Origin of the sequence: Streptomyces sp. CB02414, assembly GCF_001905385.1 — a bacterium.
Taxonomy (GTDB): Bacteria; Actinomycetota; Actinomycetes; order Streptomycetales; family Streptomycetaceae; genus Streptomyces.
In genome coordinates, this window is the sequence record NZ_LIPF01000007.1 from 513420 (window position 1) to 570756 (window position 57337).

The following is a 57337-nucleotide window of genomic DNA, read 5'->3' on the forward strand; positions in this document are numbered from 1 at the left end:
GCGTCCTGGGCGGCCTGGCCGTCGGCAAGCTGCTCGGCTGGCTCTTCTTCCGGGCCGGCCGGCAGGCGGTACGGCTGTCCGAGCACCGGGAGGGCTTCGTCGCCCTGGGTGCCACCTTCCTCTCCTACGGGGTCACCGAACTCGCCCACGGCTACGGCTTCCTGGCCGTCTTCGTCACCGCCTGCCGCATCCGCGCCGCCGAACGGGACCACGGCTACCACACCGTGCTGCACGACTTCGTGGAGCAGGTCGAACGACTGCTGACCGCCGGTCTCCTCTTCCTGCTGGGCGCGTGCGTGGCGCAGGGCGCCCTGGCCGACCTGACCTGGCGGGGCGCGGCCGTCGGTCTGCTCGTGCTGCTCGTGGTCCGGCCGGTGACCGGATGGGTCGCGCAGTTCGGCGCCGCGGCCGGACCCCGGGAACGTGCGGTGACCGCCTTCTTCGGCATCCGCGGCATCGGCTCGCTGTTCTACCTGGCGCACGCCCTCGGTACGGAGGGTTTCCACGTGCCAGCCGGGGAGTTGTGGGCCGTGGTGGCGTTCACGGTGCTCGCCTCCGTCGTCCTGCACGGGGTGACCGCCTCCCCCGCGATCTCCCGCCTGGACCGGCTCAGGCTGCTCAGGGCCCGCGGCCGGCGGCCCGCCGGACGGACGCCGGGCGAGGACGACGTGGCCGGCGAGCGGCTGTGACCCGGCCGTCCCGGACCGCCCCCAAGCATGCGGCGATCGAACGCGAACCTTCTCGACCGGATCATGAACTCCCTTATAGTGATCGCCTGTTGCGTGCCGTGTGACCGTTCCGGCGCGCTTCCGCCCGCTCCTTGGAGGCACGTCAGCATGACGACCGGCACCGAAGAAGCCCGGATTCCGCTGGACCCGTTCGTCACCGACCTGGACGGCGAGAGTGCCCGGCTGCGCGCGGCCGGACCGCTCGCGGCCGTGGAGCTGCCGGGCGGCGTGCCCGTCTGGGCGGTCACGCACCACGCGGAGGCCCGGGCCCTCCTGACGGACCCCCGTCTGGTCAAGGACATCGACGTGTGGGGTGCGTGGCGACGCGGCGAGATACCCGCGGACTGGCCGCTGATCGGGCTGGCCAACCCCGGCCGCTCGATGCTCACCGTGGACGGTGCCGAGCACCGCCGGCTGCGCACCCTCGTGGCGCAGGCGCTCACCGTGCGCCGGGTGGAGCACATGCGGGGGCGGATCACCGAGCTGACCGGCCGTCTGCTGGACGAACTGCCCGCGGACGGCGGCGTCGTCGACCTCAAGGCCGCCTTCGCCCACCCGCTGCCGATGTACGTCGTCGCCGACCTGATGGGCATCGAGGAGGCGCGGCTGCCGCGGCTGAAGGTGCTGTTCGAGAGGTTCTTCTCGACGCAGACACCGCCCGATCAGGTCGTCGCTACCCTCACCGAACTGGCCGGGACCATGGCCGACACGGTCGCCGCGAAGCGCGCGGCGCCGGGCGACGACCTGACCAGCGCGCTGATCCTGGCCTCCGAGGACGGGGACCACCTCACCGACGCGGAGATCGTCTCCACGCTCCAGCTGATGGTGGCCGCGGGGCACGAGACCACGATCTCGCTGATCGTGAACTCCGTGGTCAACCTGTCCACCCACCCCGAACAGCGGGCCCTGGTGCTCTCCGGTGAGGCGGACTGGTCCGCGGTCGTCGAGGAGACGCTGCGCTACTCGACCCCGACGTCCCACGTCCTGATCCGCTTCGCCACCGAGGACGTCCCGGTCGGCGACCGGGTGATACCCGCCGGGGACGCGCTGATCGTGTCGTACGGCGCGCTGGGCCGGGACGAGCGGGCGCACGGTCCCGCGGCGGGCGAGTTCGACATCACCCGCAGCTCGCCCAGCCGGCACATCTCCTTCGGGCACGGCCCGCACGTGTGCCCCGGCGCGGCCCTGTCCCGGCTGGAGGCCGGTGTGGCGCTGCCCGCGCTCTACGCCCGCTTCCCGCGGCTGGACCTGGCCGTACCCGCGTCCGAGCTGCGCAACAAACCGGTGGTCACGCAGAACGACCTGTACGAGCTGCCGGTCAGGCTGGTCTAGCGCCTTCCGGCCGCGCCCCGTACCTTCACCAGTGGGGCGTTTGCACCCCGCCCTTCGGGTAACTCCGGCATTCCGGACGCCGATCCCCGGGAGTCGCCATGTGGAAGCGCAAGGGCAGGAAGGGCCGCCGGGCCGCGAAGCCGGTCCCCATGGAGCTGTGCGACCTGTGCGCCAGGATATTTCCCAAGGACGAGGCCGTGAGCGGTTACGTGCCGGACTCCTCCGCGGCGCACGCCGGCAAGGAGTGGTTCGACGGGCTGCGGCTCATCACGACGTGCTGCGACGACCACTTCGATGTGATCAAGGACGGTTACGCGCACCGGCCCTTCGTGGACGAGGAGCTGTGGGCGGCGAAACTCACCCGGGCCCTGACCACGGGACCGACGGCGCTGTCCATGGACCAGCTCGGCTGCCGGACCGGCCTCCAGGACTCGCAGATACGGGCCGCCATCGCCTGGCACAACGAGCGCATGCGCGAGCAGCAACAGCGCATGGACCCGTGATCCGGTCCCGTGATCAAGCCGTGGCCGGGCGGGTCCCGTACGTGCGGTAGGGCTCCGCGTCCGGCCACCTGACGTCCAGTCCCAGCCCCGGCCGGCCCGGGTCGGGGCGCAGGGCGCCGCCGTCGGGTGACAGGGTGCCGTCGAACAGCAGCCGCTCGACGCGGACGTGGTCGTGGAAGTACTCCAGGTGGCGCAGCCGGCGCACGGCGCAGAAGGCGTGGGCGGAGACGGCCGGGGCGCAGTGGGCGGACAGGTCAAGGTGCCGGACGGCCGCCAGGCCGGCGACTTCCAGTACGCCGGTGATGCCGCCGCAGCGGGTGACGTCGGCCTGGAGGCAGTCCACAGCCGGCCCTTGGGTGAGGTTGGCGAAGTCCTGCGCGGTGAAGGCGTACTCGCCCGCGGTGATCTCCAGACGGGCGGGCCCCCGGTCCCGGAGCATGCACAGACCCTCCAGGTCCGCGGAGGTGACGGGCTCCTCGAACCAGCGCACGTCCCACTCGTCGTGGAACCGGTGCGCCCAGTACAGCGCCTCCTTGCGGCCGAGCGCCCCGTTGGCGTCGGTGAACACTTCCGGTCCGTCGCCGACCGCCCGGCGCACCGCGGTCAGGCGGTCCGCGTCGGCCTCCGGGGTGCGCGAGGTCTTCAGCTTCACCCGGGGGATGCCCTGCTCGACCCATCCGGAGAGCTGGTCGGTGAGCCGGTCCAGGGGGTAGTTGGTGAAGCCGCCGCTGCCGTAGACCGGGACGCGGTCGTGGTGGGCCGGCAGGAGGTGGACCAGGGGCAGGTCCAGCAGCCTCGCCTTGAGGTCCCACAGCGCCACGTCGACGGCGGACAGGGCCATGGCCCCGACGCCCGGCCGGCCGGCGTTGCGCATGCGCGCGCCCATCCGCTCCCACAGCGCCGGCGGTGAGGAGACCGCCCCGCCCTCGACGACCGGCGCCAGCACGGACTGCGCGAAGGAGGCGACGGAGAGGTCCCCGTAGGTGTAGCCGAGGCCGGTGCGGCCGCCTGCGTGCACGCGTACGAGGACCAGGGTCGTGGAGTCCCACTCCAGGGTGCCGTCCTGCTCCCTGCCGTCCGGGCCGTCGGTGGGGACCTCGAAGGCGTGCACGTCGACCGCGTCGACCGTGCACGAGTCCAGTGCCGTCGCGTCGGCCGTTCGCGGAGCCGGTTGCCGGTCACCGGGCCCGGGGACCGGCGTCACAGCGTGATCACCGTCTTGATGTCGCCGGGGCTCCGTTCGAAGGCCCGGGTCGCGTGGGCCAGGGGGACCCGGCGGGTGAGGAGCCGGTCCAGCCAGTCCCGGTCGGCCCGGGCCAGCGCGTCGGCGGCCTGCCGGAAGTGGCGCAGGTTGGCGTTGACGGAGCCCACCACGACGTCGTTCTCCAGCACGATGTCCCGGTTGACCGTGCCGGCGTCGACGGTCAGGGACCGGCCGGTGGGCGAGACGCCGGTGAGGCAGACGACGCCGTACGCCGCCGTCCCGCGCATCGCGTCGAACACCAGCCGGCCTGCGCCGGTGGCCTCGACCACCACGTCGGGGCGTACGGCGGCGAGCACGTCGTCCGCCGCGTCGCTGTGGTAGGCGGCGCCGAGGGCGCGCACCAGGTCCGGCTTCGGGCCGTCCGTGACCCGGTCCAGGACGTGCACGTCGAGGCCGCGCTGCCGTCCGAGCAGGGCGGCGAGCAGCCCGATGGGGCCGGCCCCCGTCACCAGTACGGTGCGGGGTTCGAACCAGGCCCGGGCGCCGACCCGCTCGATCTGCTCCCAGGCCTTGGCCACGACACTGGTCGGCTCCATGAGCACGCCGGTGAGCCCCAGGGCCGGGTCGATCCGCACCGCGTAATCCGGCTCCAGGCGCCACAGCTCGGCGCCGTAGCCGTCGAGTTCCTTGATGCCGCGCTCGCGGTAGCGGCCGTTGCGGCACATGTCGAACTCGCCGTGCGCGCAGGCGCCGCAGGGCTCCGGGTCGGGGCGTCGCACCACGCCCGCCACCAGCTCGCCGGGGCTGAAGCCGCTGCCCTGCGGGGCCTCGGCCACCCGGCCCAGCGACTCGTGGCCGAGGACCAGCCGGTCGTGGTGCGGCGGGGCCTGGCCGTAGGCGCCCGAGGCGATCTCCCGGTCCGTGCCGCAGACGCCGAGGGCCAGACCGTGGACCAGCAGTTCACCGGCGGCCGGTTCCGGGTCCGGGACCTCCTCCACGCCGAGTGAGCCGTCCCGGCCCGGGCGGACGGTCAGTGCGCGCATGATGGTCATCCTCTCGGCTCGCCCTCCCGGGGCCGGTTCCCCGCCCCGCCCGACGCATGCGTGGGCCGTCCGCGGGTGTGCGGCGGGCGTCCGGGTGGCGGCACGTTTGCCCAGGCCGTCCCGGGTCACTCAGTTGCGCGTCCACGAGCCATCGGAAGGACCCGCCCGAGGAGCACTCCGTGAACCGGTTCTGGCAGCCGTTCCACCGTGTGTGGGACCGGCTGGCCGCCTCCGCCCTGGTCCGGCGCGGCCGGGACCTGGAGCTGATGCACCGTGCCATGGGGTTCGCCACCCTCGCGCTGGTCACCCTGGCGCCGCTGCTCATCGTGGTGGCCGCCTTCGACCCGCTCGGACGCGGCGGTTTCGCGTCCTGGCTGGCCGACGGCATGGGACTGTCCGGCCGGTCCGCCAAGGTGCTGACCGACATCATCAGTCCGCCGACCAAGGTCATCGGCACCACCAGTGTCTGGGGCGGCATCGCGCTCGCCGTGTTCGGCGTGTCCTTCGCAGCGAGTGTGCAGAACGGCTACGAGCGCATCTGGGAACTGCCCTCCGGCCCCTGGCACCGTGTGTGGCGCCAGCTGACCTGGGTGGTCATGCTGACCGCCTACCTCTACCAGGAGGTCCAGACGCGGACCGCGCTGCACGGGTCGTTGCGGATCGCGCTGTCCACGGCGACGGGCATGCTGTTCTTCTGGTGGGGACAGCACTTCCTGCTCGGCAGCCAGGTCCGCTGGCGGGACCTGCTGCCCGGAGCCGTCGCGACCATGATCGGGCTGATCGGGCTGCGGGGCTTCTCGTACCTGGTCTTCACCCCGCTCATCCTGGACAACGCGATCAGCTACGGCACCGTCGGCATCGTGCTGGTGGTGGAGTCCTGGCTGATCGGCGTGGGGTTCGTCGTGTTCGGCGGCGCGATGGTCGGTCACTGGTTCTGCGAGCACCACTGGTGGACACGCACGATCGACCGGGAGTGAGCTGTCGGTCGTTCGGTCCTCTCCCCTCCCGCTACCGGAAAGGCATACGTTCCATGGTCCGCCTCCTGATGTGCACCGGCGCCCGGCGTCGCGCCCGCGTCCCGTGGGTCTCCGCGTCCGTGGCAGCGGGCGTGCTGCTGGTCACGGGCGCCGCCTGCGAGGGCCCACCGCCCTCGCCGCGCCCGGAGGTGCTGCCACAGGTCGAGGCGCCCTACGACCGTGCCGTGCGCGAGGCGCTCGACGAGGTGTCCGGCAGCCAACTGCTCTCGGTGGCGCTGCGCGGGGCAACCGAGCCGGAACCCGTCTGGTACACCCGGGTCGCCGGCCGGGACGGAACCGTTCACGTGGTCCGCGTCGGGGCCGTGCACGGGCGGCTGCTGGGCGCCGCCGTGCCGGGCGGGCAGACGGCCGCGGACAAGGAGCGGGTCGCCGCGCTGGCCGACTCGGCGGAGGTGCTGCCCGAGGAGGCGGTCGAGCAGGTGAAGAGCCCGGACTTCGGCAAGGTGTCCGGCGTCCGCCTGGAGCAGGACCGGCAGGCTCGCACGGTGTGGTCCGTGGAGGTGACCACCGTGCGCCGGGACCACACACAGACCTACCTGGTCGACGCGGTGACGAAGAAGGTACTCGACCGGCGGACTGCCCCACCCGGCGCGTGAGTCGCGGACGGACGGGAGCGGGCGGGCTTGCCGTGCCGGCACCGGCGCGCAACCGGCCGGTCCGGCCGAGAGGGCACGAACCGGGCCGCCGCCCGGCGGAGACGGGCACGAACCGGACCGTGTCCTGCCGGACCGGCACGGTCCCCTGCCGGACCGGGACCATCGCCCGGCCCGGTGCCCGCACGCACCGCCGACCGGGCCCGCACACACCCGGCGCCGGGGCGAACACCCATGAACGCCACAGCGTCCCGCCCTCGGACGCGATCATCACCCGCATACGGCCAACCGCCCGGCACAGCCGGCAACCGCCCCCCGACACCCGGAAGCCGGGCGGTCTGGCGCCCGGAAAACCCTGGTGCCTCTCCCGGACGGACCTACGTCCACGTCCTTCGGGCGACGCGCGCGGCGGCTGCCGTTCCGGTCACGGCGGCGGCCAGGGCGAGCGGGCGGCGGTGGCGGGAGAGCCAGAACTGGAGGCTGCGCGGGTGGGCCTCGTCGTCGAAGATGCCGTGGGCACCGTAGTCGGCGGGGGCGGTGTCGTCCGGCGGCTTCCAGAGGTTGACCGGCCGGGACGGGTCGATGGGCTCGTCGGTCTGCTGCCCGTCGTAGCCGGTGCGGGCCAGGTAGCGGTCCAGGAGCCCCGGGGCGAGCTTCTGGCCCAGCAGGGTGGCGACGGTCGAGCCGCCGACCCAGTACTCGCGCCGCTCGGGATGGTCCGCGGCGTACAGGACCGCCTCGGCGGCGACCTCGGGCTGGTAGACGGGGGCCACCGGGCGGGGGTGCCGGGGCAGCCGGGTGAGGACCCAGCTGAACTGGGGCGTGTTGAGGCCGGGCATCTGCACCATGGTCACCCGCACCCCGCTGCGGTCGTGCAGCAGCTCGCAGCGCAGGGACTCGGTGAAACCCTGGATCGCGTGCTTGGCCCCGCAGTACACCGCCTGGAGCGGGACGCTGCGCTGGGCCAGGGCGGAGCCGACCTGGACGATGGTGCCGCGGTCGCGCGGGGTCATGCGCCGCAGGGCGGCCTGGGTGCCGTGGACGAAGCCGAAGTAGGTGACCTCGGTGGCCCGCTTCAGTTCCTCGGGCTTGATCTCCGCGACGGGCGCGAAGACGGTCGAGAAGGCGGCGTTCACCCACACGTCGATCGGGCCGAGTTCCGCCTCGATCCGGCCGGCCGCCGCGTCCACCGCTTCGGCGTCGGAGACGTCCACCGCCAGCGGCAGCGCGCGTCCGCCCGCCTCCCGGACCTCCTCGGCCGCCCGTTCGAGGGCGTGCTCGCCGCGCGCGAGCAGGGCCACCGCACTGCCGCGGGCGCCGAAGGCCCGTGCGGTGGCCCGGCCGACGCCGCCGGTCGCGCCGGTGACGACGACGACCTCGGTGCCGTTCCTGCTCCGGCGCGGGGTGCCGCTCACTTCTTGCCCCGGCCCGGCAGGTGCTCGGCGTACTCGGTGAGCTTCTGGCGTACGCCCTTGGTGGCGATCCCGGTGGCTTCCGGGTCGTGCAGCGCGGCCTTGACGGCCTTCTTGCCCTGCTCCTTCATGATGTGCGGCGGGATCGGCGCGATCTCCGCGTCGACCTTGAACTCCAGGACCACGGGCCGGCCGGCGGACAGCGCCTCGTCCCAGGCGTCGCCGACCTTCTTGGGGTCGGCGCAGACGATGCCCTTGAGGCCGAGGAGTTCGGCGTAGGCGGCGTAGGGGACGTCGGGGATGTCCTGCGAGCCGGGGTACTTGGGGTCGCCGGCCATGGCGCGCTGCTCCCAGGTGACCTGGTTGAGGTCCTGGTTGTTGAACACGCAGAAAACGAACGGCGCCGGACCCGACAGGCGGTCCAGGTACCGCTTGACGGTGATCATCTCGTTCATGCCGTTCATCTGGAACGCCCCGTCACCGACGAAGGCGATCACCGGCCGGTCCGGGTACGCGAACCGCGCGGCGATGGCGTACGGGGTGCCGGGGCCCATCGTCGCCAGGGTGCCGGACAGCGAGGCGCGCATGCCCTCGCGGAGCTTGAGGTGCCGGGCCCACCAGTTGGTGCCCGAGCCGGAGTCGGCCGTGAGGATGGCGTCGTCGGGCAGGCGGGTGGAGAGTTCGGCGGCGACGGCCTGCGGGTTGATGGTCTTGCCGAAGTGCTCGCCGGCCCAGCGGTCGGCCAGGTCGTGCCACTCCCGCACGTCCTTCTCGATCTTCTCCCGCCAGCCCCGGTCCTTCTTGCGCTGGAGCAGCGGGATCAGGGCCCGAAGGGTCTCCTTGGAGTCGCCGACGAGGTGGGCGTCCATGGGGTAGCGGATGCCGATCATGCGTCCGTCGATGTCGATCTCGACGCCCCTGGCCTGCCCCTCCTCGGGCAGCCACTCCGAGTACGGGAAGCTGCTGCCGACCATCAGCAGGGTGTCGCAGCCCTGGATCATCTTGTCGCTGGCCTTGCTGCCCAGCAGACCGATGGGTCCGGTGACGTACGGCAGGTCGTCGGGCAGGACCTCGCGGCCGAGCAGCGCCTTGGCGACGCCGGCGCCGAGCAGTTCGGCCACCTCCATGACCTCGGCCTCGGCGTTGGCGGCGCCCTGGCCGACCAGCATGGCGACCTTGTCGCCCGCGTTGAGGACGTCGGCGGCCTTGCGCAGCTCGTCGTGGTCGGGCAGCACCCGGGGGCGGCTCCAGCCGACGCTGGAGAAGACGGAACCGTGCTCCCTGGGCGGGGAGGGCATGGCGTCCTCCTCCTGCACGTCGTTCGGAATGATGATCGTGGCGACGCCCCGGGTGGTCAGCGCGGTCTTGAAGGCGCGGTCGATCACGTGCCGGGCCTGGCCCGGGTGCACGACCATCTGGCAGAACTCGGACACGTCCGCGAACAGCTGGTCGAGGGCGATCTCCTGCTGGTAGTGGGTGCCCAGCGACAGCCGCTTCTGCTGGCCGACCACGGCGACCACGGGCTGGTGGTCGAGCTTGGCGTCGTAGAGGCCGTTGAGCAGGTGTACGGCACCCGGGCCGGAGGTGGCGACGCAGCAGCCCACCTCGCCGGTGAACTTCGCGTGCGCGCAGGCCATGAACGCGGACATCTCCTCGTGCCGGGCCTGGATGAACTCCGGGTCGCCGTCGGCCCGGTCGAACGCGCCGAGCAGACCGTTGATGCCGTCACCCGGATAGCCGTACACACGCTGGACGCCCCACTCGGACAGCCGCTGGAGCACATAGTCGGCGACTTGGGTCATGAGGCTCTCCCGGGACGTGGGGGGACAACGGTCGGCTTGTGGAGTTGCCTTCCCCGGCCGCTCGTAAACCGGGCGGTACTCACCCGTTCGGCGACGAACCCACCGACGTTTGCATAGGGCAAAGAAGGGAGGGCACCCGTTGCGCCGTCGGCGGGCACGGAACCCCACGCACGCCCGGGACTTCCGCGCCGTACCCCCTGGACCGGAAAGTGGACCGCATGTCTGTCGCGATCACCGCCCGTACTCCGCGCCCCTCCCCCGGCACGGTGCGGGAGCCGGACGGGCCGGGCGGCCGGACGCCCGAGGAGGAGCTCGTGCACCGGATGGCCGCGTGCCCCCGGGGCCGGGAGCGGGAGGAGCTGCGGGAGGCGGCCGTCACGGCCTGCCTGCCGGTCACCCGGCGGATCGCCCGCCGCTACGGCTGTCCGGACCGCAGCCGTGAGGACCTCGACCAGGTGGCGTGTCTCGGGCTGGTCATGGCGGTGGACCGTTTCGATCCCGGGCTGGGGCACGCCTTCCTGTCCTACGCCGTGCCCACGATCGACGGCGAGCTGAAGCGGTATCTGCGGGACTTCACCTGGCAGGTGCACGTGCCGCGGCGGCTGCAGGACAAGCACCGCCGGGTGCGGCTCGCGCAGGAGGAGATGCGCAGGGCCGGGCGCGCCGACGGCGGGACGGTCCGCGACCTCCAGGCGCTCACCGGCATCGACGAGCAGGAGGTGCGGCTCGCCCTGCGGGCGGACCGGGCACGCAACCCGCTGTCCGTGGACGAGGCGCGCGGCACCGGCCGGGGCGTCGCCCTCGCGGAGACCATCGGCGGTGACGACCCGAGGCTGGAACTGGTCACCGACCTGGTCGCGCTCAGGTCGCTGGTCGCCGAGCTGCCGGCCAGGGAGCGGACCATCCTGCGGCTGTACTTCGGCGACTGTCTGACCCAGCGGCAGGTGGCGGACGCCGTCGGCATCTCACAGATGCACGTGTCCCGGCTGCTGGCGCGGACCTGCGCCCGTCTGCGGCGCGGGCTGCTGACGGGCTGACGGGCGCCCGCACCCGGGCCGCCGCTACCGGGGTGGCGGTGCCGTGCTCGCCCGGGTCACCAGCCGGGTCGGCACCAGCGTCGTGCCCCGCTCCGGGCCGTCCTGGCGCATCTTGCGCATCACCGCCTCGACGCACAGCCGCCCCACCTCGGCGAAGTCCTGGTGGACGGTGGTCAGCGGCGGCAGGAAGGAACCGGCCTCGGCGATGTCGTCGAAGCCGATGACGCTGACGTCCTCGGGGACGCGCCGCCCTCGCTCGTGCAGGGCGCGCAGCAGGCCGAGAGCCATCTGGTCGTTGGCCGCGAAGACGGCCGTGCAGTCCGCGCGGGCGGCGAGTCCGAGGCCGGCCCGGTAGCCGGACTCCGCCGACCAGTCGCCCCGCACGAGGGGCGGCGGGGTACGGCCGGCCTCGGTGAGGGTGCGCCGCCAGGCGTCCGTGCGACGCTGGGCGGCGAAGGAGTCCTCGGGTCCGCCGAGGTGCCAGACGGTGGCGTGCCCGAGGTCCAGCAGGTGGCGCACGGCGGCGCGGGTGCCGCCGGCCTGGTCGGTGTCGACGACCGTGTAGTGGTCGCCGGCGTCGGAGTCGACCACGACGACCTGGACGTGGGGCGGCAGCTGGAGCGTCGCCGCGTCCAGCAGGTGCACCTCCATGATGACGATCACCGCGTCGACCGCGAGTTCCTCCAGCCGGGAGAAGGCGCCCCGCACCTCGTCCTGGGTGGGGACGGCGACCGGCAGGAGGGTCACCGCGTATCCCTCGCTCGCCGCGGAGGTGGCGATGGCCTCCAGGGTGCGCACGTTGCCGGTGGTGGCCAGCGAGAAGGTGATGACGCCGATGGTGCGGAACTCGCCGCGCTTGAGCGCGCGGGCCGCGCTGTTGGGCCGGTAGCCCAGCTCCTTCATGGCCGCCAGCACCTGTCGCCGGGTCTCCTCGGTCACTCCGGCGTAGCCGTTGGAGACGCGGGAGACGGTCTGCGAGGAGACCCCGGCCAGCCGGGCGACGTCCGCCATGGAGGCTGTGCGTTCCCGCCCGCGCGGGGGACGCGCTGGTGCGCTCGCCGGGACTTCCTCAGCCGTGCTCACTCGCCGTCAGCCGCCTATCTGTCGCTGTCGGGTCCGGGTGCGAAAGGACCCTTGACCGTCGTCATCGGGGCAGTGTAGACATGCCGCCATCACATGTTTACGTAAACATATCAGCTCGACGCCCTTTCGCGGTGCGCGATGTTTACGCAAACATCAGCGGAGTTCAGGACATGGACGAGCGAGGACGACATGACGACGCTGCAACCACCGGCCGCCGCCGCGCCGCGGCCGGCCCCGCCCCGGGCGAGGCGGAACCGCCGCTCCTGGACGGGGTGGGGCTTCCTGGGGCCCTTCGTGGCCGTGTTCGCCCTGGTGTTCCTCGCGCCGATCGCGTACTCCGTCTACCTCAGCCTCTTCCGTGACCAGCTGATCGGCGGCACCACCTTCGTCGGCCTGGACAACTACACGCAGGCGCTGGGGGACGACCGGTTCTGGGCCTCGCTCGGCCGGGTCTCGCTCTTCCTGGCCGTCCAGGTGCCGATCATGCTGGGCATCGCGCTCCTGGTGGCCCTGGCACTGGACAGCGGACGCCTGTACGGCCGGGACTTCTTCCGCATCTCGATCTTCCTGCCGTACGCCGTGCCCGCCGTGGTGGCCACCCTGATGTGGGGCTTCATGTACGGCACCCGCTTCGGCCTGGTCGGCGACATCAACAGCGCCTTCGGCGTCTCGCTGCCCGACCCGCTCTCCCCCGACCTGGTACTGGCCTCCATCGGCAACATCGTGACCTGGGAGTTCGCCGGCTACAACATGCTGATCTTCTACTCGGCGCTGCGCGTGATCCCGCACTCCCTGTACGAGGCCGCACAGATCGACGGCGCCGGGCAGCTCCGCGTGATCACCGCGATCAAGCTCCCGGCCATCCGCGGCGCCCTGGTGATCGCGACGATCTTCTCGATCATCGGCAGCTTCCAGCTCTTCAACGAGCCCAGCATCCTCCAGCCGCTCGCGCCCAACGCCATCACGACCGACTACACGCCGAACTTCTACACGTACTCGCTCTCCTTCAACGGACAGCAGCACAACTACTCCGCGACGGTCGCCATCGTCATGGGGCTGATCACCATGGTCATCGCCTACGTCGTCCAGCTGCGCGGCATGCGCAAGGGAGTGTGAGCAGCGATGACCAGTCCTGTCGTCACCGTCTCCGACCGCGGCGCGGCCAAGCCCTCCGGCACGCCGGGCTTCGCACCGCCCCGGCTGCGCACGCCCCGGCGCCGGCACTCCGCCGACAAGCCCCGGCGCAGCGTCCTGCTGACCCTGCTCACCTCACTGGTGCTGCTCTACAGCCTGGTGCCGCTGATCTGGCTGGCGGTCAGCGCCACCAAGACCCAGGAAGGGCTGTCCCGTTCCTTCGGCCTGTGGTTCGACGGCGACTTCGCGCTGTGGGAGAACATCGGCCAGACGTTCACCTACGACGACGGCGTCTTCACCCGCTGGCTGCTCAACACCCTGCTGTACGTGGGTCTGGGCGCGGGCGGCGCCACCTTCCTCGCCGTGCTCGGCGGCTACGCGCTGGCCAAGTTCGACTTCCCGGGCCGCCGGGCCGTCTTCGCCGTGGTCATCGGCGCGGTGGCGGTGCCGGGTACGGCGCTGGCGGTGCCGACCTTCCTGATGTTCAGCAAGATGGGGCTCACCAACACCCCTTGGGCGGTGATCATCCCGTCCCTGATCTCCCCGTTCGGCCTGTATCTGATGTGGGTGTTCGCGAGCGAGGCCATCCCGACCGAGCTGATGGAGGCCGCCCGCATCGACGGCGCCGGCGAGGTGCGCACCTTCTTCCGGGTCGCCTTGCCGCTGCTGGCCCCGGGCATCGTCACCGTCCTGCTCTTCACCATGGTCGCGACCTGGAACAACTACTTCCTGCCCCTGGTCATGCTCAAGGACCCCGACTGGTATCCGCTGACCCTCGGTCTGAACAGCTGGAACGCCCAGGCCGCGACCGCCGGCGGCGAGGCCGTCTTCAACCTGGTCGTCACCGGGTCGCTCATCACCGTCCTGCCGCTGATCGCGGCGTTCCTGCTGCTCCAGCGGTACTGGCAGTCCGGACTCGCCGCCGGAAGCGTCAAGGAGTAGCCGCTCCCCTGCCCTTCCCCGCCCCGCCAACCCTCAACGGTGCCGGTCCCGGCCCACGAAGAAGTGGAAGCTCGCCCATGCACAAGCACTCGCGCCGCCTGCTGCGCGGCATCGGCCTCGTCTGCGCCCTCGCCCTGGGGGTGACCGCCTGCGGTTCCGACGACGGGGGGTCGAGCCAGAAGGCGGTCTCGCAGGAGGACATCCAGGCCGCCCTGAAGAAGGGCGGCACCATCACGGTCTGGGCGTGGGAGCCCACGCTGGAACAGGTGGCCGCCGACTTCGAGAAGAAGTACCCCGGCGTCGAGGTCGACCTCGTCAACGCGGGCACCAACGCCGACCAGTACACCGCGCTGCAGAACGCGATATCGGCGAAGAAGGGCGTCCCGGACGTCGCGCAGATCGAGTACTACGCGATGGGCCAGTACGCGCTGACGAAGCAGCTCACCGACCTCAAGGGCTTCGGCGCCGACAAGCTCTCCGGCACGTTCTCCCCCGGCCCGTGGAACGGTGTGAAGGCCGGCGGGGACGGCGTGTACGGCCTGCCGATGGACTCGGGCCCGATGGCGCTGTTCTACAACAAGAAGGTCTTCGACAAGCACGGCATCGAGGTGCCCACCACCTGGACCGAGTACCTGGACGCCGCCCGCAAGCTGCACAAGGCGGACCCCAAGGCGTACATCACCGCCGACACCGGCGACGCGGGGTTCGCCACCAGCATGCTCTGGCAGGCCGGTTCGCGCCCCTACACGGTGAACGGCACCGAGGTGAAGATCGACTTCTCGGACCAGGGCGCGAAGGCGTTCACCGGCACCTGGCAGCAGCTCATCGACGAGAAGCTGCTCGCCCCGGTCACCAGCTGGACCGACGACTGGTACAAGGGCCTCGGCGACGGCACCATCGCGACCCTGGCCACGGGCGCCTGGATGCCCGCCAACCTGGCCTCGGGCGTGAAGGACGCCGCCGGTGACTGGCGCGTCGCCCCGCTGCCGCAGTGGACGGCGGGCGCCGGGGCGAGCGCGGAGAACGGCGGCAGCGCCCTGGCCCTTCCGGAGCTGGGCGGCGACGAGGCGCTGGCGTACGCCTTCGTCGAGTACGCCAACGCCGGGGAGGGCGTGCAGACCCGCCTGGCGAACGGCGCCTTCCCGGCGACCACCGCCGACCTGGAGTCCAAGGAGTTCCAGGACACCGCGTTCCCCTACTTCGGCGGCCAGAAGGCCAACAAGATCTTCGCCGAGTCGGCCGCCAACGTCGCCGACGACTGGTCGTACCTGCCCTACCAGGTGTACGCCAACTCGATCTTCAACGACACCGTCGGCCAGGCCTACGTCTCGGACACCACGCTGACCGAGGGCCTGAAGTCCTGGCAGGAGGCGTCGGTCGAGTACGGCACCGAGCAGGGCTTCACCGTCGAGAAGTAGCCGAGTCACAGCCGAGGAGCAGTCGAGAACTGCTGACGCAACACACCGGAAGGACCTGGACCGCCATGATCTCCACCCTCCTGTCCCGTCTGACCCGCGGGACGGACGGCGCGCCCGCCCCCCGTCTCGCCTACGGCGCCGACTACAACCCCGAGCAGTGGCCCCGGGAGGTGTGGGAGGAGGACGTACGGCTGATGCGCGAGGCCGGCGTCAACGTGGTGTCCGTGGGCATCTTCTCCTGGGCCCGCGTCCAGCCGGGCCCGGACGCCTGGGACTTCGGCTGGCTCGACGACGTCATGGACCTGCTGCACGAGAACGGCGTCGGCGTCGACCTGGCCACCGCCACCGCGTCCCCACCGCCGTGGCTGACCGCCGCGCACCCGGAGATCCTCCCCGTCACCGACCGGGGCGAGACCCTGTGGCCGGGCGCGCGCCAGCACTGGCGCCCGACCTCGCCGGTCTTCCGCGAGCACGCCCTGCGTCTGGTCCGCGAAATGGCGGCGCGCTACGCCGGTCACCCGGCCCTGGTCGCCTGGCACGTCAACAACGAGCTGGGCTGCCACAACGTGTACGACTACTCCGACGACGCGGCCCGCGCCTTCCGCGACTGGCTGCGCGGACGGTACGCCACCCTGGACGCCCTCAACGACGCCTGGGGCACGGCGTTCTGGTCCCAGCGCTACAGCGACTGGGAGCAGATCCTGCCGCCGCGGCTGGCGGCCTCCCACCCGAACCCCACCCAGCAGCTGGACTTCAAACGCTTCTCGTCCGACGCCCTCAAGGACCATCTGCGGGCGGAGCGCGAGGTCCTGCGGGAGCTGACGCCCGACGTCCCCGTCACCACCAACTTCATGGTGATGCCGGGCACCAAGGGCATGAACTACGCGGACTGGGCGGCCGAGGTGGACTTCGTCGCCAACGACCACTACGTCGTGCCGGGCCCCCGGGACCGTGACGAGCTGTCCTTCTCGGCCAACCTCACCAGCGGGATCGCGGGCGGCCGGCCCTGGTTCCTGATGGAGCACTCCACCAGCGCCGTGAACTGGCAGCCCGTCAACCTGGCCAAGCGGCCGGGCGAGCTGGCCCGGGACTCGCTGACGCACGTGGCGCACGGTGCGGACGCGGTCTGCTTCTTCCAGTGGCGCCAGTCGGCGGCGGGCGCCGAGAAGTACCACTCGGCGATGGTCCCGCACGCCGGCGCCGACAGCGACCTGTTCCGCGCGGTCTCCGCGCTCGGCGACACGCTGAAGACGCTGGCGCCGGTCGCCGGGAGCGAGCGGGAGCCCGCCGAGGTCGGCATCCTCTTCGACTGGGAGTCCTGGTGGGCGAGCGAGCAGGACTCGCACCCCACCTCGCTGCTCGACTACCACCGGGAGGCGCTGGACTGGTACTCGGCGCTGCTCTCCCTCGGCATCCGTGCCGACGTGGTCCCCACCGGCGCCGACCTGAGCCGCCACCGGGTGGTGATCGCCCCGGTGCTGCACCTGGTCCCGGCCGAGCTGGCCAAGGACCTCACCCGGTACGCCGAGCAGGGCGGGCACCTGGTCACCACGTACTTCTCCGGCATCGTGGACGAGAACGACCACGTCTGGCTGGGCGGTTACCCGGGCGCCCTGCGCGACCTGCTCGGCATCCGCGTCGAGGAGTTCGGTCCGCTGCCCGCCGGGCGGACGGTGGAGCTGGACGGCGCGGGCACCGGGAGCCTGTGGACCGACCAGATCACCGTGACCGCGCCGGAGACCGAGGTCCTGGCCCGCTACCGCACGGGCACGCACGCGGGCCGCCCGGCCGTCACCCGGCGCCCGACGGGCGGCGGATCGGCCGCCTACGTCTCCACCCGGCTCGGCGCCGAGGGGCTGGCGGCGCTGCTGCCGCGGCTGCTGGAGCCGGCCGGCGTGACGAGCGACCTGCCCGCCGAGGTGCACGGCCGGGTGGAGGCCACCGTGCGCCGCGGCCCCGGCGGACGGTTCCTGTTCCTGGTCAACCGGACCGACGAGCCGGTCACCGTCCCCGGGCTCGCCGGAGAGGTCCTGGTGGGCGGCACCGGCGGCGAGGGCGCCGTCGTCCTCGCGGGCCGGGGCGTCGCCGTCCTGCGCACGCCCACCGGCTGAGCGCGCCTCCCGTACCACCCCACCCCGTCTCCCCGGAGCGGCGCACCGCCGCTCCGGGGCCGCCCCCTCCTGCCCGGAACCGGGCTCCAGGGGCCACCGCAGCGACCACACCTTCCAGTTGGGAGCACACGATGGCACGCCGTACCCGCAGCAGACGCCTCCTCACGGGCGCCGTCCTGACCGCACTGGCCACGGGGGCCGGCCTGATCGGCGTACCCGCCCAGGCCGGACCGGAGGACGCCCGGGCCGCCGCCTCCGTGACCGTGCGGCCGGACCCCTCGTACCGGCAGGAGAGGTTCGAGGGGTGGGGCACCAGTCTGGTCTGGTTCGCCAACGCCACCGGCGACTACCCGCCCGAGATCCGCGAGAAGCTGGCCCGGCTCCTCTTCGACGACCAGGGCCTCGGCCTGAACATCGCCCGCTACAACATCGGCGGCGGCAACGCCCCGGACGTGCAGGACTACCTGCGGGCCGGCGGCGCCGTCGAGGGCTGGTGGCGGGCGCCCGCCGGCACCACCCGCGAGGACACCGACTGGTGGAGCGCGGACGACCCTGCCGACTGGAACGAGGACGCCGACGCCACCCAGCGCTGGTGGGTGGAGCGCATCAAGGACGACATCGACCACTGGGAGACGTTCAGTAACTCCCCGCCCTGGTTCATGACCGTCAGCGGCTACGTCTCCGGCGGCTTCGACTCCTCCGCCGACCAGCTGAAGACCGAGTCGGTCGACGACTTCGCCGCCTACCTGGCTGGTGCGACCAAGCGGCTGGAGCGGGCCGAGGGCATCGAGGTCGACACCGTCGACCCGTTCAACGAGCCCAACACCCCCTACTGGGGCACCCGGCTCGGCCCGGACGGCGAGCCCGTCGGCGGCCGGCAGGAAGGGGCGCACATGGGCCCCGAGCTGCAGCGGAAGGTCCTCCAGGCGCTCGCCCCCGCGCTGAAGGAGGCGAAGGTCGGCGCGGACATCTCGGCGATGGACGAGACCAACCCCGGTACCTTCGCCAAGAACTGGGGCGCCTACTCCCCCGCCGACCGCGCCCTCGTCGGCCAGATGAACGTCCACACCTACGGCACCGGACAGCGCACGACGGTCCGGGACCTCGCCAAGGCCGCGGACAAGCCGCTGTGGATGAGCGAGGTCGGGGGCGACTGGGGTGACGGCCAGGACTTCGAGGACATGCGGCCCGGCCTCGGCCTCGCCCAGCACATCGTCGACGACCTGCGCGAACTGGAGCCGCGCGCCTGGGTGTTCTGGCAGCCCGTCGAGGACTACGACAACATGAAGCCCGGCGGCGAGTCCGACAGGGGCGGCAACTGGGGCAGCATCCAGCTCCCCTTCGACTGCACCGCCGAGGACACCCTGGAGACCTGCCCGATCCGGACCAACACCAAGTTCGACACCGCCCGCAACTTCACCCACTTCATCAAGCCAGGCGACCGGCTGATCAAGACGGACGACACCTCCAGCGCCGCCGCCGTCACCCGCGACGGCAAGGGCGCCTCGCTCGTCCACGTGAACCGCACCAGCGAGGCCCGCACCGTCACCATCGACCTCTCCAAGTTCCGCGACGTCAGCCGCCGCGCCACCGTCACCCCGGTCGTGACCAGCGCGGACGGCAAGCTCGAGCGGCAGTCCCCGATCAGGGTGAGCGACCGCGCGGCCACCTTCACCGTGCCCGCGCAGTCCGTGACCTCCTTCGAGATCGAGGGCGTCTCCGGCGTCGCGAAGGACGCCGCCCTGCTGCGCAAGGGCCACACCTACACCCTGACCGGCGTGCAGAGCGGCAAGGCCGTCACCGTCGCGGACGACGGCAGGGGCCTGGTCCTCGGCGACGGGAACGGCACCAGCGCCCAGCGGTGGCGGCTGAGCGCGGTGCGCCACGACAGCGGCGTCCGCGACCGGTACGTCTTCACCAACCCCGAGGACGGCACGCGGCTCGCCGTGCGTGACGACGTCCCGGTCGCCGAACCGGACACCGGCAGGCGTGACCGGGCCACCGAGTGGATCATGTCGACCACCGGTGACGGCACCTGGACCCTGGTCAACGCCGCCACCGGCCGCCTGCTGGAAGTCGGCGGCCAGGCGACGCACGAGGGTGCGGCCGCCACCACCTGGCCGCCCAACTCCGGGGCGAACCAGCGCTGGACGGTGACCGACGTGTCCGCCGGCTGAGCCTCTGCCCACCCGCTCACGGCCCGGTCCGCCGCTCGCGCGGACCGGGCCGGCCCTTGGCCCGCACCGACCGAAGGAGACGGCATGACCACCGACCCCCGCGAACTCGACGTACGCCGCAGGATGGCGGCGCACGAGCTCTACGCGGACGGCGCACCCGGACTGGAAGGGCTGGCCGAAGAACGGACGCGGGGCAAGGAGCTGGCCGACGCCTACAACCGGACCGGCGCCCGCGACGAGGAGGGCCGCCGGGCGGTCCTGAAGGAGCTGCTCGGCTCGGTGGGCACGGGCGTCTGGATCGAGCCGCCGCTGCACGTGGCCTACGGCAGCCGTGTGCACCTGGGCGACGACGTGTACGCCAACTTCGGGCTGACCCTCGTCGACGACGTCGAGGTCCTCGTCGGGGACCGGGTGATGTTCGCGCCGCACGTGACCGTCAGCACCACCGGGCACCCCGTCCACCCGGACCTGCGCCGGGACGGCACCCAGTTCTCGGCGCCGGTGCGCATCGAGGACGACGTGTGGATCGGGTCGGGCGCGCAGATCATGCCCGGGGTCACCGTCGGGCGGGGCTCGGTGGTCGGCGCGGGCAGCGTCGTCACGGCGCACGTGCCGCCCATGGTGGTGGTCGCCGGGTCCCCGGCACGGGTGGTCCGCGAGATCACCGACGCCGACCGGGAGTGGGCCTACCGCCCGCCGCGCGCCGCGCGCCGGGCCGCCGGCTGACCGGCCGACAGTGATCGTCAACTTCCGCCGTGCGCTTGGCACATGGCACGGACCGCGGGGCAGTACGATGATCGAGAATCGCGGCGGAGCGTCACCTCCCGGACCACGGAGCCTGCCATGACGACGGACCATTCCCAGCACCCGCGGATCGACACCGGCCGGGCCCACCCGGCGCGGGTCTACGACTGGCTGCTGGGCGGCAAGGACAACTACCCCGTCGACGAGGCGGTGGGCGAGACGCTGCCGCCCGAGGCGCGGGACGCGGCGCGGCAGAACCGCGCGTTCATGCACCGCGCGGTGGCGCACCTCGCCGCCCGGGGCGTCGACCAGTTCCTGGACATCGGCACGGGCATCCCGACCGAGCCCAATCTGCACCAGATCGTCCAGCGGACGGTGCCCGCGGCCAAGGTCGTCTACGCCGACAACGACCCGATCGTGCTGCGGCACGCTCAGGCGCTGCTGGTCAGCAGCGCCGAGGGGGCCACCGACTACATCCAGGCGGATGTGCGCGAGCCCGACGCGATCGTGCGGCACGCCCGCGAGGTCCTGGACTTCGAGAGGCCGATCGCCCTGTCGCTGATCGCCCTGATGCACTTCATCACGGACGAGCAGGACGCCCACGGCATCGTGCGCGGACTCGTCGAAACGCTGCCACCGGGCAGTCATCTGGTCCTCTCGCACGCCGCGATCGACCTCTTCCCCGAGATGGCGGAGCACGTGATCGCCCAGTACGCCAAGGGCGGCATCGAGCTCGGCTTCCGCACCCGGGCCGAGGTGGCGCGCTTCTTCGACGGGCTGGAGCTGCTGCCGCCCGGTCTGGTCACGACCACCGAGTGGTACGGCGAGGGCCAGGAGCCGCCCGCGCCCGAGGAGAGCGGCATCTACGCGGGCGTGGCGCGCGTCCCCTGACGCGAAGGCCGCGGGGCGGGCCGGGCGGGGGCGCGAGGACGGTGGCTCAGCGGCTGCGCCGTCGGGCCGGCCGGCCGCTGCCGATCCCGGCGACGTGCAGGGCGAGCAGGGCGAGGCCGACGAGCATGACGTTGGTGGCGGTGAAGATGTCGTTGGTCGAGATCTCCGCCGCGTTGATCAGCCAGGCGATGAGGAACAGAACCGCCGCGATGATGGCGAGCACGGTGTACATCCCTTCGGATCGGGGGCACCGGGCCGGTGCCGTGTCACGCGTATGCCCCCGACGGGAGGCGTGACACGGCCGGCTCTCGCGCACGCTTCGTACAGTGGAGGGACGGGACCCGGCCGACCGCCGCCGGTGCCCCACCGCACCCTCGCCTCCCGGAGTCCCCATGCACGACCCGTCCACCGCACCGGACGACGGCTCCGGCGCCCTGTTCGGCCTCGACGCCCTGGCCCCCGGTCCGCCGGCCGCCCCGCCCGCCGGTCCGCTCTTCCGGGACTCCGCCGCCGCCCGCCGCCTGCTGCCGGTCCGGGAGATCCACGCCGAGCCGGCGGCGGCCGCGTCCCCGCGCGGCCGGCAGGTCCTCGCCCGCTTCCCCGACGCCCGCGTCGTCGAGGTGGACTCCCACTGGCGCATCCCCGGCCTGCACGGCAACGAGGGCAACGTGGAGCGCTGGGTGCGGGTCAAGGGCGAGACGCTGGTCCTGGGTGAGAGGAAGACGCTGACCACCCGCCCCAACGGACGGTCCGCGGACTGGATCGCCCCCGGCGCCTCCAACGGCTGCGCGATGGCCTGCGCCTACTGCTACGTGCCCCGGCGCAAGGGGTACGCCAACCCGGTCACCGTCTTCACCAACATCGACCGGATCATCGCCCACCTCGGCCGCCACATCGCCCGGCAGGGGCCCAAGCCCGAGCCGAACCAGTGCGACCCCGAGGCCTGGGTGTACGACGTCGGCGAGAACGGCGACTGCTCGGTGGACGCCCTGATCTGCGACAACACCGCCGACCTGGTGCACGCCTTCCGGCAGTGGCCGACGGCGAAGGCGTCCTTCGCCACCAAGTTCGTCAATCCCGACCTGCTCGCCCTCGACCCGCGCGGCCGCACCCGGATCCGCTTTTCCCTGATGCCGCCGGAGGACTCCCGGCTGCTGGACGTACGCACCTCCCCGGTCGCCGAGCGCGTCGCGGCGGCGGCCGACTTCCTGGACGCCGGGTACGAGGTGCACTTCAACCTGTCGCCCGTCGTCGTGCGGCCGGGCTGGGAGGAGGCCTGGGGCGAGCTGCTGCGGCAGCTCGACGACGTCCTGCCGGACCGGGTCAAACGGCAGGCCGCCGCCGAGGTGATCATGCTGACGCACAACCGGGAGCTGCACGAGGTCAACCTGGGCTGGCACCCGCGCGCCGAGGAGGTGCTGTGGCGGCCGGATGTCCAGGAGGCCAAGCGCTCCGAGAACGGCGCGCTGAACGTGCGTTACCGGGTGGGTGTCAAGGCGGACGCGGTGGCGCGGGTCCGGGCCCTGGTGGCCTCCCACGCACCCTGGCTGCGCATCCGGTACGCCTTCTGACGGCGGCGGACGGGCCGGACCCGACGCCAGATACGGTTCTACGTGCAACTACTTGCCGTACGGACCCTGGAGCCGGCCTTGCCACCCACGATCGAAACGGCCGGAGACCGGCCCGACACCACCGGCGAAGCCGGCTGGACCGAACTCGGCTCGCACGCCGAGCTGCGCGAGCTGCTCGGCGAGCCCTGGCCCGTCGTCATCGACAAGGTGCACGGCCGGCTCACGGACGACGACCGGGACATCCTGTCCCGCTCCCCCTTCTGCCTGCTCGCCACCTCCGACGCCCGGGGCAACTGCGACGTCTCGCCGCGCGGCGACGCCCCGGGCTTCACGCACGTCCTCGACCCCGCCACCGTCGCCGTCCCGGACCGCCCGGGGAACCGGCGCGGGGACAGCTTCCACAACATCCTCGACAACCCGCACGCCGGCCTGCTCTATCTGGTCCCCGGCGGCAAGCAGGTGCTGCGGGTCAACGGCCGGGCCCGCATCCTCACCGACGCGCCCTTCTTCGACGCCATGGCACGGGACGGACGGCGTCCGGACCTGGCGCTCCTGCTGGAGATCGACGAGATCTACCTGCACTGCCCGCAGTCCCTGAACCGGGCGGGGCTGTGGAAACCCCAGTCGTGGCAGGCGAGTTGAGAGCACGGCACGACGGCGAGGGAGCAACGGGGCGGTGCCGTCAACGGACTGTGTGACCCCCGTCTCTACCAGCGCTTTTTAGGTTAGGCTAACCTTCGCCATGTGAGATCTGGTGAAGACGCAGCCGACAGCCCACGCCTGCGCGGACACGAACTGTCGGCCACGGACGTCACCGTGGCGTACGACGGTGTCGACGTCGTGCACGACGCGACGGTCAGGCTCAGGCCCGGTGAAGTGACCGTCCTGGTGGGCCCCAACGGCAGCGGGAAGTCGACGTTGCTGCGGACCGTCGCCCGGCTGCAGCGGGCCCGCAGCGCCACGCTCAGGATCGACGGCGACACCGACGGCCTGGCGCTGACGTCCCGTGAGTTCTCGCGGTACGTCGCCCTGCTGACCCAGGGACGCCCGACGCCGGGCGGACTCACCGTGCGGGACGTCGTCGAGTTCGGCCGCTACCCGTACCGGGGGCGCTGGGGGCGCCCCGACCCGGACGGCCCGGCCGCCGTGGACCGGGCGCTCGCGCTCACCGGCGTCGACACACTCGCCGACCGCGGCGCCGACCATCTGTCCGGCGGGCAGTTGCAGCGGGTCTGGCTCGCGAGCTGCCTCGCCCAGGAGACCGGCGTACTGCTCCTGGACGAGCCCACCACCTATCTCGACCTGCGGTACCAGGTAGAACTCCTCGACCTCATCCGGGACCTGGCGGACGACCACGGCATCGCCGTCGGGGTCGTCCTGCACGACCTCGACCAGGCGGCGGCCGTCGCCGACCGGATCACGCTCCTCGAAGCGGGCCGGATCGTCGCCGACGGCCCGCCCGAGGACGTGCTGACGCCGGAACGGCTGACTGCCGTCTACGGCATCCGGATCGACGTCGACACCGACCCCCTCACCGGCCGGCTGCGCACCCGCCCAATCGGCCGCCACCACATACGCACCCCCGAAAGGCTCGGCACCACCTCATGAGACGCCTCCTGCTCACCGCGGCCGCCACCACCGCCGCGGCGCTCACCCTCGCCGCCTGCGGCACCACCGAACCCGCCGCCGACAAGTCGGAGGAGAAGAAGGCCTCCGAGGCCATCACCCTCACGGACGGCAAGGGCACCGAGGTGAAGCTCGACGGCCCGGCCACCAAGGTCGTCGCCACCGAGTGGAACGTCGTCGAGAGCCTGCTCTCCCTGGGTGTCGAACCGGTCGGCGTCGCCGACGTCAAGGGCTACAAGACGTGGGACACCTCGGTCCCGCTGAAGGGCAACCCCAAGGACATCGGGACGCGCGGCGAGCCCAGCATGGACACCGTCGCCTCCCTCGCCCCCGACCTCATCGTCGCCACCACGGACCTGCCGCCGGCCGCCGTGAAGCAGATGCGCGAGGTAGCCCCGGTGCTGGAGGTGAAGTCCGCCGACGGCACCGGCCAGATCGACCAGATGCTGGAGAACGTCGACCTGATCGCCAAGGCCACCGGCACCACGGACAAGGCCGAGACCATCCGCGAGGACTTCGAGGCGAAGGTCGCCGAGGGCAAGAAGGCCCTCGCGGACGCCGGTATGGCCGGCAAGAACATCGCCTTCGCCGACGGCTACGTCACCTCGAACCAGGTCTCGGTCCGCCCCTACACCGCCACCTCGCTCATCGGTGAGGTCAACGAGGCGATCGGCCTGAAGAACGCCTGGAAGGTGAAGGGTGACGAGGCCTACGGTCTCGGCGCCACCGACGTGGAGGGCCTGACCGCCCTGCCGAAGGACGTCCAGTTCGCCTACATCGGCAACGACGAGGACCCGAACGCCACGCCGTTCACCGGCGCGCTCACCGAGAACTCGGTGTGGAAGTCCCTGCCGTTCGTCAAGGCCGGCGACGTGCACCGGCTGAACGACGGCATCTGGATGTTCGGTGGTCCCGGGTCGATGGAGGCGTACATCGACGCCGTCGTCGGCGCGCTCACGAAGTAGCGAAGCCATGGCCGTCACCGCAACCAAACCCGCTGCCCGTCCGTCGACGGCTTCCACGCCCCGGTCGGGTGCGGCCGCGGTGACGGCCGGACTCGTCCTGCTGGTCGCCGTCCTCGCCGTCGTCGACATCACCCAGGGCACCGCCGCCGTCGGAGCCTCCGAGGTGTGGCGGGCCCTGACCGGGCAGGCCGACGCCGGCGACGCCTCGGTCGTCGTCGCCTCCCGGCTGCCCCGGATGACCGCCGGCCTGCTGGTCGGAGCCGTCCTCGGCATGGCCGGCGCCGTCCTCCAGGCGGTCAGCCGCAACGTGCTGGCCTCGCCCGACACCCTGGCCGTCAACGCGGGTTCCTACCTGGCGCTCGGCCTCGCCGGCGCCACCGGCCTCTCGCTGCCCATGATCGCGTCCTCCGGCGTCGCCTTCCTCGGCGGCCTGGCGGCGGCGGCCGTCGTGCTCGGTCTGTCCGGCCTCGGCACGGGCACGGTCCGGCTCGTGCTCGCCGGCACGGCACTGATGCTGGGCCTGAACTCCATGACCGAGGGACTGCTGCTGCTCTTCCCCGAGCAGACCGAGGGCCTCTACCAGTGGAACCAGGGCAGCATCGGCCAGAACGGCTTCGACGGCGTCCTGCAGATGCTGCCCGTCGCCGTCATCGGCCTCGTCGGCCTGCTGCTGACGGCCCGCCGGGTGGACGCGCTCGCCCTCGGCGACGACGCGGCCCGCGGGCTGGGCGTACCGGTCCGGGCGACCCGCGTCACGGTCGTCGTCCTGGCGGCGCTGCTGTCCGCCGCCGCGGTCACGCTCGCCGGGCCGATCGGCTTCGTCGGCCTGTGCGCCCCCGCCCTGGTCCGCCCGCTGGCCCGCCGGTTCCGAGGCTACGCACGCTCCCGCGCCGCCCTCCCCGCGGCCGCGCTGACCGGCGCGGCCCTGGTCCTCGGTTCGGACGTGGTGCTGCGGACGCTCGTCTCGGACGACCTCTCGGTGGCCGTGCCCACGGGTGTCGTCACCAGCCTGGTCGGTGCCGTGTTCCTGGTCGTGATGGCGGTCCGGATGCGGGACACCGCCGGGGCCGGCGCACCCGACCGGCTGCGCACCCCGAGCCGTACCGCGTTCGTGATCACCGTTGCCGTCCTGGTCGTCGTCCTGATCGGCCTGGTGATCGCCGCCGTGCTGGTCGGCGACAGCAAGCTGCTCCTCGGTGACGTCGTCAACTGGGCGCAGGGACGGGCCGGACGGACCGTCACCTTCGTCCTGGACACGCGGGTGCCCCGGGTGCTCGCCGCGCTCGGCGCGGGAGCGGCGCTCGCGCTGGCCGGCACGCTGGTGCAGGCCGTGACGCGCAACCCGCTCGCCGAGCCCAGCGTCCTGGGCGTCACCGGCGGCGGCGCGCTGGGCGCCGTGATCCTGGTGACCACCGCGCCTCTCGCCAGTACGTGGGGCGTCGCCGGTGCGGCGTTCGCGGGGTCCGCGATCACCGCGGTCGTCGTCTTCGGGCTCGCCGCCCGGGGCGGGTTCCAGCAGAACCGGCTGATCCTCGTCGGCATCGGCACGGCCTCCGGTACGGCGGCGATGATCAGCCTGCTGATCGTGCTGACCGACCCGTTCAACGCCACCAAGGCCCTGACCTGGTTGTCGGGTTCGACCTACGGGCGGACCATGCCGGACGTCGTGCCGGTCGCGCTGGCGCTGGTCGTCGGCATCGGTGTGGCCGTCGCCCGGCGGACCGAGCTGGACCTGGTGTCCCTGGACGAGGACACCCCGCGGCTGCTCGGCATGCGGCTGGCCCCGGGGCGCCTCGGGTTCCTGGTGCTGAGCGTCGTGCTCAGCTCGACGGCCGTCGCGTGCGCGGGCACGATCGGGTTCGTCGGGCTCGTGGCCCCGCACGCGGCCCGCGCCCTCGTGGGCCGGCGGCACGTGCGGGTCGTACCCGTCGCGGTCCTCCTCGGCGCGGTGCTCGTGTGCGCGGCCGACCTGATCGGCCGCACGGTGATCGCGCCGTCCCAGCTCGGCGCGGGCCTCATGACGGCGGTCATCGGCACGCCGTACTTCCTGTACCTGCTGGTGCGCAGCCGCCGGTAGCCGCAGGCCGCGGGCCCGCCGAACGTCATCGACATCGAGGCGACTTGCTGGGAAGGGCCGCCGCCCACCGGCGCGGTCAGCGAGGTCGTCGGGATCGGGCTCGTGGCCCGGGAGCGGGCGGAGCGGCACCGTTTCATGGTGCGGCCCGTCCGCTCCCGGGTCAGTGCGTTCTGCACGGAACTGACCGGGATCACCCAGGCCGAGGCCGACGCGGGCGTGAGCTTCGCCGAGGCCTGCGACACGCTGGTGCGTGAGCACGGCGCGGCGCTCCGGCCCTGGGCGGGCTGGGGCGACTACGACCGGCACCGGTTCGTCCGCGCGGACGGCCCGGCATGGCGCAGGCGCCGTCCCTCGACGTGACCGTTGTTAGACAGCGCGTCAAGTTACTGAACCGTAATGAGCATGGCGCTACCCGCGGTAACTCCTGTCCGGTTACCGTCCCGTAACCCCACAGGTGCAGCGCGGCCACGGCCCTGGCCCGACCAGGCCGCGGACGACCGGTTTCCGGCCCTTCCCCAGGAGGTTCGCCATGCCCCCACGTCCACGTACGCTCGCCGCGGCGGTCACCGTCGCGCTCGCCCTCGGCGCCCAGGCCGTCCCCGCCGTGGCGGCCGACGGACCGGCCGCCGCCACGGAAGTCTCCCGCGGCATCGAGATCCCCGCCTTCTACACCCCGCCGGCCGGCCTGCCCGAGGCCGACGGCGCGCTGATCCGCAGCGAGCCGCTGCCCCTGGCACTGAGCCTGCCCGGCCTCGGCGGTCCCCTCCCCGGAGAGGCGACCCGGCTGATGTACAAGTCCACCGACGCCAACGGGGAACCGGTCGCCGTGACCGGCGCCTACATCGAACCGTCCGCCAAGTGGCGCGGCGACGGGCCGCGTCCCCTGGTGGCCGTCGCGCCCGGCACCATGGGCCAGGGTGACCAGTGCGCCGCCTCGATGGCCCTGGAGCACCCGCTGCGGTTCAACGGCGAGACGATCTCGGTGGGTTACGAGGACCTGTCGATCTACCGGCTGCTGCTGCGCGGTGTCGCGGTCGTCGTCACCGACTACGTCGGCCTCGGCACCACCGACCGGCTGCACACCTACGTCAACCGCGTCGACGGGGCCCACGCCGTCCTGGACGCCGTACGCGCCGCTCGTTCCCTCGACTCCGCGTCGGTCACCTCCGGCTCCCGGGTCGGACTCTTCGGGTACAGCCAGGGCGGCGGGGCGACGGCAGCCGCCGCCGAACTCCAGCCGTCCTACGCCCCGGACGTCACTCTGGCGGGCACCTACGCCGGTGCTCCGCCCGCCGACCTGGTCGAGGTCACCGAGGCGATCGACGGCGGCGACCTGGCGGGCGCGCTGGGCTGGTCGCTCAACGGCTTCCTGCAGAGCGAGCCCGCGCTGCGGCCGATCGCCGACCGGTACATCAACCCGGCCGGTGAGGAAGCGCTCAAGGACCTGTCGACGATGTGCGTCGGCGACGCGCTCTTCGCGTACGGCGGCGACAGCAGCACCGCCTGGACGAAGGGCGGGCAGTCGATCGGCGACGTCATCCGGGCCGAACCGGCCCTGCAGGCGTTCCTCGCCGAACAGCGCATCGGCGAGCTGAAGCCCGCCAGTCCGGTACGGGTGGCCACGGGCACCGCCGACGACCTGGTCCCCCACGACCAGTCCCGGCAGCTGGCCGTCGACTGGTGCCGCAAGGGCGCGAAAGTCACCTACGACCCGGTGGTGCTGCCGGGTGTCGGCAGCGGCCTGCTCAACCACTTCGCCCCGCTGCTGGCCGATCAGGGCAAGGCCATCTCCTGGCTCACCGACCGGCTCTCCGGTGAACCGGCCCGCTCCAACTGCTGGAGCATGCCCGTGCAGCCCTGAGCCGCACCGGCTCAGGTGGTGATCGGCTCGGTGTCGCTGCAGTTGGTGAACGGCTTCCACGGACGGCTGCCGTCACTGCCGGGCGCCCCCGCGTAGGCCGGGTTGCCGGTGATCGTCTGGGTGCGCTCCTCGTGGGTGACGTCGATGCCGAACAGCTTGAAACCCGCGTTGAGGGAGCCGGCCGAGACGCCGAAGCCGATGCCGAGCGAGGCGTTCCACCAGTCGGTGTTCACGTCGTAGTCCAGGCTGCTGATCTGTGCCTTGCCGTGCAGCAGGCGGTCGATCGGGCCGGCGTCCGAGGGCAGCGGGCCGACGAGCGAGGACGGTGAGGGGACCCCCTGCTCGGCAGGGTTGTCGCCGCGGCCGCGGATCCAGTCCTCCACCGTCTCGCGGTCCGTGTCGTCGGTGAGGGTGATCTCCGCGATCTCGGTGTGCAGGCGGGTCTCGGTACTGCCTCCGCCGCCGCCGACGTCGATGGTGACGGGGCCGGTGTTGACTCCCGCGCCGACGGTGACGCCGGGGCCGCCCCCGCTCTCCTCACTCGTGGTGATCTTCAGCTTCTGGGGCCGGTGCGGCAGTCCCTCCTCGGTCTCCCGGTCGTAGGCCTCGGCGTCGTAGGTGACGGCGATCTGCTGCATGCGCGTGGCGCCGGTCTGGTCGCCGGCACCGGACTTGCCGCTCATCTCGAAGGTGTAGACGAAGGTGATCTTGCCGGCGTCGGGCCCGGTCTTCGCCCGCATCACCACGACGTCCTTGCTCATGGTGCCGGACAGTCCCTGGAGGGAGCCGTTGCCCATGTCCTTGGTGTCGGGCGCCGAGCCGATCACCGTCTCCTGCGCCTTCTTGATCTTCTCCTCGAGCTCCTTCGGGGAGGCCTTCGGGTTGTTCCTGCGGATCTCGGCGGCGATGTCGTCCTTCAGGGACTTCACCGCCTTGTCGTCCTTGGCGTACTTGCCGCCGAAGCTCACCTCGCCGGAGAGCTCCGTGGTGGTCTTCGTGATGTCGACGTCCGGGGCCTTCTCGGGATCGACGTCCGGCTTCTTGTCGTCCGCGGCGTGGCTGCAGATCATGCCGAGTTCCGCGGACCGGGCTCCCGGTGGACGGCTGCGGCACTTGTGCGCGGCCTTGAGGTACTCGGCGAACTGCTCGGCGTCCGCGAGGTTCGCCTCCAGGTCCGCCTGCGGATCGTCGGAGTCGTGCCCGTTGAACAGCCACCGTCCGCCGCTGCCGCTGCTCCTGACGTAGCTTCCGCCCAGCGAGGCTCCGCCGCCCCAGTTCTTCAGCCCCGGGATGTCCGCGCCGATGCTCGCGGTCACGCCGCCGCCCGTACTGGTGACCCGTTCGAGCATCACGGACCCGTCGGACCACTGCATCACCTTGACCTGCTCGGTGCTGGAAATCTTGATGAACAGGATCTGCACCACGACGGTGTCCTTCGTCTCCTCCGAGGCGAGCAGGCACTTGGCGGGCTGGAAGGGGTCACCGCCCGGCGGGAGCGGTTCGCCGGGGCCGGGGGCGCCCTCGGTGTCGTGCGAACCGCACCCGTCCGTGCCGACGACCCGCTGCACCTGGCACATGATCCGGTCGTCGATCTCCGTCCCGAGGGCGGTGCCCGCGATGGCCAGTACGACGGCGCCGGCCACCGCGACCATGCCCAGGTACTCCACGGCGCTCTGCCCGCCGTCCCGCCCGGCGCGACCGCCCGCGCGCTCCTGCCCCGCCCCGCCGAACAGCGGCACCCCGCGCCTCCCCTGCTCCTCGTCTCCACGTCCGGTGCGGTGACGGTAGGCGGCGCGCGGGGCCCACCGGCAGGGCCCGGGAGCCCATTCGGGCTCCGGGCGGGCCCAAGCCCGGTGTCCGGCGCGGTGCCCGCACGGGCAGCCGCCCGGTGCCGGTCGACCTCGTACGGACGCTGTGGCGTGCGCTCCCACCGCTTGGGCGGCCGCGACCTGGGACGCCCGCGGCCGCAGCGGGCATCGACCGGACCACCGCGCTCCCCGGAGCGGGGGCCCAGGTTCCCGCTCCCTGCGGCAGTCGCTCCGCGTGCGCCGGACGATCACTGCGGCACAGAATTCGCTCAGGCGGAACGTCGTGGAGCGACAGGAAGGCGGCAGCCTGGTGAACGCGAGGCCTGACGGCGGGTCCGGCCCTCTGGGCCGGGTGAAGACGCCGAGTACGGTCGCGCACCTGCCCCGGCAGGTGCGCGAGGAACTGACCCGGCGGCTGCGCCGCAACAAGCGGGCCTTCCGCGAGGAGGACGTCCAGGTCGTCGAGGGACCGCTGCTGAAACGGGCGGTCGGGGCATCCGCCCTCGGGAACTGCATGGAGTGGTTCGACTTCGGCGTCTACAGCTACCTGGCCGCCACCATCGGCAAGGTCTTCTTCCCGGACGCCTCCCCGACCGCCCAGGTCATCTCGTCCTTCGCCACGTTCGCCGCCGCCTTCGTCGTACGGCCCCTGGGCGGTCTCGTCTTCGGCCCGCTCGGGGACCGCGTCGGCCGCCAGAAGGTGCTCGCCACCACGATGATCCTGATGGCGATCGGCACCTTCTCCATCGGCCTGATCCCCAGCTACGCCTCCATCGGCATCGCCGCCCCGATCCTGCTGCTGCTCGCCCGCATGCTCCAGGGCTTCTCCACGGGCGGTGAGTACGGCGGCGCCACCACCTTCGTCGCGGAGTACTCACCCGATCGGCGGCGCGGCTTCCTCTCCAGTTGGCTGGACTTCGGCACCTTCGTCGGCTACGCGCTCGGCTCGGCGCTGGTGACCGTGCTGAACCTGGCGCTGACCGACGGCCAGATGCTCGACTGGGGCTGGCGCGTCCCCTTCCTGATCGCCGGCCCGCTGGGCCTCATCGGCCTGTACATGCGGCTGAAGCTGGAGGAGTCGCCGGCCTTCCAGCAGCAGCTCGACGAGCACGAGAAGAGCCTCGCGCAGGAGTCCGCGGGCAGCGAGTTCAAGACGATCGTCAAGGACCACTGGCGTCCGCTGCTCATCTGCATGGGCCTGGTGCTGCTGTACAACGTCACCAACTACATGGTCACCGGCTACCTGCCCACCTACCAGACCGAGACCCTGGGCCGGTCCAGCGGCTTCGCCGACGTGCTGGTGCTGATCGGCATGGTGTGGATCGTGCTGCTGATCACCTTCCTCGGCCGGCTCAGCGACCACGTCGGCCGCCGCCCGCTCTACGCGGTCGGCGCGGTCGCGATGATCGTCCTCGCCGTGCCGGCCTTCCTGCTCCTCACGGCGGACGGCACCTGGCAGCCGGTCGCCGGGGTGCTGCTCCTGTCCACCCTGCTGGCCTGCTTCGCCGCGCCGAGCGCCGCCACCCTGCCGGCGCTCTTCCCGACCGCCGTGCGCTACGCGGCCATGGGCATCGGCTTCAACTTCGCCGTCGCCGCCTTCGGCGGGACCACCCCGCTGTTCACCGAGGCTCTGGTGAGCATCACCGGCGATGAGCTGATGCCCGCCTACTACCTGATGGTGGCGGGTGTCATCGGCCTGGTGACCGTGCGGTTCCTGCCGGAGAGCGCCCAGGTGCCGCTGCGCGGCTCGCAGCCCATGGTCGGCTCCCGGCAGGAGCAGCGGGAGCTGATCATCACCTCCAAGGACCTCTACAGCTTCTCCAAGGAGCGCTCGGAGGCCCGCTGACGCCCCGCCGGCACCCGGCCCCGGCGGGTCAGCCAGGGCAGGGCGCCCGACCCGACCGCGACTCCGGCGCACACCAGCGCGCTGCCCACGGCCTGCGCGGCGCCGTAGGAGCCGGTGCCGACGAGCGGGGCGGTGCAGGCGGCGGCGACGGGGATCAGGCCGGAGAAGAGGGTGGCGCGCTCGGCGCCGATCCGCTGCATGCCCATGTACCAGCACACGAAGCCGACGACGGTGACCACCGCCGCCTGCCACAGCAGGGCCCCGGCCTCGACCGCGTCCGGTCGCCGCAGCCAGTCCGGACCGTCGATCAGGACCCCGGCCAACGCCGACTCCACCGCCGCGATGCCGCACACCACGGTGGACAGCAGCCGGGGGCCCAGGGGCCGCAGTACGGGCACCGCGAGTACGGCGAAACCGACCTCGCCGACCAGGGCGCACACGGAGAAGGCGATGCCCGCCGCGTCGGTGCGGCCCCAGCCCTGGACGGTGAGGGCGCCCACGGCCACGAACAGCGCCCCGTACAGCACGACGCGCTGCGGCCGGCGCCCGTCCAGGAGGGGGACGACCACGGCGACGACCACCGGGGCGCAGCCGACGAAGACGCCGGGGACCGCCGGTTCCGCGGTGCGTTCGGCGGCGAGCACGGCGAGGTTGAAGCCGACCATGCCGACGGCCGCGAGCAGTGCGAGCCGCAGCCACCGGCCGGCCCCGAGGGTGCGCAGCCGGGCCGTCGCGCCGGTGCCGGCGAACGGGACGAGCAGCAGGAAGGCCAGCGCGTAGCGCAGGAACTGGCCGCCCGCGTACGGATAGTCGCCGAGCAGGCTGTTGGCGGTGAAGGATCCTCCGACGAGGACACAGGCGAGCGCGGCGAGCAGGGCCCCGCGCGTGGTGGTGGCGTTCATGACCACGACGTTAGGAAGCACGGCGGCCCGTCATGGAGTCCACCGGACGGGCTTCATCGGGGACCAATCGGACCGGCAGGCCCTCACACGGGCGTCACGGGTTCTCCACCGCGTGCATGTCACAGGAAATGGGGTAGTCGGAACGTTCCGATGCCAACACATCGGGACAGCAAGGGATTTGACAGTCATGAGACGGTCATGAACCGACTTGGGAGGAAACCGCCAGTGCGCACCATCAAAGTGGCAACCGCTGTGGCGACCGCGAGCGTCTCCGTCGCCTTACTGGCCGGCTGCGGCGATTCCGGTGGCGGCAGCGAACCGTTCGAGGGGCAGAGCGCCGACGACATCGCGGCGAAGGCCGTCGAAGCGACCCAGCAGGCGAAGTCCCTGCACATGAAGGGCGACGTACGCCCGGAGGACGGCGGCACCGTCACCATCGACGTCTCGGTCGACCAGGAGAAGAACTGCGAGGGCACCATCGGCACAGGCGAGGCCCAGGCAGATGTGCGCCACACCGAAGCGACGCTCTACCTGCGCGGTGACCAGCAGTACTGGCAGAACACGCTGGGGCAGCAGCCCGGCGCCTCGCAGCAGATGGCTCAGAAGCTCGACGGCAAGTGGGTCAAGATGCCGGCGAGCGACGCCGCGACCGCCGGGGTCTGCGACAAGCAGGGCTTCATCGCGGCCATGGACGAGGACAAGTCCGAACGCCAGGGCATGAAGCGCGACGGCACGACGGAGGTCGGCGGCGAGGAGGCCCTGAAGCTGACCAAGAAGACCTCCGGCGGCGAGACCCTCGCCCTGTACGTCGCCACGGAGGGCGAGCCGTACATCCTGAAGAGCACCACCGAGGGCGGCAAGAGCCCCGGCAGCGTCACCTTCAGCGAGTACAACGAGCCGGTTCAGGCCGAACAGCCGCCGGCCGACCAGACGGTCGACCTGAAGGAACTCGCCGGCGAGCAGAAGGCCTGACGCCCCTTCAGGCGCCCTTCCCCGTCTCCCCGCCCTCCCGGTCCGAGGCCGGCCACACATAGGGCAGGTCGTCGGGGACGCCGGGGAACAGACCGGCGTACGCCTCCGGGTCCTTGCGCACCAGCGCCGACCGGTGGCTGCGGTGGAAGGCCTCGTCACCGAGCCAGGGCGGCAACTCACCGGCCCCTGCCAGCTCCTCCTGGTCCCGCACCGGTTCGCCCGGGCGGCACGCGGCGAGTCCGGCGACGAGGGAGGCCGCGACGCCGTCCTGGTGCCCCTGCTCCCGCCAGACGCGGCAGATCTCCAGGCCGTACCGGACGAGGGCCTCCTCGTACCCCGTCCACATGCGCACGGCCGGGTGCCGGCGCCAGCCGTAGCCCGGCACGGTCAGGCCGCGCAGCACCTGGAGCGCCTCGACCCGCTGCTTGCCGAGCCGGCGGCGGTCCAGGGCGAGCGCCGACTCCCGGAATCCGGGGTGGGGGAGGAAGGTCTGCATGCCGGTCCTGCTCCGTTCAGCCGGGGAACTCGCCGCGCTCGCGCAGGTGTCTGCGGCGTTCGGCGTAGGCGAGGTCGTCGCGCCACAGGCGGCCGGCGGCGGCGCGCATCAGGGGGCGCAGGGCCGGTGCCAGGCGGCGGGCCACGGGGAATCCCGGCCGGTCCGAGGTGGCCAGCACCGCCTCGGTGACCGCGGTGCGCGGCCTGCCCCGCTCGTCCGGGCCCAGCGGCGTGGCGTGGCTCTCCACGACGGACCCGGTGCCCTCGCCGTCGGTGATGCGCATGACGACGGTGCGAGGTCCGGGCGCGGTGAACTCGGCGCGCACGGGCACGACGAGACGGCCGGTGAGCCGGAAGGACACGTCCACGACGAAGCGGTCGTCGTCCTCACCGGGCACCTCGACGACGGTGAGGTCCACGAAGGAGTACGGGTGGAACCACGCGCCGTGCCAGGGGTCGAGCCGGTTGGCGACGACGTCCTCGGGGTCGCAGACGCCGACCCCGCGCCACACCGACGTCAGGGCCGTCGCCCGCGCCGGTCTGACGGGGACGACGGGGGCGGAGGTGGGCGTCTCCTTCCCGGCGGTGTCCAGCCTTACCCACACCAGTACGCCGTCGTCGTGGACCGGCAGCGGCTCCCAGCCGGCGAACGGGGAGCCGTCCAGGGCGAGTCCGTGCCAGTGGCACACGAGCGTGCCGCACCGCACCGGGCTGTCCGCCAGGGGGGCGCCGAGGTGGGGGCAGGCGCCGGGACCGCCCACCAGTCGGCCGTCGGCGTCCCGCCAGACGACGACCTCGGCGCCGGCGACCTTGCCGGACAGCGGACGGTCCGCTCGTACGGCGGTGCTCGCGCCGAGGACGTACCAGTTGCCGGAGGGGCGGGCCAGGGCGCGCTTGAGGGCTTGGGCGATGAGGGCGGGGCGGGCCTCGCGCCAGGTGGGGCGCTGATGCTGCCAGGGGACGGCGCGGCGGCGCAGCCGCAGGGGGTAACGGCCCTTGCGGGGGCTGGGCGGGTCCTGCCTCATCCGGCCTCCTTCGCGGAGCAGGCGTCGTGCCGGGCCGGCACCGGTGGCGTCCGGTGCGCGGCGGCCCCCAGCCGGGCGGCGGCCACGCGGGCGAGCCCGTCGGCTGCGACCGCCGCGCGCCGGCGGCGGGACACCACCGCGCGCCGGTGCAGTACCGCGTACCCGCTCCGGGCGACGGCGTCCAGGATGTCGCGGTAGAGCACGTACGCGGTGCGGATGCAGGGCCGGGCCACCGGGTCCAGTATGGCCAGTCCGGGGGCGGCCTCGCGGTAGACGCCGCGGGTGAGGTCCTCGGCGGCGCGCAGGGCGGCGGTGACGCGGGCGTCGGGGCGGCCGGTCCGTCTGCTCCACAGCAGCAGGTCCCGCTGGACGCCGTGCGCGGCCAGCAGGTCCGCCGGGAGGTAGATCCGTCCCCGGTCCAGGTCCTCGCCGACGTCGCGCAGGAAGTTGGTCAGCTGGAAGGCGACGCCCAGCGCGGCGGCGTGCGGCGCGGCGTGGGCGCGGGCGGTGACGGTGCCGAGGACGGGCAGCATCTGGAGGCCGATGACGGCGGCCGAGCCGTGCATGTAGGCGCGCAGGTCGGCGTAGGTGGCGTAGTCGGTGACCGTGAGGTCGCTGCGCATCGAGGCCATGAAGTCGGTGAAGTGCGCCGGGTCGATGGCGTACCGGGCGGCCGTGTCGGCGAGGGCGCGCACCACGGGTTCGGTGGTGGGCCGGGCGCCGCCGGTCAGCGCCTGCCGCAGCTCGTCCTCCAGCCGGGCGAGGGTGGCGGCGCGCTCGGCGGTGGTCGCCCCGTCGCCCATGTCGTCGACGATGTCGTCCGCCCACCGGGCGAAGCCGTACAGGGCGTGCACGGCGGGCCGGCGGTCGACGGGCAGGAGGCGGGTGGCGAGGAAGTAGGTGCGGCCGTGGCGGGCGTTGAGGCGCCGGCAGTGGCCGTAGGCGGCGCGCAGGGCCGGGTCGGTGATGCCGGCGGCGTCCAGTTCGCGGCGGGTCATCGGCGTCCGCCCCTCGCCGCCGTGCGGCGTCCGGGTGTCCCGGTGATGCGCGCGGCGGCCAGCTTCCCGGAGAGGAGCACGGTGGGCACGCCGACCCCCGGGGTGGTGCCGCAGCCCGCTAGGACCGCGTTGTCGGTGCCGCGCATGAGGTTGCGTGGCCGGAAGGGTCCCGTCTGGGCGAAGGTGTGGGCGACGGAGAAGGGGGTGCCGGCGGCGTGCCCCTGGGCGGTCCAGTCGGCGGGTGTCACCAGGCACTCCTCCTCGATCGCGGCGGCGAGGCCGGTCAGCCCCCGGCCTTCGAGGGTGGCGAGCAGCCGGTCGCGGTAGCGGGGGGCGAGGTCGGTCCAGGCGCGGGCGTCGGGGCCGATATCGGTGTTGGGGCAGGGGGCGAGGACGTAGTGGAGGTGCCGGCCCTCGGGGGCGAGGGCCGGGTCGCTCGCAGTGGGCCGGGTGACCAGCAGGGACGGGTCGCTCATCAGGGTGCCGGTCCTGGTCAGTTCGTCGAAGGTGCGGCGCCAGGCGGTGCCGAAGGAGAGCGTGTGGTGGGCGAGGTGCGGCCAGGTGCGGCTGGTGCCCGCGTGCAGGACGACCGCGGAGGGGGCGTGGCGCAGCGCGACCGGACGGCGCGGGCGGCGGCCCAGCAGTCGGTGGACGACGGGCAGGTCGGGGGTGAGGACGACGGCGTCGCACGGGATGCGTTCGCCGGCGGTGACGACCGCGGTGATCCGGGAGCCGGACCGTTCCAGCCGGGTGACGTCCTGTCCGAGGCGCAGGTCGGCCCCGGCTCCGGCCGCGGCGGCGGCCATGGCGCGGGGCAGGGCGTGCATGCCGCCGCGCGGGAAGTACACGCCGGCCACGGTGTCCATGTAGGCGATCACGGCGTAGGCGGCCAGGGCGCGGGCCGGTGCGACACCGGCGTACAGGGCCTGGAAGGAGAAGACCCGCTTCAGCCGTTCGTCCGCCAGGAACCGTCCGATGCGCGCGTCCAGCCGGCCGAAGCCGCCGAGGGCGGCGAGCCGGGCCAGGTCCGGGGTGAGCAGGCCGAGCGGCGAGTCGAAGTTGGCGTCGATGAACCGGCGCATCTGTACGGCGTGCAGCCGCGTCAGCCAGGTGCGCAGCCTCCGGTACCCGGCCGCCTCCCGGGCACCGGCGAAGCGTTCGACCTCGGCCTCCATGGCGGCGGCGTCGGTGTGCACGTCGAGGGTGCCGCCGTCGGCGAAGCACGCCCGGTAGGCGGGGTGCAGGGGCAGCAGTTCGACGTGGTCGGCCAGCCGGTCGCCGACGGCCGCGAACGCCTCGTCGGCCAGGTGGGGCATGGTGAGCACGGTGGGGCCGGTGTCGAGACGGTAGCCGCCGAGGTCGCGCCGTCCCGCGCGGCCGCCGGGCAGCGGGTCGCGTTCGACGACGGTCACCCTCCGTCCGGAGCCGAGCAGGTGCAGGGCGGCGGCGAGGCCGGCCAGCCCCGCCCCGACGACCACGACGTGGTCGGTGCGGCCGGTCACCGTCCGCGTCATCGCGGGCCCCCGTCCGCGCGGGGCCGGTCACGCGGCTGGTCCGTGCCGCCGTCGGGGGTGGTGGGGCGCATCCGGGTCCTCTCGTCGTCGGCTGCGGCACGGGCCGTGCCGGGTGCGTGGTGCTGTGGGTGTTTCGGCCGGACGGTGCGCCGCGGATGCATGCACCGTGCGTCCCCGGCCACGGCCCCAGGGAAGTGACTCGGCGTCATCCCTTCCCCCGCCGCTTGTGGCGCGACGCCGCCCGGGGCCCCTTCACGCCCCGCAGTCACCCGTGCGGCGGGTGTCCGGCGCCCGGTGGGTACCCGCGCCGGGGCGATTCAGCGCGCCGTGCATCCGCGGGCGGCAGGGGGACGGAATACTCCGCCGGGCCGGGTGGGAGGCGCACCGGGCGGACGGGAAGGAGGCGGACGTGGTGGACGCGGACATCGTGGTCGTCGGCGCCGGCGCCGCGGGTCTCTCCCTGGCGCACCGGCTCCTGGCGGACGCGCCGCGCGGCGCGGCTCCCTCCGTGCTCCTGATCGATCCGCCGCCCGGACCGCTGCGCCCGCCGCCCCGCACCTGGTGCTTCTGGGAGACGGGTCCCGGACGCTACGACGCGGCGGCGACGGCGTCCTGGGAGTGGCTGCGGGTGCGCGGCCGGGACGGGGCCGTCGTCCGGCGGCACATCGCGCCGGCGCGCTACAAGATGGTCCGCTCGGACGACTTCGAGGCGCTGGTGGACCGGGACCTGAAGGACCGGCCGGGGTTGCGGCGGCTCGAGGCAACGGTCGGCACGGTGACCACGCCGGCCGACGGGACGGCCCGCGTCCCGGCCACGGACGCCAACGGCGCACGCGTCGACCTGCGCGCCCGCTGGGTCTTCGACTCCCGCCCGCCCGAGCGGCTGCCGCCCGCCCGCTCCCTGCTGCTCCAGCACTTCCGCGGCTGGTTCGTCCGCGCCGAACGGCCGGTCTTCGACCCGGCGGTGGTCGACCTCATGGACTTCCGTACCCAGCAGCCGGAGCACGGGCTGTCCTTCGGGTACGTCCTGCCGACGGGGCGGCACACCGCGCTGGTCGAGTACACGGAGTTCGGGCCGGCACCGCTGCCGTCCGACGCGTACGACCGGGCCCTGGCGGACTACACGCGCCGCATCCTGCGCACCGGTGACGTCCAGGTGCTGTCGACCGAACAGGGGGTGATCCCGATGACCGACGCGGTGTTCGAGCGGCGGGTGGCGGGCTCCGGTCCGGTCTTCCGGATCGGCGGCGCGGGCGGGGCGACCCGCGCGGCCACCGGCTACACGTTCGCCGCCGTGCAGCGGCAGTCCGAAGCCGTCGCCCGTGCCGTGCGCGCGGGCCGCCGCCCGGTGCCGCCGCCCCCGCACCCGGCGCGGGCCAGGCTGATGGACGCGGTGCTGCTGCGGGCACTGGACACCGGCCGGGTGGACGGCCCCGACCTGTTCTTCCGGCTGTTCGACCGCGTACCCGCCGGGCGGCTGCTGCGCTTCCTCGACGGGCGGTCCCGGTTGTACGAGGACCTCGCGGTCGGGGTGCGCACTCCCGTGCTGCCGATGCTGCGGACGGCGGCCGAATTGCCGTGGCTGCCGCGCCGCCCCCTGCCCGACCGCCGAGAAAGCTGACCCAGAGACACGTCCCGGGAGTGACCGATGCCCTTGCTGCGCGACGCCGCGCTCACCGACGCCTTCGACCACGGCGCCGGCCGCTACGACCGTCTGGTCGCGCTCAACCCGGGCTACCACGCCCAGTTGCGCCGCTCCGCCCGCCGGCTCGGCCTTCCGGACGGCGGCGCGGGCCGCCGGGTGCTGGACCTCGGCTGCGGCACGGGCGCGTCGACGGCGGCGCTGGCCGCTGCCTTCCCCGCCGCCGAGATCGTCGGGGTGGACGCCTCGGCGGGCATGCTGGAAAGCGCCCGGGCCAAGCGGTGGCCGGCGCGGGTGCGGTTCGTGCACGCCCCGGCGCAGGAACTGCGCCGGGCCGGGGTGCACGGCCCGTTCGACGCGGTGCTCGCCGCCTACCTCTTCCGGAACCTGACCGATCCGGACGCCGTCCTGCGTTCGGTGCGCGGTCTGCTGGCGCCCGGGGGGAGGCTGGCGGTGCACGAGTACGCGCTCGGCGGGCGGCGCGCGGACCGGCTGGTGTGGGACGCGGTGTGCCGGGGCGTCATCCTGCCGCTCGGCACGGCCACCGGCGACCGGGCCCTGTACCGGCACCTGTGGCGCAGCGTCGCCGCATTCGATACGGCGCCGGCCTTCGGCGCGCGGCTGGGCCGGGCCGGTTTCGCGGACGTGCGGGTGCTGCCGCTGCCCGGCTGGCAGACGGGCATCGCCCACACGTTCGTCGGCCGCCGGGCCGGCGTGGAGACGGACGGTGCGCGGTGAGGCGACGCGACGGGATGCGGCCGCCTGGCCGGGACCGGCGGGCGCGGGCGCTCCTGCCCCGGCCGGGACGGGAGCGGGTGGCCGGTGATCCGCCGTCCGTGGCGGTGGTCGGCGGGGGCATCGCGGGGCTCGCGGCGGCGACCGCACTGGCCGAGCGCGGGGTGCGGGTGGTGCTCCACGAACGCGAACCGGTGCTCGGCGGACGGGTCTCCGGCCGGCCGGTCACGCTGCCCGACGGCACGCCCGCCACGATGAGCCGCGGCTTCCACGCGTTCTTCCGCCAGTACTACAACCTGCGGGGGCTGCTGCGCCGCTGTGATCCGACGCTGGGCATGCTGACGGGCCTGCCGGACTACCCGCTGCAGCACAGCAGCGGGCTGCGCGACGGATTCCGCCGGGTGCCGCGCACTCCCCCGCTGAGCGCGCTCGGCTTCGTCGCCCTGAGCCCCAGCTTCGGCCTGCGCGACCTGCTGGCCCTGCGGCCGTCCGCGGCCCTGCCCCTCCTGGACGTCAGCACCAGCGGTGTCCACGAGCGCCTGGACGACGTGAGCGCCCACGACTTCCTCGACAGCCTCCGCTTTCCCGCCGCCGCACGGCACCTGGCCTTCGAGGTGTTCTCCCGCAGCTTCTTCGCCGACCCGCGGGAGCTGTCGGCCGCGGAGATGGCGCTGATGTTCCACATCTACTTCCTCGGCTCCAGCGAGGGACTGCTGTTCGACGTCCCGCGCGAGCCGTTCCCGCAGGCCCTGTGGGACCCCCTCGAGGGACACCTCGCCCGGCTGGGGACCGAGGTGCGCACGAGCACGCCCGTGCGGTCCGTCCGGCCCGCTCCGTCCGGCGGTCACCTGGTGGCCGACGACGCCGGTGTTCGATCGTACGACGCCGTGGTGCTGGCCCTGGACACCGGTGGCCTGCGCGGGCTGGTGGACCGGTCGCCGGAGCTGGGCGACGCGGCCTGGCGGGAGAGGGTGGCGCGGCTGCGGAACGCGCCGCCGTTCCTGGTCTCCCGGCTGTGGCTGGACCGTCCGGTCGCGTCCGGCCGGCCCGGGTTCCTCGGCACCGGCGGGTACGGCTCTCTGGACAACGTCAGTGTGCTCTCCCGGTGGGAGGGCGAGGCGGCCCGCTGGGCGGCGCGCACCGGAGGGTCCGTCGTCGAACTCCACGCCTACGCCGTGCCGGCGGCGGCCGTCCGGGAGGTCGAGGAGAAGCGGGTGGTCGAGCAGTTGTACCGGGTGTATCCGGAGACCCGTCGGGCGCGGGTCCTGGCCGCGCGGCACGAGTGGCGGGACGACTGCCCGCTGTTCACCGTCGGCGGCTACCGCGACCGCCCGACGGTGCGTACCCCCGACCCGTCCGTCGTGGTCGCCGGGGATCTCGTCCGCACCGGCCTGCCCGTCGCCCTGATGGAACGGGCCGCCACCTCCGGCTTCCTCGCGGCCAACGCCCTGCTGGAACGGTGGGGGGTGCGCGGCGAGACGCTGTGGACGGTGCCCGACCGGGGGCGGTCGGCGCCGCTGCGCGCCCTGGCACGGCGATTCGGAGGCCCGCCGCGCTGACGCCCGCGGTGCGCGTCGCCGCGGCGACATCGCGCGGCTCCGCCGCGTGGGCGTGACCGGTCACGACGAACCCGTGGCGGGTGCACGAGCGGCTGGACGGCAAGCACCCGGTGCCGTACCACCGCCGGGCCGTCGGGACACCCGCCCGCCCGGGCGGACCGTCACCGGCCGGCCCGCCTCGTGGCGGTAGCGTCCGCCGCACCCCGCGACACTACGCCTCGTGGTCCGCCGCGCCGCCCGCGCCGAGCGGGCCGGTCGGGTTCATCGCCCCCTCGGCCTCCAGCCGGGGCAGGTCGCGCCGGGCGACCCGCAGGACGACGGGTGGCAGGGCGCTGCGTCCCGCCTGGGCCAGACGCAGCCAGCGGGGCACGTACACGGCGGTGCTGCGGCGTTCCACGGCGCGGACCAGCCGGGCGGCGACCATGTCCGCCGGGAAGGTGCGCCGCGCCGGTGCCGGCATGTGGGCGCGCAGTTCGCGCAGGACCGCGTACCGGTCGGCGTCGCGGATCATGTCGGTGTCGATCCAGTTGAGGTAGGCGATGCCCACGGCGACTCCGTGGTGGGCGACTTCGGCGCGCAGCGAGTGGGTGAACGCCTCCACGCCCGCCTTGGAGGCGCAGTAGGCGCTCATCATGGGCGCGGAGCCGAGTGAGGCCAGCGAGGCGACCTGGAGGTGGTATCCGGCGGTGCGGCGCAGGTCCGGGAGGAAGGCGCGGGCCGTGTGGGCGCTCCCGGTCAGGTTCACGTCGACGACGCGGCGCCACTCGTCCGGGTCCGACGTGGCGAACGGTCCGCCCAGCGCGATGCCGGCGTTCGCGACGACGACCGACGGGGGCCCGAGGCGCCCGCGCACCTCGCGGGCTGCCGCGTCCAGCGCGACGGGGTCGGTCACGTCGGCCCCGACGGCGAGCGCCGGGGTGGGCAGGGACGCCGCCAGGGCGTCCAGGAGCGGTTTCTCGTGGCCGAGCAGGGCGAGCCGGGCGCCCCGGAGCGCACAGGCGCGGGCGAGGGCGGCGCCCAGTCCGCGGGCGGCGCCGGTCACCACGACGGTGCGGTTGCTGAGGGGACTGTCGGTCACCGGCCGGCCCTTTCCTCGGGATGCGCGGGGAGGTTCACTTCTTGTCGCCGGTGCGGTCGCGGCGGGTCAGGGCGCGCTGCACCCGCGTGAGGTCGGCGAACCGGTGCCTGTGCAGGGCGGCGCGGGCGGCGTTGGCGCCGGGCGCCCCGTGCACCCCCCCGCCCGGGTGGGCGCCCGCGGAGGCGAGGAAGAGGCCGGCCACCGGGGTCTCCGGCCGCCCCGTGCCGGGCACCGGCCGGAAGACGAGCTGCTGGTGCATGGCGGTGGTGCCGCCGTTGATGGCGCCGCCCTCCAGGTTGGCGTCCAGGGCCTGGAGCGTCGGCGGGGCCAGGACGCGGCGGGCCCGGATCAGCGCGCGGAAGCCGGGCGCGAAACGTTCCACCTGGCGTTCGACCCGGTCGGCCATGAGTTCCCGCTCCCTGGCGTCCCAGCTACCGGTGATGCCTTCCTCGCCCGCGTCGGCCCGGATGTCGTGGGGGACGTGGGTGTAGGCCCAGGCGGACTCGGTGCCGCTCGGCGAGCGGACCGGGTCCGTGGTCGTCATCTGGCCGAACAACGCGAAGGGACGGTCGGGGACCTGCCGCATGGCGATCTGGGCGGCGAACCGGGTCAGCTCGTCGAGACCGTCGGCCAGGTGCACGGTTCCGGCCCGGGCCGCGTCCTCGCACCGCCACGGCACGGGGCCGTCCAGCGCCCAGTCGACCTTGAAGGTGGCGAAGTCCCACTGGAAGCGGCGCAGGTCGGCGAGGACCTGGTCCGGCAGGTGCTCGGGGGCGACGAGATCGCCGTAGAGCGCGGGCACCGACACGTCGGCGAGGACGGCGCGGCGGGCGGCGACCGTCTCGCCGCCCGCCGTGCGGACGCCCACCGCGCGCCGGTCGCGGACCACGACCCGTTCGACGCGCTGCCCGCAGCGCAGGGTGCCGCCGCGGGAGCGCAGCCGGTGGACCAGGGCGGCGGTGAGGGCTCCCGAGCCGCCCAACGGCACCGGGAAACCGTAGGTCTGGCCGAGCATCGACATCAGCCAGCCGAAGCCGCCGCTCCCGGCCGCCTCGGGTGCGAGATCGGCGTGCAGCGCGTTGCCGGCCAGGAGCAGTCTGCCGCCCTCGCCGCGGAACTCCTCCTCGCCCATCCGGCGCACCGGCAGCACCAGGGTGCGGGCCAGTCGGAGGCCCCCGCCGCCGCGCAGCCGCAGGGCCAGCCGGGCGCCGGCCCGGACCGGGGGGAAGGGCGTGAAGAGGGCGTCGAGGATGTCGGCGCGGTAGCGGTCCCACACCGCGTGCAGGCGGTCCCAGGCGGCGCCGTCGCCTGGTGCGAAGGCGTCGAGGGAGGCGGCGGTGACGGCGACGTCGCGGTCGAGGACGGCGCAGGTGCCGTCGGTCAGGGGGTGGGCGAGGACGTGCGGGGCGTGGGCCCAGCGCAGTCCGTGGTCCCGCAGCCGCAGTCCGGCCAGGACCGGGGAGGCGGCGGCGAGCGGGTAGAAGGAGCTGAACAGGTCGTTGACGAAACCGGGGGCGACCTCGCTGTCGTGGCGCACGCCGCCGCCCGGCTCGGGCTGCTCCTCCAGGACCTCGACGCTCCAGCCGGCGTCCGCCAGCAGGTTGGCCGCCACCAGGCCGTTGGGCCCCGCCCCGACGACGACCGCGTCAGGCACGGCCGGTTCCCGTACCGAGGTCCACGGACCCGGCCGTGTCGCCCGGGTCCGGACGGCACCCGTCGCCGCTTTCGCAGAGCTTCGCCAGCCTGGCGAGCATCGCGCGGTGCCGCACCTGGATCAGCGCTTCGACGCCCACGTTGTGCACGAAGCCGCCGGGGCCGCGCAGCGGGTGTTCGTCGACGATGACCAGGCACTGCTCGCCCCAGGGGCGCAGCTCGATGGCGATGCGTGCGGTGCCGAGCCGGCCCGCCTTGGCCTCGATCTCCAGCTCGGAGCCCGCCACGCAGCGCCTGACGACCGACTCGTTGTTCAGCCGCAGCGGCCCGAGCCGGACCTCGTAGGCGATCGTCGCGCCGACCTGCGGCCACTGTCCGCTCCTCGGGGTGACGTCCGACGGACCCACCACCCACTCCACGTACAGGCCGCCGTCCGCGAGGACGTCCCACACCGCCTGGGGACTCGCCTGAATCAACCGATGCCGAACCGCCACGCGTGCCTCCCGCGCCGATGGACCGTCACTGCAAGGACGCAGCACTGAGTGCCCCGCCTGCGACGGACCAACCGACTTGCCGGGCTGCCGCGCGAAGGTCCCAGGAAAGACCCTGCATTGGCATGGACCTGATCTCCCCTTCCTGGCTAAGCTCGGAGCGACCCCGATGAGAGCGCTCTCAGACACGCGGTTGTTCCACCCATCAGTTCCACCCCCACCTTGCTGGAACGACGAAGGGCAACTCCCGTGAGACGCAGCAGACTCAGGCTCCTCGGCCTGTCCACGCTCCTCGTGCTCGGCGGCCTCACCGCGACCGGCACACTGCCGGCCTCGGCGGCCGGCTCCCCCACCGCCCCCGACCGGGAACCGGCCGCCTCCGCCGGTCTCCTGGACGCCATGCAGCGGGACTTCGGTCTCACCCGGGCCGAGGCCGAGGACCGGCTCGTGGCCGAACGCCGCGCCACCGGCCTCGCTCCCGAGGCACGCCGGGCCGCCGGGGACGCGTTCGGCGGCTCCTGGTTCGACGCCGGCCGCGGGCGGCTGACGGTGGCCCTCACCTCGGACGCGTCGCCCACGACGGTCCGGGCGGTGGCCGCCACCGGTGCGCACGTGCGCACCGTCGAGCACAGCGCGCGGCAGCTCGACGCGGCCAAGGACCGCATCGACCGCCTCGACGCCCCCGCGGGCGTCAGCAGCTGGCACGTCGACCCGGCCGCCAACTCCGTGGTCGTGGACGTGGTCCGGGGCGAGCGGGCCGACAACGATGTCCGCCGCTTCGTGGACCGGGCCCGCGAGGCCGGGCCGGTCACGGTGCGCACGGTGGCCTCGGCACCGGCCACCTTCGCGGCCGGCACGGTCGGCGGAGACCCGTACTACACCGGGAACGTCCGCTGCTCCATCGGCTTCTCGGTGCACGGCGGCTTCGTCACCGCCGGGCACTGCGGCGGTGTGGGAGGGGCGGTCCGCGGCTGGGACGGCTCGCACATCGGGACGTTCCAGGGCTCGTCCTTCCCGGGCAACGACTACGCCTGGGTCAGCGTGGGCAGCGGCTGGTGGACCGTGCCGGTGGTCCTCGGCTGGGGCACGGTCTCCGACCAGCTGGTGCGCGGTTCGAACGAGGCTCCCGTGGGCGCGTCGGTCTGCCGCTCCGGCTCCACCACTCACTGGCACTGCGGCACCGTGCTGGCCAAGAACGAGACGGTCAACTACAGCCAGGGCGCGGTGCACCAGATGACGAAGACCAGCGTCTGCGCCGAGGGCGGCGACTCCGGCGGCTCCTTCATCAGCGGCGACCAGGCGCAGGGCGTCACCTCGGGCGGCTGGGGCAACTGCTCCAGCGGCGGGGAGACCTGGTTCCAGCCCGTCAACGAAATACTCAACCGCTACGGGCTGACCCTGCACACCGCCTGACCCCCTCGGGGGCGGCACCGCAGCTCCGCCGGGTGACCGGCGGGGCTGCCGGTGAGTCGGCGCGGGGCTCAGAAGCCCCCCGGCCCGGCGCCCCCGTCCGGTGCCTCGGGGCCGGTCGCCGTGGCCAGCCGGCGGTAGGCGGCCCGTGCGTGCGCCAGGCGGGCCAGCGCCGTGCCGACGAGGGCCGCGCCGAGCAGGCAGGCCAGCCAGAGCGCGTCCCGCCGCCCGGCCCACGTGAGGGTGCCGGCCGGCGGGATGGCGAAGCCGTTGAGCGACAGCCAGCACAGGAGGGCCGTGCCGGGAGCGGCTGTGAACCGGGCGCAGAGCCCGAGGAGCGCCGCCAGCAAGGAGAGCAGGGCCAGGGCGAGTCCCGGACGGCCGTACCCCACGGTGCCGTTGATGAGCGCCACCAGGGCGAGGGCGCCGCCGAAGGCTCCCGCCCACACCAGCGGAGCAGCGACCGGCCGGGGGACGGGTCTGGGACCGCTGCCCAGAGGCACCCACTCGATCATGCTGACGGCTCCTTCCGGTCCCGGACGGCTCCGACCACGGCATCGGACACCGGCCCTGCGGGCAGATTGTCCCACCGGGACGCGGGGCGGTGTACCGGGCGCCGGGTGCCGGCCCTATCGGTCGGCTTCCGCGCGTGGTGCGGACGCGGCCGCCGCGGACACCGCCGGTTCACCCGCCTGCGCGTCCTCGCCGGACCGTTCGCCGTGCGGCCGGGCCGCCGTCCGCGCCCCGGGAAGCAGCCGGCCGGCGGACCGCAGCCAGCCGGCGAGCACGTGGGCCCGTCCCGCGACGATGGGGCCGAGCACGGCGAGGACGAGGACGTATCCGGCGATGAAGGGGGCGAGCCGCCCGTCGAGTCCGGCGCCCGCGGCCATAGCGGCGAGGATCAGCGCGAACTCCCCGCGGGCGACCAGGGTGGTGGCGATCTCGGCGGCGGGCTGGGCACCGTAGTCGTACACGCGGGCGACACACAGCCCGGCGACGACGTTCACGAGGACGGTCAGTGCGGCCGCCGCGGCGACCGGACCGGCGACGGAGGCGATGTCGCCGGGGTCGATGGCGAGCCCGAAGGCGAAGAAGAAGATGGCGGCGAAGGCGTCGCGCAGCGGGTGCACCAGTTCCCGGATGCGTGGCCCCGACGGGGTGCCGGCGAGGATGAGGCCGACCATGAAGGCGCCGATGGCGTCGGCGACGCCCAGGACCTCGGAGACACCGGCGACGAGCACCGCGGCGCCGAGGAAGCTGATGACGAGCAGTTCGTTGTCGCGGGTCGCGATCAGGCGGCCCACCAGCCGGGTGCCGTAGCGGGCGGCGGCGGCCAGCACCAGCAGGAAGCCGAAGGCCTTGCCGGCCTGGAGGGCCATGTCCGCGACGCCGTGGGCGCCCGCGATGACCGGTTGCAGGGCCGCCAGGTACAGCGCGAGGAAGATGTCCTCGACCACGATGACGCCCAGGATCAGACGGGTCTCGGGGCGCCCGATCCGGCCGAGGTCGATGAGGATCTTGGTGACGATCGCGGACGAGGATATGCCGAGCACGCCGGCGAGCACCAGCGCCTCGCGCACGCCCCAGCCCAGGACGAACCCGAAGCCGAGCCCGGCACCGACGTTCAGCAGCAGATAGATGCCGCCCGCGGTCAGCAGCCGTTTGCCGCCGCTCCTGAGGTCGTCGAGGTGGAACTCCAGGCCCAGGTAGAAGAGCAGCAGCACCAGTCCGAGCGCGGAGAGCATCTCGAAGTCGTGCGCGTCCTCGACCAGGACGAAGCCCGGTGTGTGGGGGCCGAGCAGGATGCCGGCGAGCATGAACAGGGGAATCGTCGGAAGTCCGATCCGGCCGCCGAGGCGGGCGAGGAACGCGGCGGCCAGGAAGGCACCGCCCATGGCGAGCAGGGTGTCAGCGTGTCCCACGGGTCACCGCCTTCGACCGTGCGGAGGGTCGGCAGGGCTTCACTTGACGGGGATGGATGCGGGTTCTCCTTCGTCTGTGACGCGTCGTCTGTCGTACCGCCGGACGTCGTCGGCCGGCACCGTGACACCACTCCTGGGCCGGACGGGCGCAGGCCGGCCGGGCCGCGACGCGTGCGGGCGGACGGGCGCCCGGACCCGGACCGTGCCCCACGGCCGTACGCACCGATGACCACCGGCCGCGCCGGCACTCGGGGTGCGGACGGCACACCCGGAACGGACCACGCGGCAACGCCCGCGAACGACGGGCGAGATGGGGGCCTTCTTCCCCGATGGGGCTTCCTTCCCCGATGGGGCTTCCTTCCCCCGCAACCCTCCCCGGCCCCCGGACAGAGCCCCCGGGGCGCGGCATCGCCCAACGGTCGCACGCCGGGCCGGCGGGCGGCCATCGGGGACGGCACCCATAACCCGCCGCGGCCGACACCCATCGTGGGCGGCGGTACGCACTGCCCTGCGGCACGGGAGGGCGTGCCGCGGCCGACTCGGGGATCCCGGCCGCGGCACACCCTGCGGCCCCGGCGCGGGAGGACTGCGCGCCCGGGCACGACGTGCGACTGCCCCGGACGGAGACCCCGACACTGCACCAGGCGAGTGATCGTCACGGCCGTCAACCGCCATGAGGTCCGGAACCCTTTCGACTGACAGCCACCGCCCGGCGGGCTGTCACGTCCCCATTCCTTCGGCCGGTTCTCCATGATCGTGGGCGAATCCCCCGTCTCCCCTCCGGAAGGTTTGCCTTGCCATGACCTCCCCCGCCGCCCGCGTTTCCGGCGTGGAATTGCCGCCGGTCTTCTGCCCATTCGAGTCCGCCATTCATCCCCGGGTCCGGCAGGTCGAGAAACAGGCCGTGAAATGGATCGACGACAGCGGAATGTGCGCCTCGGAGCGCGAGCGGGCCTGGGCGGTGGCGACGCACAGCACCGACTTCTTCGCCCGGTTCGCACCGGTCGCCGAGGAGGAGCGGCTGCTGGCGGCGGCCCTGTGGGTGTACTGGGGTTTCGCCTTCGACGACGCACGGTGCGACAGCGGTCCGCTCAGCAGCCGCCCGGCCCAGTTCAACGCGCTGGCCGGCCAGGTGCAGCGGGCCTGCGAGACGGATTCGGCCGTGGGCTCGGACCGCTTCGTCGGCGCCCTTCAGGACATCATGCGCCGCTTCCGCGGCTTCGCCCCGCCCACGCAGGTCAGCAGGTTCGCGCACGCCCACCGCGCCTGGCTGTCGGGGGTGGCCTGGCAGATCGGCAACCAGGCGGCCGGCCGCATGCCGGACCTGGACGACTTCCTGACGATGCGACTGCTGTCGTCGGGCGGCGAGCCCACCTTCGCCCTGCTGGAACTGGCCACCGGTGCGCAGGTCCCAGGTTCTGAGCTGCACCGCCCGGCCGTCCGCGCGCTCACCGAGATGGCCATCCTCGTGGCCGCCCTGGACAACGACGGGCACTCCCTGCGCAAGGAACTCGGCGGCGGGGAGGCCGACCAGAACGTCTACACGGTGCTGATGCACGAACTGTCCTGCCCGCTCGAGGACGCCGTACGGGCGGCCACCGGCCTGCGGGACCGCGTCCTGCTGCGCTTCATCGAGCTGCACGACCGGGTCCGGCCGACCGCCGGAGAGGACCTGCGCACATATCTGGGCGGGCTCACGTACGGCATCCGCGGCAACAACGAGTGGGGGCTGCGGGTGCCGCGGTACATCCGCAGCGGGTACTGGCTGGACGAAATGGACGACACGCTGCTGACCTGGGCCGACGAGCCGTCCGACACCCGCCCGGGGCCGGTGGAGGGCGCCCCGGCCATCGCCTGGTGGTGGGACGCGGACCTCTCCTGACGCCCGGACGGGTGCGGTCGCCTCAGCGCGCCGAGGCCAGGTCGAGCGTCCACCAGGGCCCGCCGGAGCCCTTCGCCCGGCCGACACCGGCATGGGTGTAACGGCAGGTGAGGAGGATGTCGCGGTGCGGGGCGCTGCGCATCCAGACGGTCACGGCGGCCTCGGCGGTGTCCGACCCGGCGGCGACGTTCTCGCCGGCCGAGCCGACCCGGTACCCGGCGGCCCGCATCCGGTCGGCGGGGCTGCTGCCGTCGGTTCCCGTGTGGGTCAGCCGACGGGTGCGGGCCATGGCGCTGCTGTGCTTCTGCGCGGCCCGGTCGAGCGCCCTGTGCAGCCGCACCGGGGAGCAGCCGGCCTGCTTCCGCTGCCGGTTGACGGCGTCGACCATGCGCTCGTCCGCCGCGCCGGAACCGCCCTTGTGCGGGCGGGAGGCGGACGAGTCCGAGGCGGACTGGCCGGGCGCGGGCTGCCACCGGCCCGGTTCGGGCACCGGCCACAGCGGCGCCCGGTAGGGGGTGGGCGGCGTCGGTGGGGGCGGTGGTCCGGCCCAGGCGGCTGTCTGGACCACGTGAAGTGCGGTGAGGACCGCGCAGAGGACGAGCGCCGGCCGCCGCATCCTGGTCATATTCTTTATCGCCTTTCTTTTTCCAGCTGGTGTATCCGGCAACTTCATTCGAGGGAACACGGCCTTTTACGGCGACACGGTGAGACGGAACTGGCTAGCATTGCAACCGTTCACGCCCCCTCTCCTTTTTTGATTCCTTTCGGAGGTATTTCATGTCGTTGAAGCTGCGCCGCGCCGCCGTGGTGTCGCTGGCCGCGCTGGCCCTGACGGCGGGCGGGGCCGTGTCGGCCGCCGGTGCCGCCGAGGCGTCGGCTCCGGCCGTCGCCTCGCTCGGCCCCGACGGCGGCGGCCACGGGTCCCGGGGCGGCCACGAGCCGCCGCTGCACTTCGGCCCGTTCGAGATCCCGAAGTTCGGCAGCGTCTCCGGCGGCTTCTCCTGGGGGCTTGCGCGCTAGCGCGGCCGGGCAGCGGCAACACCCGGATGAGGGCCGTCGGTCGACGGCCCTCATCGTCGTTTCAGCGTGGCGGCGCTGGCCACGAGCACCAGCACCACGCACACGAGGATCAGCACCGCGTCGCGGACGAACAGTCCGGTGACGCCCGTGTGCGTGGCGGCCTCGCCCGCGGCCTGCACGGCGTACGTCATCGGCATCGCCCGGGCCACGGCCGCCAGCGCGCCGTGCATCTCGTCGCGCGGCACGAACAGTCCGCAGACCAGGAACTGGGGCAGGACACCGGCCGGCAGGAACTGCACCGCCTGGAACTCGTTGCGGGCGAAGGCGCTCACCAGCAGTCCGAGGGCCAGACCCAGCAGGGCGCCGAGCATCGCGATGACCATCAGCAGGTAGGCGGGTCCCTTGATGTCCAGGCCCAGCGGGCCCACCGAGAGCAGCGTGGACAGCACGGCCTGGAGCAGCGCCAGGAACGCGAAGGCGAGGCTGTAGCCGAGGACGATGTCCAGCCGCCGGACCGGCATCGTCAGCAGGCGCTCCGCGGTGCCCGAGGTGCGCTCCCGCAGCGTCGACACGGAGGCCACCAGGTACATCACGATGACCGGGAAGATGCCGAAGACCTGGGGTCCGACGCGTTCGAAGGTCTCCTCGGAGTCGTGGAACATCAGCTTGAGCAGCACCATGAGCATGCAGGGGATGCCCAGCAGGAGGGCGGTGCTGCCGCGGTCGCGCGAGATCTGCTGCAGCACCCGCACCGCGGTCGCGGTGATGATGCCGGGCGAGAACGGCAGCCGGTCGGTCAGGTGAGTGACAGTCATGTGAGGGAGTCCGCAGCGAAGAAGGTGCGCTCGGCGTCGGGCGCGCCGGGCTGGTCGAGCAGATGGGGCGACAGGCCGTCGACGGCGTCGTGCCGCCGGGCCGCCCGCGCCTCCGCCGCCGCCGCGGCGCGTACGAGGTGCAGGAACGCCTCCTCGACCTCGGCGCAGCCGGTGTGCTTCAGCAGGCTGTCCCGGTCGGCGCTGGCGAGGAGCCGGCCGGAGCGCATCAGGAGCAGCCGGTCGCAGCGGTCGGCCTCGTCCATCACGTGGCTGGACACCAGGAGTGTGGTGCCCTCCTCGGCCAGCCGCTGGAACACCAGCCACAGCTCCCGGCGCACCATCGGGTCGAGGCCGACGGTGGGCTCGTCCATCACGAGCAGGTCGGGCCGGTTCAGCAGAGCCACCGCGAGGGAGACCCGCGAGTACTGACCGCCCGACAGCCGGGCGACCGGCTGGTCCGCGTACGCCACCAGGTCCACCTCCTTCACGACGCGGACCACGGCGTCCTCCCGGCGCCAGCCGCGCATGCCGAGGGCGGCGGCGAAGTACCGCAGGTTCTCCAGCACCGTCAGGTCGGCGTACACGGACGGTGCCTGGGTGACGTAGCCGACGCGGGTGCGCAGCGGCCAGGCGCCCGCCGAGTGGCCGAGCACCTGGACGTGCCCGGCGTTCGGCTGCTGTACGCCGACCACGCAGCGCAGCAGGGTGGTCTTGCCGCATCCGCTCGGGCCGAGCAGGCCGACGATGCGGCCGCGGGGAAGGGTGAAACTGACGTTGCGCAGCACCGGCCGGGTGCCCCGGGTCACGGTCAGCCCGTAGGCGGCCACGGCCGGGAGGTCGCCCGGGGGCGCTGCGCTGTGCTCGGTGGTCTGCACGGCTCCACTGTGTTTCGTCGGATCGGGGCCGCGGCGGACGGCCACGGCGCGGCCGGGGCGAGGGAACGGAGCGGTCATCGCCAGGACAACGGTCCGTCCGGCCCGAGGTCACGCGCCGGTGGCGTCGTCGCTCCGGTCGGCTGGGCTGATTGGTGGAGGGAGGGCGAGTGAGTGCCAGCAGGGTCGCGGTGACCGCTGGAACGGTGCTGCGCGCGGTGGTCCGGCGTCGGTATCCGCGTCAGGACTCGCGACGGGTCATCGACCGGGCGACGTCGTGCAGTTGGCGGTAGGCGTCCGCGGTGGGACGCGCCAGCGACAGGGAGCGCAGTGCGGCCGCCGTCTGGCGGCGGGCCTCCTCCTCGGCCGCCTGCCGTCCGCCGGCCTCCTCCACCAGGTGACGCGCCAGGTCGACGTCGTCCTCCGTCAGCGGGTGCGGTGCCCGGTACAGCTCGCGCAGCCGCCCGGCCGCGGCCCCCGGGGCGGCGAGGGCCGCGACCACGGGGAGGGACTTCTTGCGTGCGGCCAGGTCGGCGCCGACCGGTTTGCCGCTGCGCGCGGTGCGTCCCCAGATGCCGAGGACGTCGTCCGCGCACTGGAAGGCCACGCCGAGGTGCCGGCCGAAGTCCCGCAGCCCGCCCACCCGGACGCTGTCCGCGCCCGCCAGCACACCGCCGAGTGCGCAGGCGCAGCCGATCAGGGCGCCGGTCTTGCCGGCGGCCATGGCCAGGTAGTCGGCGACCGTCACGTCGTGCGCCTTCTCGAAGGCGACGTCGTCGCTCTGCCCCTCCACCAGCTCCAGCAGGGCGCCCACGAGTTCCTGCACGGCCGCTCCGGCGCGGGCCTGCGGGGTCTGGGCCAGGGCGCGCATCGCGGCGACCAGCAGCGCGTCCCCGGTGAGCACGGCCGCGGGCGTGCCGAACAGGGACCAGGCGGCGGGCCGGTGCCGGCGCAGCGCGTCGCCGTCGATGACGTCGTCGTGCAGCAGGGTGAAGTCGTGCACCAGCTCCACCGCCACGGCGCCGGGCACCGCGTCCGACGGGCTGCCGCCGACGGCCACGGCCGACAGCAGGGTGAGCGCCGGGCGCACCACCTTGCCACCGCCGGACGCGGACGTACGGGGCTCGCCGTCGGCCTCGCACCACCCCCGGTGATACCTGGCCACCAGGCTCTCTGCGGCGGGCAGCGACTCGACCGCGGCCCGCAGGGCGGGCGACAGCACGTCGTCGACCCAGTCCAGCCGGGGAAAGGCGTCTGCCGGGGCCGAGTCGGTGATCTGCGACACGAACTACTCCTCGCGATGGGGACGTCAGGGGAGGTGAGCGGGGACCGGCGGCGCCTCGCACCGCGCCGGCCGCTCCGCCAGTCAATCGGCTGCCGCACCGTGCGGGCCGAGTCCTGGCGCAGCACCCGGGGAAAGATCACCGAAGCAGCCCAGCTCCATGACCATGCACCCAGCCGACAATCACGCCGACCGCCCGCCACGACCGGGCGTGCCGCCGTACCGCCGTACGCCGTCCGCCCCGCCGCGGGATGCGACGGGGCGGACGGTTCGCGGACGGTCCGTCAGCACGGCGTGGTTGCCATGAGCTTCTCGAAGGAAGCCATGCAGTCCGGGCAGTGGCGTGCCCGTTCGCCGTCGGATGCTTCGATACGTTCGCGGAGTTGCTCTCCGCACAGAGTGGCCGCTGCCTTCTTGGCCATCACGTGCCACACCAACGCTCCGCCCGCCTTCTCCGGGCCCACGCACATTTCGTACATGATCGGCCTCCCAGCCTGGACGCCGCTGACACACTCCAGGAGACACCGGATCGGCCGCCACCAGTAGCGAGCGGGGGCCATTCGGGTGACGGCCGCGGCGTCCCTTCGGGGCGGCGACACACCCGGACGGATAGAAACGATCAGCCAATCGGCCCTACCTGGGTGGGTGCGTGACGTGGCGTCGACGCATGCGGCCGGGGGTCGGCTGCTGTGGTCGGATGGCGACACAGACCGAACCGATCGCTCCGGTCCCGGCGGCGCGACGCCGCCACAGAGGGCGGGTGGTCATCTCCTGGCTCACCACGACCGACCACAAGCGCATCGGCCACCTCTACCTCATCACGTCCTTCGCGTTCTTCCTGATCGCGGGAGCGCTGGCGATGCTCGTCCGGGCGGAACTGGCCCGCCCCGGGCTGCAACTGCTCTCCAACGAGCAGTACAACCAGTCCTTCACGATGCACGGCACGATCATGCTCCTGCTGTTCGCCACCCCGACCTTCGCGGGATTCGCCAACGCGGTCATGCCGTTGCAGATCGGCTCCCCGGACGTGGCCTTCCCCAGGCTGAACATGCTGTCGTACTGGCTGTTCCTCTTCGGCGGCCTGATCGTCCTCGCGAGCTTCCTCACCCCGCAGGGCGCCGCGGACTTCGGCTGGACCGCCTACACACCGCTCAGCGGGCCCCTGCGTTCCCCGTACCTCGGCGCCGACCTGTGGATCATGGGGCTGGCACTGTCGGGGTTCGGCACCATCCTGGGCGCGGTCAACTTCATCACCACCATCATCTGCATGCGCGCTCCCGGGCTGACCGTCTTCCGCATGCCGATCTTCGTGTGGAACGTGCTGCTGACGTCCGTCCTGGTACTGCTGGCCTTCCCGGTGCTGGCGGCAGCGCTGCTGGTGCTGGAAGCGGACCGGCACTTCGGCGCGCACGTGTTCGACGCCGAGAACGGCGGGGCGATCCTGTGGCAGCACCTGTTCTGGTTCTTCGGCCATCCCGAGGTGTACATCCTCGCGCTGCCGTTCTTCGGGGTGGTCACCGAGATCATCCCGGTCTTCGCCCGCAAGCCGGTCTTCGGTTACATGGGGCTGGTCGGTGCGACCATCGCCATCGCTGGGCTGTCGGCCACCGTCTGGGCGCACCACATGTTCGCCACCGGTGCCGTGCTGCTGCCGTTCTTCTCCTTCCTGACGTATCTCATCGCCGTCCCCACGGGCGTGAAGTTCTTCAACTGGATCGGCACGATGTGGCGGGGGTCGCTGTCCTTCGAACCGCCGATGCTGTGGGCGGCCGGGTTCCTGGTGACGTTCCTCTTCGGCGGACTGACCGGGGTGATCCTCGGCTCCCCGCCCCTGGACTGGCACGTCACCGACTCCTACTTCGTCGTCGCGCACTTCCACTACGTCCTGTTCGGCACCATCGTGTTCGCGATGTTCGGCGGCTTCAGCTTCTGGTGGCCGAAGATGACGGGCCGCATGCTCGACCACCGGCTGGAGAAACTGCACTTCTGGACGCTCTTCGTCGGCTTCCACACCACGTTCCTGGTGCAGCACTGGCTCGGTGTGGAGGGCATGCCGCGCCGGTACGCGGACTATCTGGCCGCCGACGGCTTCACGGCCCTGAACACCGTCTCCTCGGTCGGCGCC

49 protein-coding genes and 1 pseudogene (2 of these 50 only partly in view) are annotated in these 57337 nt (G+C 73.1%); 29 read left to right on the forward strand and 21 right to left on the reverse strand.

All coding sequences use genetic code 11. From position 1 onward, the window contains the following. From AMK11_RS24760 to AMK11_RS24770, 3 genes are all read left to right on the forward strand, one after another. On the forward strand, window positions 1-689 hold the 3' portion of the coding sequence (locus tag AMK11_RS24760; RefSeq protein ID WP_073730213.1) for a cation:proton antiporter. Its footprint begins 625 nt before the window's first position; the window shows 689 of its 1314 coding nt (coding positions 626-1314); its start codon lies off the left edge, out of view; the stop codon is at window positions 687-689. Window positions 690-836: 147 nt separating this feature from the next. Next, window positions 837-2060 (forward strand): cytochrome P450 family protein, encoded by a 1224-nt coding sequence (locus tag AMK11_RS24765; protein ID WP_073730214.1) that lies wholly within the window; start codon window positions 837-839, stop codon window positions 2058-2060. Window positions 2061-2158: 98 nt separating this feature from the next. Next, entirely contained in the window at window positions 2159-2563 is a 405-nt protein-coding gene (locus AMK11_RS24770) for a hypothetical protein (protein WP_073730215.1), read from the forward strand. A 13-nt stretch (window positions 2564-2576) separates the two neighbouring features. Here the strand turns inward: AMK11_RS24770 and AMK11_RS24775 are convergent, their stop codons facing one another. Next, window positions 2577-3704, reverse strand: coding sequence for an enolase C-terminal domain-like protein (locus AMK11_RS24775; RefSeq protein ID WP_073730347.1), 1128 nt, complete (start codon window positions 3702-3704; stop codon window positions 2577-2579). A gap of 59 nt (window positions 3705-3763) precedes the next feature. Beyond that, entirely contained in the window at window positions 3764-4810 is a 1047-nt protein-coding gene (locus AMK11_RS24780; protein WP_073730348.1) for a glucose 1-dehydrogenase, read from the reverse strand. 179 nt (window positions 4811-4989) lie between these two features. On the opposite strand from AMK11_RS24780, the gene AMK11_RS24785 reads away from it, so the two are divergent. Next, window positions 4990-5787, forward strand: coding sequence for a ribonuclease BN (locus AMK11_RS24785; RefSeq protein ID WP_073730216.1), 798 nt, complete (start codon window positions 4990-4992; stop codon window positions 5785-5787). 53 nt (window positions 5788-5840) lie between these two features. Beyond that, window positions 5841-6443 carry a PepSY domain-containing protein gene (locus AMK11_RS24790; RefSeq protein WP_073730217.1) on the forward strand — a complete coding sequence of 201 codons (603 nt, stop codon included), beginning with the start codon at window positions 5841-5843 and terminating at the stop codon, window positions 6441-6443. A gap of 374 nt (window positions 6444-6817) precedes the next feature. Here the strand turns inward: AMK11_RS24790 and AMK11_RS24795 are convergent, their stop codons facing one another. Then, entirely contained in the window at window positions 6818-7855 is a 1038-nt protein-coding gene (locus AMK11_RS24795) for an SDR family oxidoreductase (protein WP_073730218.1), read from the reverse strand. Then, window positions 7852-9654, reverse strand: coding sequence for a thiamine pyrophosphate-requiring protein (locus tag AMK11_RS24800; protein ID WP_073730219.1), 1803 nt, complete (start codon window positions 9652-9654; stop codon window positions 7852-7854). The genes AMK11_RS24795 and AMK11_RS24800 overlap by 4 nt, the downstream gene beginning before the upstream one ends. A 218-nt stretch (window positions 9655-9872) precedes the next feature. On the opposite strand from AMK11_RS24800, the gene AMK11_RS24805 reads away from it, so the two are divergent. Next, entirely contained in the window at window positions 9873-10691 is an 819-nt protein-coding gene (locus AMK11_RS24805; RefSeq protein ID WP_073730220.1) for a sigma-70 family RNA polymerase sigma factor, read from the forward strand. A 24-nt stretch (window positions 10692-10715) separates the two neighbouring features. On the opposite strand, the gene AMK11_RS24810 is transcribed toward AMK11_RS24805, so the two are convergent. Beyond that, on the reverse strand, window positions 10716-11702 hold the full coding sequence (locus tag AMK11_RS24810; protein WP_073730221.1) for a LacI family DNA-binding transcriptional regulator: 987 nt from the start codon (window positions 11700-11702) through the stop codon (window positions 10716-10718). Window positions 11703-11963: 261 nt separating this feature from the next. Here AMK11_RS24810 and AMK11_RS24815 point away from each other — a divergent pair, with 261 nt between their 5' ends. The 7 genes from AMK11_RS24815 to AMK11_RS24845 all read left to right on the forward strand — a co-directional run bounded on the left by AMK11_RS24815 (window position 11964) and on the right by AMK11_RS24845 (window position 21191). Further along, entirely contained in the window at window positions 11964-12890 is a 927-nt protein-coding gene (locus AMK11_RS24815) for a carbohydrate ABC transporter permease (RefSeq protein ID WP_073730222.1), read from the forward strand. Between the two features lie 6 nt (window positions 12891-12896). Continuing rightward, entirely contained in the window at window positions 12897-13850 is a 954-nt protein-coding gene (locus AMK11_RS24820) for a carbohydrate ABC transporter permease (RefSeq protein ID WP_073730223.1), read from the forward strand. Window positions 13851-13927: 77 nt separating this feature from the next. Beyond that, window positions 13928-15268: an ABC transporter substrate-binding protein gene (locus tag AMK11_RS24825; protein WP_073730224.1), complete on the forward strand. Its 1341-nt coding sequence runs from the start codon at window positions 13928-13930 to the stop codon at window positions 15266-15268. Window positions 15269-15333: 65 nt separating this feature from the next. Continuing rightward, window positions 15334-17379, forward strand: coding sequence for a beta-galactosidase (locus tag AMK11_RS24830; RefSeq protein ID WP_073730225.1), 2046 nt, complete (start codon window positions 15334-15336; stop codon window positions 17377-17379). A gap of 131 nt (window positions 17380-17510) precedes the next feature. Beyond that, entirely contained in the window at window positions 17511-19556 is a 2046-nt protein-coding gene (locus AMK11_RS24835; protein ID WP_073730226.1) for a glycoside hydrolase, read from the forward strand. An 84-nt stretch (window positions 19557-19640) separates the two neighbouring features. Next, window positions 19641-20282, forward strand: coding sequence for a sugar O-acetyltransferase (locus AMK11_RS24840; RefSeq protein ID WP_073730227.1), 642 nt, complete (start codon window positions 19641-19643; stop codon window positions 20280-20282). Between the two features lie 117 nt (window positions 20283-20399). Further along, window positions 20400-21191 carry an SAM-dependent methyltransferase gene (locus AMK11_RS24845; protein ID WP_073730228.1) on the forward strand — a complete coding sequence of 264 codons (792 nt, stop codon included), beginning with the start codon at window positions 20400-20402 and terminating at the stop codon, window positions 21189-21191. A gap of 46 nt (window positions 21192-21237) precedes the next feature. Here the strand turns inward: AMK11_RS24845 and AMK11_RS24850 are convergent, their stop codons facing one another. After that, window positions 21238-21423, reverse strand: a complete 186-nt coding sequence (locus AMK11_RS24850) for a hypothetical protein (RefSeq protein ID WP_073730229.1) — start codon at window positions 21421-21423, stop codon at window positions 21238-21240. Between the two features lie 160 nt (window positions 21424-21583). Here AMK11_RS24850 and AMK11_RS24855 point away from each other — a divergent pair, with 160 nt between their 5' ends. The 7 genes and pseudogenes from AMK11_RS24855 to AMK11_RS24885 all read left to right on the forward strand — a co-directional run bounded on the left by AMK11_RS24855 (window position 21584) and on the right by AMK11_RS24885 (window position 29291). Continuing rightward, window positions 21584-22762, forward strand: coding sequence for a spore photoproduct lyase family protein (locus tag AMK11_RS24855; RefSeq protein ID WP_073730230.1), 1179 nt, complete (start codon window positions 21584-21586; stop codon window positions 22760-22762). A gap of 78 nt (window positions 22763-22840) precedes the next feature. Continuing rightward, window positions 22841-23404 (forward strand): MSMEG_1061 family FMN-dependent PPOX-type flavoprotein, encoded by a 564-nt coding sequence (locus tag AMK11_RS24860; protein WP_073730231.1) that lies wholly within the window; start codon window positions 22841-22843, stop codon window positions 23402-23404. Window positions 23405-23506: 102 nt separating this feature from the next. Further along, a complete protein-coding gene (gene cdtA, locus AMK11_RS24865) occupies window positions 23507-24370 on the forward strand; it encodes a siderophore ABC transporter ATP-binding protein CdtA (RefSeq protein ID WP_073730232.1) in 864 nt (287 codons plus the stop codon). Beyond that, entirely contained in the window at window positions 24367-25353 is a 987-nt protein-coding gene (locus AMK11_RS24870) for an ABC transporter substrate-binding protein (protein WP_073730233.1), read from the forward strand. The genes cdtA and AMK11_RS24870 overlap by 4 nt, the downstream gene beginning before the upstream one ends. A gap of 7 nt (window positions 25354-25360) precedes the next feature. After that, the gene (locus AMK11_RS24875; RefSeq protein ID WP_073730234.1) at window positions 25361-27430 is read left to right on the forward strand and encodes an iron ABC transporter permease; all 2070 of its coding nucleotides are present in this window, start codon (window positions 25361-25363) and stop codon (window positions 27428-27430) included. Window positions 27431-27457: 27 nt separating this feature from the next. Then, a pseudogene (locus AMK11_RS24880) lies at window positions 27458-27757 on the forward strand (exonuclease domain-containing protein); the annotation flags it as partial. Window positions 27758-27959: 202 nt separating this feature from the next. Then, the gene (locus AMK11_RS24885) at window positions 27960-29291 is read left to right on the forward strand and encodes a lipase family protein (RefSeq protein ID WP_073730235.1); all 1332 of its coding nucleotides are present in this window, start codon (window positions 27960-27962) and stop codon (window positions 29289-29291) included. Between the two features lie 11 nt (window positions 29292-29302). On the opposite strand, the gene AMK11_RS38210 is transcribed toward AMK11_RS24885, so the two are convergent. Further along, window positions 29303-31030, reverse strand: coding sequence for a hypothetical protein (locus AMK11_RS38210; RefSeq protein WP_073730236.1), 1728 nt, complete (start codon window positions 31028-31030; stop codon window positions 29303-29305). A gap of 379 nt (window positions 31031-31409) precedes the next feature. On the opposite strand from AMK11_RS38210, the gene proP reads away from it, so the two are divergent. Then, window positions 31410-32945 carry a glycine betaine/L-proline transporter ProP gene (gene proP / locus AMK11_RS24895; protein WP_241847071.1) on the forward strand — a complete coding sequence of 512 codons (1536 nt, stop codon included), beginning with the start codon at window positions 31410-31412 and terminating at the stop codon, window positions 32943-32945. On the opposite strand, the gene AMK11_RS24900 is transcribed toward proP, so the two are convergent. Beyond that, window positions 32909-33847, reverse strand: coding sequence for a DMT family transporter (locus AMK11_RS24900; RefSeq protein WP_073730237.1), 939 nt, complete (start codon window positions 33845-33847; stop codon window positions 32909-32911). The two genes, proP and AMK11_RS24900, sit on opposite strands and share 37 nt — an antisense overlap. A 225-nt stretch (window positions 33848-34072) precedes the next feature. Between AMK11_RS24900 and AMK11_RS24905 the strand changes: the two genes are divergently transcribed. Further along, window positions 34073-34819 carry a hypothetical protein gene (locus AMK11_RS24905; protein ID WP_073730238.1) on the forward strand — a complete coding sequence of 249 codons (747 nt, stop codon included), beginning with the start codon at window positions 34073-34075 and terminating at the stop codon, window positions 34817-34819. Window positions 34820-34826: 7 nt separating this feature from the next. On the opposite strand, the gene AMK11_RS24910 is transcribed toward AMK11_RS24905, so the two are convergent. From AMK11_RS24910 to crtI, 4 genes are read right to left on the reverse strand one after another with little or no spacing between them, the layout of a single operon-like run. After that, window positions 34827-35315, reverse strand: coding sequence for an MSMEG_6728 family protein (locus AMK11_RS24910; RefSeq protein ID WP_073730239.1), 489 nt, complete (start codon window positions 35313-35315; stop codon window positions 34827-34829). A gap of 16 nt (window positions 35316-35331) precedes the next feature. Next, complete coding sequence (locus AMK11_RS24915; protein ID WP_073730240.1) at window positions 35332-36339, reverse strand: DUF5914 domain-containing protein; 1008 nt, start codon at window positions 36337-36339, stop codon at window positions 35332-35334. Further along, window positions 36336-37337, reverse strand: coding sequence for a phytoene/squalene synthase family protein (locus AMK11_RS24920; RefSeq protein ID WP_073730241.1), 1002 nt, complete (start codon window positions 37335-37337; stop codon window positions 36336-36338). The genes AMK11_RS24915 and AMK11_RS24920 overlap by 4 nt, the downstream gene beginning before the upstream one ends. Next, a complete protein-coding gene (crtI, locus tag AMK11_RS24925; protein WP_073730242.1) occupies window positions 37334-38851 on the reverse strand; it encodes a phytoene desaturase family protein in 1518 nt (505 codons plus the stop codon). The genes AMK11_RS24920 and crtI overlap by 4 nt, the downstream gene beginning before the upstream one ends. Window positions 38852-39260: 409 nt before the next feature. On the opposite strand from crtI, the gene AMK11_RS24930 reads away from it, so the two are divergent. The 3 genes from AMK11_RS24930 to AMK11_RS24940 are packed head-to-tail and all read left to right on the forward strand — an operon-like array spanning window position 39261 to window position 42787. Then, a complete protein-coding gene (locus tag AMK11_RS24930) occupies window positions 39261-40472 on the forward strand; it encodes a lycopene cyclase family protein (protein WP_073730243.1) in 1212 nt (403 codons plus the stop codon). A gap of 27 nt (window positions 40473-40499) precedes the next feature. Beyond that, window positions 40500-41231 carry a methyltransferase domain-containing protein gene (locus AMK11_RS24935; RefSeq protein WP_073730244.1) on the forward strand — a complete coding sequence of 244 codons (732 nt, stop codon included), beginning with the start codon at window positions 40500-40502 and terminating at the stop codon, window positions 41229-41231. A gap of 14 nt (window positions 41232-41245) precedes the next feature. Next, complete coding sequence (locus AMK11_RS24940) at window positions 41246-42787, forward strand: NAD(P)/FAD-dependent oxidoreductase (RefSeq protein WP_073730245.1); 1542 nt, start codon at window positions 41246-41248, stop codon at window positions 42785-42787. A 211-nt stretch (window positions 42788-42998) separates the two neighbouring features. Here the strand turns inward: AMK11_RS24940 and AMK11_RS24945 are convergent, their stop codons facing one another. Genes AMK11_RS24945 through AMK11_RS24955 form a run of 3 tightly spaced genes read right to left on the reverse strand, consistent with a single transcriptional unit; the run spans window position 42999 to window position 46012 of the window. Next, a complete protein-coding gene (locus AMK11_RS24945) occupies window positions 42999-43865 on the reverse strand; it encodes an SDR family oxidoreductase (protein WP_073730246.1) in 867 nt (288 codons plus the stop codon). A 34-nt stretch (window positions 43866-43899) separates the two neighbouring features. Further along, a complete protein-coding gene (locus tag AMK11_RS24950; RefSeq protein WP_073730247.1) occupies window positions 43900-45519 on the reverse strand; it encodes a phytoene desaturase family protein in 1620 nt (539 codons plus the stop codon). Then, a complete protein-coding gene (locus AMK11_RS24955) occupies window positions 45512-46012 on the reverse strand; it encodes an SRPBCC family protein (protein ID WP_073730248.1) in 501 nt (166 codons plus the stop codon). The genes AMK11_RS24950 and AMK11_RS24955 overlap by 8 nt, the downstream gene beginning before the upstream one ends. Window positions 46013-46258: 246 nt before the next feature. Between AMK11_RS24955 and AMK11_RS24960 the strand changes: the two genes are divergently transcribed. Beyond that, window positions 46259-47422, forward strand: a complete 1164-nt coding sequence (locus tag AMK11_RS24960) for a S1 family peptidase (RefSeq protein WP_073730249.1) — start codon at window positions 46259-46261, stop codon at window positions 47420-47422. 68 nt (window positions 47423-47490) lie between these two features. Here the strand turns inward: AMK11_RS24960 and AMK11_RS24965 are convergent, their stop codons facing one another. Both AMK11_RS24965 and AMK11_RS24970 read right to left on the reverse strand, forming a co-directional pair. Then, on the reverse strand, window positions 47491-47934 hold the full coding sequence (locus tag AMK11_RS24965; RefSeq protein ID WP_073730250.1) for a hypothetical protein: 444 nt from the start codon (window positions 47932-47934) through the stop codon (window positions 47491-47493). Window positions 47935-48048: 114 nt separating this feature from the next. Beyond that, window positions 48049-49341, reverse strand: coding sequence for a cation:proton antiporter (locus AMK11_RS24970; RefSeq protein ID WP_073730251.1), 1293 nt, complete (start codon window positions 49339-49341; stop codon window positions 48049-48051). A gap of 799 nt (window positions 49342-50140) precedes the next feature. Here AMK11_RS24970 and AMK11_RS24975 point away from each other — a divergent pair. Then, window positions 50141-51223 (forward strand): terpene synthase family protein, encoded by a 1083-nt coding sequence (locus AMK11_RS24975; protein WP_079187672.1) that lies wholly within the window; start codon window positions 50141-50143, stop codon window positions 51221-51223. Window positions 51224-51245: 22 nt separating this feature from the next. On the opposite strand, the gene AMK11_RS24980 is transcribed toward AMK11_RS24975, so the two are convergent. Continuing rightward, window positions 51246-51848, reverse strand: a complete 603-nt coding sequence (locus AMK11_RS24980) for a CAP domain-containing protein (protein ID WP_158070998.1) — start codon at window positions 51846-51848, stop codon at window positions 51246-51248. A 152-nt stretch (window positions 51849-52000) separates the two neighbouring features. Here AMK11_RS24980 and AMK11_RS24985 point away from each other — a divergent pair, with 152 nt between their 5' ends. Beyond that, entirely contained in the window at window positions 52001-52243 is a 243-nt protein-coding gene (locus AMK11_RS24985) for a hypothetical protein (RefSeq protein WP_073730253.1), read from the forward strand. A 50-nt stretch (window positions 52244-52293) separates the two neighbouring features. Here AMK11_RS24985 and AMK11_RS24990 read toward each other — a convergent pair whose 3' ends face one another. The 3 genes from AMK11_RS24990 to AMK11_RS25000 all read right to left on the reverse strand — a co-directional run bounded on the left by AMK11_RS24990 (window position 52294) and on the right by AMK11_RS25000 (window position 55215). Further along, a complete protein-coding gene (locus AMK11_RS24990; RefSeq protein ID WP_073730254.1) occupies window positions 52294-53058 on the reverse strand; it encodes an ABC transporter permease in 765 nt (254 codons plus the stop codon). After that, complete coding sequence (locus AMK11_RS24995) at window positions 53055-53885, reverse strand: ABC transporter ATP-binding protein (RefSeq protein ID WP_073730351.1); 831 nt, start codon at window positions 53883-53885, stop codon at window positions 53055-53057. Before AMK11_RS24995 ends, AMK11_RS24990 begins: the two co-directional genes overlap by 4 nt. A 286-nt stretch (window positions 53886-54171) precedes the next feature. Next, window positions 54172-55215, reverse strand: coding sequence for a polyprenyl synthetase family protein (locus tag AMK11_RS25000; protein ID WP_073730255.1), 1044 nt, complete (start codon window positions 55213-55215; stop codon window positions 54172-54174). A gap of 694 nt (window positions 55216-55909) precedes the next feature. On the opposite strand from AMK11_RS25000, the gene ctaD reads away from it, so the two are divergent. After that, window positions 55910-57337: the 5' portion of an aa3-type cytochrome oxidase subunit I gene (gene ctaD / locus AMK11_RS25010; protein ID WP_079187690.1), read on the forward strand. The gene runs 288 nt beyond the window's last position; the window shows 1428 of its 1716 coding nt (coding positions 1-1428); the start codon lies at window positions 55910-55912; its stop codon lies off the right edge, out of view.

Coding starts and splice junctions, on each gene's coding strand:
- AMK11_RS24765 (WP_073730214.1), top strand. CDS start 837: ATGACGACCGGCACCGAAGAAGCCCGGATTCCGCTGGACCCGTTCGTC.
- AMK11_RS24770 (WP_073730215.1), top strand. CDS start 2,159: ATGTGGAAGCGCAAGGGCAGGAAGGGCCGCCGGGCCGCGAAGCCGGTC.
- AMK11_RS24780 (WP_073730348.1), bottom strand. CDS start 4,810: ATGCGCGCACTGACCGTCCGCCCGGGCCGGGACGGCTCACTCGGCGTG.
- AMK11_RS24790 (WP_073730217.1), top strand. CDS start 5,841: ATGGTCCGCCTCCTGATGTGCACCGGCGCCCGGCGTCGCGCCCGCGTC.
- AMK11_RS24800 (WP_073730219.1), bottom strand. CDS start 9,654: ATGACCCAAGTCGCCGACTATGTGCTCCAGCGGCTGTCCGAGTGGGGC.
- AMK11_RS24805 (WP_073730220.1), top strand. CDS start 9,873: ATGTCTGTCGCGATCACCGCCCGTACTCCGCGCCCCTCCCCCGGCACG.
- AMK11_RS24810 (WP_073730221.1), bottom strand. CDS start 11,702: ATGGCGGACGTCGCCCGGCTGGCCGGGGTCTCCTCGCAGACCGTCTCC.
- AMK11_RS24815 (WP_073730222.1), top strand. CDS start 11,964: ATGACGACGCTGCAACCACCGGCCGCCGCCGCGCCGCGGCCGGCCCCG.
- AMK11_RS24820 (WP_073730223.1), top strand. CDS start 12,897: ATGACCAGTCCTGTCGTCACCGTCTCCGACCGCGGCGCGGCCAAGCCC.
- AMK11_RS24825 (WP_073730224.1), top strand. CDS start 13,928: ATGCACAAGCACTCGCGCCGCCTGCTGCGCGGCATCGGCCTCGTCTGC.
- AMK11_RS24830 (WP_073730225.1), top strand. CDS start 15,334: ATGATCTCCACCCTCCTGTCCCGTCTGACCCGCGGGACGGACGGCGCG.
- AMK11_RS24835 (WP_073730226.1), top strand. CDS start 17,511: ATGGCACGCCGTACCCGCAGCAGACGCCTCCTCACGGGCGCCGTCCTG.
- AMK11_RS24840 (WP_073730227.1), top strand. CDS start 19,641: ATGACCACCGACCCCCGCGAACTCGACGTACGCCGCAGGATGGCGGCG.
- AMK11_RS24845 (WP_073730228.1), top strand. CDS start 20,400: ATGACGACGGACCATTCCCAGCACCCGCGGATCGACACCGGCCGGGCC.
- AMK11_RS24850 (WP_073730229.1), bottom strand. CDS start 21,423: ATGTACACCGTGCTCGCCATCATCGCGGCGGTTCTGTTCCTCATCGCC.
- AMK11_RS24855 (WP_073730230.1), top strand. CDS start 21,584: ATGCACGACCCGTCCACCGCACCGGACGACGGCTCCGGCGCCCTGTTC.
- AMK11_RS24870 (WP_073730233.1), top strand. CDS start 24,367: ATGAGACGCCTCCTGCTCACCGCGGCCGCCACCACCGCCGCGGCGCTC.
- AMK11_RS24875 (WP_073730234.1), top strand. CDS start 25,361: ATGGCCGTCACCGCAACCAAACCCGCTGCCCGTCCGTCGACGGCTTCC.
- AMK11_RS24885 (WP_073730235.1), top strand. CDS start 27,960: ATGCCCCCACGTCCACGTACGCTCGCCGCGGCGGTCACCGTCGCGCTC.
- AMK11_RS24900 (WP_073730237.1), bottom strand. CDS start 33,847: ATGAACGCCACCACCACGCGCGGGGCCCTGCTCGCCGCGCTCGCCTGT.
- AMK11_RS24910 (WP_073730239.1), bottom strand. CDS start 35,315: ATGCAGACCTTCCTCCCCCACCCCGGATTCCGGGAGTCGGCGCTCGCC.
- AMK11_RS24915 (WP_073730240.1), bottom strand. CDS start 36,339: ATGAGGCAGGACCCGCCCAGCCCCCGCAAGGGCCGTTACCCCCTGCGG.
- AMK11_RS24920 (WP_073730241.1), bottom strand. CDS start 37,337: ATGACCCGCCGCGAACTGGACGCCGCCGGCATCACCGACCCGGCCCTG.
- crtI (WP_073730242.1), bottom strand. CDS start 38,851: ATGACGCGGACGGTGACCGGCCGCACCGACCACGTCGTGGTCGTCGGG.
- AMK11_RS24935 (WP_073730244.1), top strand. CDS start 40,500: ATGCCCTTGCTGCGCGACGCCGCGCTCACCGACGCCTTCGACCACGGC.
- AMK11_RS24940 (WP_073730245.1), top strand. CDS start 41,246: ATGCGGCCGCCTGGCCGGGACCGGCGGGCGCGGGCGCTCCTGCCCCGG.
- AMK11_RS24965 (WP_073730250.1), bottom strand. CDS start 47,934: ATGATCGAGTGGGTGCCTCTGGGCAGCGGTCCCAGACCCGTCCCCCGG.
- AMK11_RS24975 (WP_079187672.1), top strand. CDS start 50,141: ATGACCTCCCCCGCCGCCCGCGTTTCCGGCGTGGAATTGCCGCCGGTC.
- AMK11_RS24980 (WP_158070998.1), bottom strand. CDS start 51,848: ATGACCAGGATGCGGCGGCCGGCGCTCGTCCTCTGCGCGGTCCTCACC.
- AMK11_RS24985 (WP_073730253.1), top strand. CDS start 52,001: ATGTCGTTGAAGCTGCGCCGCGCCGCCGTGGTGTCGCTGGCCGCGCTG.
- AMK11_RS24990 (WP_073730254.1), bottom strand. CDS start 53,058: ATGACTGTCACTCACCTGACCGACCGGCTGCCGTTCTCGCCCGGCATC.